General features: G+C 68.1%; 55 protein-coding genes (1 of these 55 cut by a window edge). 10 read left to right on the top strand and 45 right to left on the bottom strand.

Going from position 1 to position 57431, the window contains the following annotated elements:
- The 5 genes in view from FNH24_RS22285 to FNH24_RS22265 are tightly spaced (at most 42 nt apart) and all read right to left on the bottom strand, a layout consistent with a single transcriptional unit that may run on beyond the window.
- On the bottom strand, nucleotides 1-564 hold the 5' portion of the coding sequence (locus FNH24_RS22285; RefSeq protein ID WP_152364441.1) for an ABC transporter ATP-binding protein. Its footprint begins 234 nt before the window's first position; the window shows 564 of its 798 coding nt (coding positions 1-564); the start codon lies at nucleotides 562-564; its stop codon lies beyond the left edge, outside the window.
- Nucleotides 561-1547 (bottom strand): ABC transporter ATP-binding protein, encoded by a 987-nt coding sequence (locus FNH24_RS22280; protein ID WP_152364440.1) that lies wholly within the window; start codon nucleotides 1545-1547, stop codon nucleotides 561-563. Before FNH24_RS22280 ends, FNH24_RS22285 begins: the two co-directional genes overlap by 4 nt.
- A gap of 9 nt (nucleotides 1548-1556) precedes the next feature.
- Entirely contained in the window at nucleotides 1557-2375 is an 819-nt protein-coding gene (locus FNH24_RS22275) for an ABC transporter permease (RefSeq protein ID WP_152364439.1), read from the bottom strand.
- A gap of 8 nt (nucleotides 2376-2383) precedes the next feature.
- Nucleotides 2384-3313 (bottom strand): ABC transporter permease, encoded by a 930-nt coding sequence (locus FNH24_RS22270; protein WP_152364438.1) that lies wholly within the window; start codon nucleotides 3311-3313, stop codon nucleotides 2384-2386.
- Nucleotides 3314-3355: 42 nt separating this feature from the next.
- Entirely contained in the window at nucleotides 3356-4945 is a 1590-nt protein-coding gene (locus FNH24_RS22265) for an ABC transporter substrate-binding protein (protein ID WP_161606261.1), read from the bottom strand.
- 172 nt (nucleotides 4946-5117) lie between these two features.
- Here FNH24_RS22265 and FNH24_RS22260 point away from each other — a divergent pair, with 172 nt between their 5' ends.
- The 3 genes from FNH24_RS22260 (at nucleotide 5118) to FNH24_RS22250 (ending at nucleotide 7690) form a co-directional block, all read left to right on the top strand.
- Nucleotides 5118-6020: a LysR family transcriptional regulator gene (locus tag FNH24_RS22260; RefSeq protein WP_152364436.1), complete on the top strand. Its 903-nt coding sequence runs from the start codon at nucleotides 5118-5120 to the stop codon at nucleotides 6018-6020.
- 128 nt (nucleotides 6021-6148) lie between these two features.
- Nucleotides 6149-7219: an alcohol dehydrogenase catalytic domain-containing protein gene (locus FNH24_RS22255; protein ID WP_152364435.1), complete on the top strand. Its 1071-nt coding sequence runs from the start codon at nucleotides 6149-6151 to the stop codon at nucleotides 7217-7219.
- 60 nt (nucleotides 7220-7279) lie between these two features.
- Nucleotides 7280-7690 carry a DUF1801 domain-containing protein gene (locus FNH24_RS22250; protein WP_152364434.1) on the top strand — a complete coding sequence of 137 codons (411 nt, stop codon included), beginning with the start codon at nucleotides 7280-7282 and terminating at the stop codon, nucleotides 7688-7690.
- Nucleotides 7691-7773: 83 nt separating this feature from the next.
- On the opposite strand, the gene FNH24_RS22245 is transcribed toward FNH24_RS22250, so the two are convergent.
- The 10 genes from FNH24_RS22245 to FNH24_RS22200 form a co-directional block, all read right to left on the bottom strand.
- Nucleotides 7774-10530 (bottom strand): Rne/Rng family ribonuclease, encoded by a 2757-nt coding sequence (locus FNH24_RS22245; protein ID WP_152364433.1) that lies wholly within the window; start codon nucleotides 10528-10530, stop codon nucleotides 7774-7776.
- 301 nt (nucleotides 10531-10831) lie between these two features.
- Nucleotides 10832-11473, bottom strand: a complete 642-nt coding sequence (locus FNH24_RS22240) for a pyridoxamine 5'-phosphate oxidase family protein (RefSeq protein ID WP_152364432.1) — start codon at nucleotides 11471-11473, stop codon at nucleotides 10832-10834.
- Nucleotides 11474-11519: 46 nt separating this feature from the next.
- On the bottom strand, nucleotides 11520-11945 hold the full coding sequence (gene mnhG, locus FNH24_RS22235; RefSeq protein ID WP_175047908.1) for a monovalent cation/H(+) antiporter subunit G: 426 nt from the start codon (nucleotides 11943-11945) through the stop codon (nucleotides 11520-11522).
- On the bottom strand, nucleotides 11942-12262 hold the full coding sequence (locus FNH24_RS22230; protein ID WP_152364431.1) for an MrpF/PhaF family protein: 321 nt from the start codon (nucleotides 12260-12262) through the stop codon (nucleotides 11942-11944). The genes mnhG and FNH24_RS22230 overlap by 4 nt, the downstream gene beginning before the upstream one ends.
- Nucleotides 12259-12822 (bottom strand): Na+/H+ antiporter subunit E, encoded by a 564-nt coding sequence (locus FNH24_RS22225; protein ID WP_152364430.1) that lies wholly within the window; start codon nucleotides 12820-12822, stop codon nucleotides 12259-12261. Before FNH24_RS22225 ends, FNH24_RS22230 begins: the two co-directional genes overlap by 4 nt.
- A gap of 1 nt (nucleotide 12823) precedes the next feature.
- Nucleotides 12824-14365 (bottom strand): Na+/H+ antiporter subunit D, encoded by a 1542-nt coding sequence (locus FNH24_RS22220; RefSeq protein WP_246187020.1) that lies wholly within the window; start codon nucleotides 14363-14365, stop codon nucleotides 12824-12826.
- Complete coding sequence (locus tag FNH24_RS22215) at nucleotides 14349-14882, bottom strand: Na(+)/H(+) antiporter subunit C (protein WP_175047907.1); 534 nt, start codon at nucleotides 14880-14882, stop codon at nucleotides 14349-14351. Before FNH24_RS22215 ends, FNH24_RS22220 begins: the two co-directional genes overlap by 17 nt.
- Before the next feature lie 8 nt (nucleotides 14883-14890).
- Nucleotides 14891-17776, bottom strand: coding sequence for a Na+/H+ antiporter subunit A (locus FNH24_RS22210; protein WP_152364428.1), 2886 nt, complete (start codon nucleotides 17774-17776; stop codon nucleotides 14891-14893).
- 50 nt (nucleotides 17777-17826) lie between these two features.
- The gene (locus FNH24_RS22205; RefSeq protein ID WP_152364427.1) at nucleotides 17827-19029 is read right to left on the bottom strand and encodes a bifunctional glycosyltransferase family 2/GtrA family protein; all 1203 of its coding nucleotides are present in this window, start codon (nucleotides 19027-19029) and stop codon (nucleotides 17827-17829) included.
- Nucleotides 19026-20984, bottom strand: coding sequence for an ArnT family glycosyltransferase (locus FNH24_RS22200; RefSeq protein ID WP_152364426.1), 1959 nt, complete (start codon nucleotides 20982-20984; stop codon nucleotides 19026-19028). The genes FNH24_RS22205 and FNH24_RS22200 overlap by 4 nt, the downstream gene beginning before the upstream one ends.
- Nucleotides 20985-21132: 148 nt before the next feature.
- Here FNH24_RS22200 and FNH24_RS22195 point away from each other — a divergent pair, with 148 nt between their 5' ends.
- Entirely contained in the window at nucleotides 21133-22104 is a 972-nt protein-coding gene (locus FNH24_RS22195; protein ID WP_152364425.1) for an aldo/keto reductase, read from the top strand.
- 1 nt (nucleotide 22105) lies between these two features.
- On the opposite strand, the gene FNH24_RS22190 is transcribed toward FNH24_RS22195, so the two are convergent.
- Nucleotides 22106-22918: a glycosyl hydrolase family 18 protein gene (locus FNH24_RS22190; protein ID WP_246187019.1), complete on the bottom strand. Its 813-nt coding sequence runs from the start codon at nucleotides 22916-22918 to the stop codon at nucleotides 22106-22108.
- A 66-nt stretch (nucleotides 22919-22984) separates the two neighbouring features.
- Here FNH24_RS22190 and FNH24_RS22185 point away from each other — a divergent pair, with 66 nt between their 5' ends.
- From FNH24_RS22185 to FNH24_RS32005, 4 genes are all read left to right on the top strand, one after another.
- Nucleotides 22985-23515, top strand: coding sequence for an AAA family ATPase (locus tag FNH24_RS22185; protein WP_152364423.1), 531 nt, complete (start codon nucleotides 22985-22987; stop codon nucleotides 23513-23515).
- Between the two features lie 78 nt (nucleotides 23516-23593).
- Entirely contained in the window at nucleotides 23594-25117 is a 1524-nt protein-coding gene (locus FNH24_RS22180) for a DUF222 domain-containing protein (protein ID WP_161606260.1), read from the top strand.
- Between the two features lie 202 nt (nucleotides 25118-25319).
- The gene (locus FNH24_RS22175; protein ID WP_152364421.1) at nucleotides 25320-25742 is read left to right on the top strand and encodes a hypothetical protein; all 423 of its coding nucleotides are present in this window, start codon (nucleotides 25320-25322) and stop codon (nucleotides 25740-25742) included.
- Nucleotides 25743-25797: 55 nt separating this feature from the next.
- Nucleotides 25798-27537 (top strand): alpha/beta fold hydrolase, encoded by a 1740-nt coding sequence (locus FNH24_RS32005; protein ID WP_217428418.1) that lies wholly within the window; start codon nucleotides 25798-25800, stop codon nucleotides 27535-27537.
- Between the two features lies 1 nt (nucleotide 27538).
- Here the strand turns inward: FNH24_RS32005 and FNH24_RS32480 are convergent, their stop codons facing one another.
- The 24 genes from FNH24_RS32480 to FNH24_RS22045 all read right to left on the bottom strand — a co-directional run bounded on the left by FNH24_RS32480 (nucleotide 27539) and on the right by FNH24_RS22045 (nucleotide 52971).
- Nucleotides 27539-28444: an ABC transporter substrate-binding protein gene (locus tag FNH24_RS32480; RefSeq protein WP_281351066.1), complete on the bottom strand. Its 906-nt coding sequence runs from the start codon at nucleotides 28442-28444 to the stop codon at nucleotides 27539-27541.
- 31 nt (nucleotides 28445-28475) lie between these two features.
- Entirely contained in the window at nucleotides 28476-29267 is a 792-nt protein-coding gene (locus FNH24_RS32475) for an ABC transporter substrate-binding protein (RefSeq protein ID WP_152364419.1), read from the bottom strand.
- Nucleotides 29264-30319, bottom strand: a complete 1056-nt coding sequence (locus tag FNH24_RS22150; protein ID WP_152364418.1) for an ABC transporter ATP-binding protein — start codon at nucleotides 30317-30319, stop codon at nucleotides 29264-29266. Before FNH24_RS22150 ends, FNH24_RS32475 begins: the two co-directional genes overlap by 4 nt.
- Nucleotides 30316-31329, bottom strand: coding sequence for an ABC transporter ATP-binding protein (locus FNH24_RS22145; protein ID WP_152364417.1), 1014 nt, complete (start codon nucleotides 31327-31329; stop codon nucleotides 30316-30318). Before FNH24_RS22145 ends, FNH24_RS22150 begins: the two co-directional genes overlap by 4 nt.
- On the bottom strand, nucleotides 31326-32252 hold the full coding sequence (locus FNH24_RS22140) for an ABC transporter permease (RefSeq protein WP_152364416.1): 927 nt from the start codon (nucleotides 32250-32252) through the stop codon (nucleotides 31326-31328). Before FNH24_RS22140 ends, FNH24_RS22145 begins: the two co-directional genes overlap by 4 nt.
- Before the next feature lie 6 nt (nucleotides 32253-32258).
- On the bottom strand, nucleotides 32259-33389 hold the full coding sequence (locus FNH24_RS22135; protein ID WP_152364415.1) for an ABC transporter permease: 1131 nt from the start codon (nucleotides 33387-33389) through the stop codon (nucleotides 32259-32261).
- A 70-nt stretch (nucleotides 33390-33459) separates the two neighbouring features.
- Nucleotides 33460-34485 (bottom strand): LacI family DNA-binding transcriptional regulator, encoded by a 1026-nt coding sequence (locus tag FNH24_RS22130; protein WP_152364414.1) that lies wholly within the window; start codon nucleotides 34483-34485, stop codon nucleotides 33460-33462.
- 50 nt (nucleotides 34486-34535) lie between these two features.
- Entirely contained in the window at nucleotides 34536-35516 is a 981-nt protein-coding gene (locus FNH24_RS22125) for a hypothetical protein (RefSeq protein WP_152364413.1), read from the bottom strand.
- Nucleotides 35503-38031, bottom strand: a complete 2529-nt coding sequence (locus FNH24_RS22120) for an ATP-binding protein (RefSeq protein WP_152364412.1) — start codon at nucleotides 38029-38031, stop codon at nucleotides 35503-35505. Before FNH24_RS22120 ends, FNH24_RS22125 begins: the two co-directional genes overlap by 14 nt.
- Before the next feature lie 16 nt (nucleotides 38032-38047).
- Complete coding sequence (locus FNH24_RS22115; RefSeq protein ID WP_152364411.1) at nucleotides 38048-39040, bottom strand: hypothetical protein; 993 nt, start codon at nucleotides 39038-39040, stop codon at nucleotides 38048-38050.
- On the bottom strand, nucleotides 39037-40452 hold the full coding sequence (locus tag FNH24_RS22110) for a nucleotide-binding protein (RefSeq protein WP_152364410.1): 1416 nt from the start codon (nucleotides 40450-40452) through the stop codon (nucleotides 39037-39039). The genes FNH24_RS22115 and FNH24_RS22110 overlap by 4 nt, the downstream gene beginning before the upstream one ends.
- Before the next feature lie 6 nt (nucleotides 40453-40458).
- Nucleotides 40459-41097 (bottom strand): hypothetical protein, encoded by a 639-nt coding sequence (locus FNH24_RS22105; RefSeq protein WP_152364409.1) that lies wholly within the window; start codon nucleotides 41095-41097, stop codon nucleotides 40459-40461.
- A gap of 1 nt (nucleotide 41098) precedes the next feature.
- On the bottom strand, nucleotides 41099-43567 hold the full coding sequence (locus tag FNH24_RS22100) for a M23 family metallopeptidase (protein WP_152364408.1): 2469 nt from the start codon (nucleotides 43565-43567) through the stop codon (nucleotides 41099-41101).
- A gap of 81 nt (nucleotides 43568-43648) precedes the next feature.
- Complete coding sequence (locus FNH24_RS22095) at nucleotides 43649-46468, bottom strand: hypothetical protein (protein WP_152364407.1); 2820 nt, start codon at nucleotides 46466-46468, stop codon at nucleotides 43649-43651.
- Nucleotides 46469-46525: 57 nt separating this feature from the next.
- Nucleotides 46526-46984 (bottom strand): hypothetical protein, encoded by a 459-nt coding sequence (locus FNH24_RS22090; RefSeq protein WP_152364406.1) that lies wholly within the window; start codon nucleotides 46982-46984, stop codon nucleotides 46526-46528.
- A 17-nt stretch (nucleotides 46985-47001) separates the two neighbouring features.
- Nucleotides 47002-47319, bottom strand: coding sequence for a hypothetical protein (locus tag FNH24_RS22085; RefSeq protein WP_152364405.1), 318 nt, complete (start codon nucleotides 47317-47319; stop codon nucleotides 47002-47004).
- An 18-nt stretch (nucleotides 47320-47337) separates the two neighbouring features.
- Nucleotides 47338-47553, bottom strand: coding sequence for a hypothetical protein (locus FNH24_RS22080; RefSeq protein ID WP_152364404.1), 216 nt, complete (start codon nucleotides 47551-47553; stop codon nucleotides 47338-47340).
- Between the two features lie 490 nt (nucleotides 47554-48043).
- On the bottom strand, nucleotides 48044-48520 hold the full coding sequence (locus FNH24_RS22075) for a hypothetical protein (RefSeq protein ID WP_152364403.1): 477 nt from the start codon (nucleotides 48518-48520) through the stop codon (nucleotides 48044-48046).
- Between the two features lie 539 nt (nucleotides 48521-49059).
- Nucleotides 49060-49431: a hypothetical protein gene (locus tag FNH24_RS22070; protein WP_152364402.1), complete on the bottom strand. Its 372-nt coding sequence runs from the start codon at nucleotides 49429-49431 to the stop codon at nucleotides 49060-49062.
- A gap of 2 nt (nucleotides 49432-49433) precedes the next feature.
- Nucleotides 49434-49994 carry a hypothetical protein gene (locus tag FNH24_RS22065; RefSeq protein ID WP_152364401.1) on the bottom strand — a complete coding sequence of 187 codons (561 nt, stop codon included), beginning with the start codon at nucleotides 49992-49994 and terminating at the stop codon, nucleotides 49434-49436.
- A 217-nt stretch (nucleotides 49995-50211) separates the two neighbouring features.
- A complete protein-coding gene (locus FNH24_RS22060) occupies nucleotides 50212-50601 on the bottom strand; it encodes a hypothetical protein (RefSeq protein WP_152364400.1) in 390 nt (129 codons plus the stop codon).
- A gap of 13 nt (nucleotides 50602-50614) precedes the next feature.
- Nucleotides 50615-51055, bottom strand: coding sequence for a nucleoside-diphosphate kinase (ndk, locus tag FNH24_RS22055; RefSeq protein WP_246187018.1), 441 nt, complete (start codon nucleotides 51053-51055; stop codon nucleotides 50615-50617).
- Between the two features lie 33 nt (nucleotides 51056-51088).
- A complete protein-coding gene (locus FNH24_RS22050; RefSeq protein WP_246187017.1) occupies nucleotides 51089-51454 on the bottom strand; it encodes a DUF4233 domain-containing protein in 366 nt (121 codons plus the stop codon).
- Nucleotides 51451-52971, bottom strand: coding sequence for a bifunctional folylpolyglutamate synthase/dihydrofolate synthase (locus FNH24_RS22045; RefSeq protein ID WP_152364399.1), 1521 nt, complete (start codon nucleotides 52969-52971; stop codon nucleotides 51451-51453). Before FNH24_RS22045 ends, FNH24_RS22050 begins: the two co-directional genes overlap by 4 nt.
- Nucleotides 52972-53011: 40 nt before the next feature.
- Here FNH24_RS22045 and FNH24_RS22040 point away from each other — a divergent pair, with 40 nt between their 5' ends.
- A complete protein-coding gene (locus FNH24_RS22040) occupies nucleotides 53012-53464 on the top strand; it encodes an HIT family protein (protein WP_152364398.1) in 453 nt (150 codons plus the stop codon).
- A 39-nt stretch (nucleotides 53465-53503) separates the two neighbouring features.
- Here the strand turns inward: FNH24_RS22040 and FNH24_RS22035 are convergent, their stop codons facing one another.
- From FNH24_RS22035 to FNH24_RS22025, 3 genes are read right to left on the bottom strand one after another with little or no spacing between them, the layout of a single operon-like run.
- Nucleotides 53504-54109: a TetR/AcrR family transcriptional regulator gene (locus tag FNH24_RS22035; RefSeq protein WP_161606259.1), complete on the bottom strand. Its 606-nt coding sequence runs from the start codon at nucleotides 54107-54109 to the stop codon at nucleotides 53504-53506.
- Entirely contained in the window at nucleotides 54099-54653 is a 555-nt protein-coding gene (locus FNH24_RS22030) for a hypothetical protein (protein WP_152364396.1), read from the bottom strand. The genes FNH24_RS22035 and FNH24_RS22030 overlap by 11 nt, the downstream gene beginning before the upstream one ends.
- On the bottom strand, nucleotides 54650-54901 hold the full coding sequence (locus FNH24_RS22025; protein WP_170304525.1) for a hypothetical protein: 252 nt from the start codon (nucleotides 54899-54901) through the stop codon (nucleotides 54650-54652). Before FNH24_RS22025 ends, FNH24_RS22030 begins: the two co-directional genes overlap by 4 nt.
- Nucleotides 54902-55155: 254 nt before the next feature.
- On the opposite strand from FNH24_RS22025, the gene FNH24_RS22020 reads away from it, so the two are divergent.
- The gene (locus tag FNH24_RS22020; RefSeq protein WP_152364395.1) at nucleotides 55156-55917 is read left to right on the top strand and encodes an SDR family NAD(P)-dependent oxidoreductase; all 762 of its coding nucleotides are present in this window, start codon (nucleotides 55156-55158) and stop codon (nucleotides 55915-55917) included.
- 40 nt (nucleotides 55918-55957) lie between these two features.
- Here FNH24_RS22020 and FNH24_RS22015 read toward each other — a convergent pair whose 3' ends face one another.
- On the bottom strand, nucleotides 55958-56533 hold the full coding sequence (locus FNH24_RS22015; RefSeq protein WP_152364394.1) for a hypothetical protein: 576 nt from the start codon (nucleotides 56531-56533) through the stop codon (nucleotides 55958-55960).
- Nucleotides 56534-56817: 284 nt separating this feature from the next.
- Nucleotides 56818-57348 carry a hypothetical protein gene (locus tag FNH24_RS22010; protein ID WP_152364393.1) on the bottom strand — a complete coding sequence of 177 codons (531 nt, stop codon included), beginning with the start codon at nucleotides 57346-57348 and terminating at the stop codon, nucleotides 56818-56820.
- Between the last annotated feature and the right edge of the window lie 83 nt (nucleotides 57349-57431).

Genomic DNA, 57431 nt, shown 5'->3' with positions numbered 1-57431 from the left:
GTCCAACGCCGACGTGCACTCGTCTGCGACGATCAAGGCCGGTTTCGTCGCCAACGCCCGGGCCAGGCCGACTCGCTGTCGCTGACCGCCCGACAGCTGGTACGGACGCCGGCCGAGCGCATCCGGCGGCAGGTCCATCGTGGCCAACAATTCGGCGCTGAACTCCTCGATCCCGGACCGGGGCACGATCCGCGAGATGATCATCGGCTCGGCCAGGATCTGCCGGACCGTCATCGACGGATCGAGGGAGTTGTTCGGGTCCTGGAAGACCATCTGGATCCTCGGCTCGTTCCTGACCACGCCGCCTCGGCCGACCAGCTCCCGGCCGTCGAAGATCACCGAGCCGCGGCGGACCGCGGCCAGTCCGAGCACCGCGCGGGCGATCGTGGTCTTCCCCGAGCCGGACTCGCCGACCAGGCCGAAGATCTGGTTCCGGCCGACCGCCAGCGAGACGTCGCGGACCACGTCGCGCTGCCGCGACCCGCCGCGGAGCAGGTTTGACCCGAGCCGGTACGAGATCGTCACCTCCCGCAGCTCCAGCAGCGGATCCGCCGGCCCGCTCATCGCAGCCCGGCCACGAAACGGCGGGAGACCAGGTGATCATCGGCGACCCGGACGAGCTCGGCGTGCTCGCGCTGCTCCGGGTCGAACCGGCCGATCCGCGGGTCGAGCTCCCGACCGGCCAACACATCCGCCTTGGTGATCAGCCGACTGCCGGGAGCCACGCTCAGCGTCGGCACCGAACTGATCAACAACCGGGTGTACGGATGCCGCGGGTCCGCGATCACCGACCGGGACCGGCCGGACTCGACGATCGATCCGTCGTACATCACCGCGATCCGGTCGGAGTGGGTGGCGACCACGCTCAGATCGTGAGTGATCAACAGCACCCCGAGCCCGTCGGATCGCAGCTCGTCCAGCAGTCGGAGGATGCCCCGCTGCACGGTCACGTCCAGCGCCGTGGTCGGTTCGTCGGCGATCAGGAACCGGGGCCGCCCGGCCAGCGCCATGGCGATCATGATCCGCTGCAGCTGCCCGCCGGACAGCTGATGCGGATAGCTGCCGAAGCGCTCGACGGGTCGGTGGATGCCGACCCGCTCCAGCAGGTCCAGGGACCGGGACCGGGCCTCCGCCGCGGCGACCTGCTGGTGCGCCCGGACCGACTCGATCAACTGCCGGCCCACCGTCCGGATCGGGTTCAGCGCGGTCCACGGGTCCTGGAAGATGATCGACACCGCACTCCCCCGCAGCGCGTCGAAGTCGGTGTCCCGGGCGGACGCCAGGTCCAGTTCGTGGCGCGGTCCGGCCGTCGCCGGATCGGCCGGTCCGATCCGGAGTGTCCCGCTGACCGTGAAGGCCGAGGCCGCGTGCCAGGAGGTGAGCAGGCCGAGGATGCTCAGCGCGGTGATCGACTTCCCGCTGCCCGACTCGCCGACGATCGCCAGCGTCCGCGACTCCTCGACCGTGATCGACAGCCCGCTGACCAGGGTCCGGTCGGGCCCGTCACCGCGGACCGTGATCGTCAGGTCGGAGACCGAGAGGCTCATCGTGATCACCTAATCCGCGAACCGAAGCTGGACCCGCGACCGGAGCCACTCGCCGATCACGTGGACGCAGTAGGCCATCAGCACCAGCACCGCGCTCGGCACCATCGACGACCACGGGTTCGTCGCCAGATAGGTCCGGCCCTCCCCGATCATCTGGCCCAGCGTCGCGGTCGGCGGCTGCACCCCGATGCCGATGAACGACAACGCCGACTCGAGCAACATCACCGGCGGAAAGCTGAGCACCATCAGCACGATGTAGTAGGACACCGTGTTCGGCAGCACGTGGCGCAGGATGATCCGCAGCGACGGTGCGCCGTACGAGCGGGCCGCGTCGACGAACGGCTGCTCCCGCGCGCTCAGCACCAGCCCGCGGATCACCCGGGCGTAGGTCTCCCAGCGGGCCAGCCCGATGAAGATCATCAGGACGCCGATGCCGCGGCCGAACATGACCAGCCCGACCAGGATCAGCAGGGTCAGCGGCACCGACTGCTGGAAGTTCACCGCGAGCATCACGATCCGGTCCCAGACGCCGCCGAAGAAGCCGGCGGTCAGCCCGAGGGTGAGCCCGACCAGGCTGCCGACGATCAGGCCGACCGCCGCGATCAGCAGGCTGGTCCGCGTCCCGTGCAGCACCCGGGTCAGGGTGTCCCGGCCGAGGGCGTCGGCGCCCAACAGGTTGGCCGAGCCGGGGTCGAGGAAGATCGGCAGCGCGTTCCGGCTGGTCAACAGGGTCCGGTCCGGATCGAACGGCGACAGCAGATCGGCCAGCAGGGCGGCGACGATCACGACGGCCAACGCGACGGCACAGAACCGGGTCCAGCCGCTCATCGAGCCGATCATGCGATCCCCCGGGTCCGGCCGATCCGTGGATCGATGATCAGATAGCCGATGTCCAGCAGGTAGTTGATCGTGATCACGATCAACGAAACGGTGACCACCGAGAACTGGATCACCGGGAAGTCCCGGTTGATCACCGAGTCGACCAGCAGGGTGCCCATTCCGGGCCAGGAGAAGATCGTCTCGATCACCATCGTGCCGGACAGGATGTCGACGACGATCATGCCGATCTGGGTGATCACCGGGACCCCGGTGTTGGGGAACACGTGCCCCCAGACCACCGCGCGGCGACCGGTGCCCCGGCTGATCGCGGTGACCACGAAGTCCTGGTGCAGGGTTTCTCGCATGCTGTTGTCGACGTAGCGCGACAGCGACACGATCGAGCCGATCGACAGGCAGATCACCGGCATCACGTAGTGCGCGGGAGTGGTCGCGCCCTGGGTCGGCAGCGCGTTCAGCACGAAGCCGAAGGTCAGGATCATCACCAGCGAGAGGACGAAGCCGGGCACCGCGTAGAGCACCGACATCACGTGGCTCAGGGCCCGGACCAGCCGCAGCCGCGGGTAGAGGGCGAGCACCATCCCGACCCCGACCCCGACGACCACGCTGAAGATCAGCGAGAACACCCCGAGCTTCAGGGTCTCGGCCAGCCGCGGGAAGAAGACGTCGGTCACCGGCCGGCGTTCGACCAGGCTCATCCCGAAGTCCCCGCCGAACGCGTTGCGTAGATAGAGCAGGAACTGCTCCGGATAGCTGCGGTCCAGCCCGTACTTGGCGTTGTACTGGTCCAGCTGACCCGGCTCGAGACCGTCCGGATACATCAGATCGAACGGATTGCCAGTCGCCCGGGCGGCGAGGAAGACGAAGATCAGCACCAGCAGCGCCGTGATCGCGCTGACCAGCGCGCGCGAACCCAGGAACCTCAGCACCCGTCCATCCCGATCATGAACAGCCCGATCATGAACACCCGATCAGGTCGAGGTCTCGGCGACGTCGCCGTTGCGGAAGGAGAGGCAGTACGGCCGCAGGTTCGGCGACTGGATGTAGTCGATGTTGGCCCGCATGCCCAGCGACTCGTACGGCTTGAACAGGTAGATGAACGGAGTCTGGGCCCGGTAGAAGTCGAAGATCTCGCCCAGCGCCGTCTTCCGTTCCGCCTCGTCCTGCCCGTATCGCATCCGGTTGAAGGCGTCGGTGTAGGCCTCGGTCGGGACGAAGTGCTTGACGTTCGCCGCCTCGCCCTCGGGCGCCCAGTGACGTTCGATCATGCCCATCGGGTCGGGATAGTAGAGCGGATTGGACCAGGTCCTGATCTCCAGCCCGGGATCGTCGTCCGGGATGTCGTCGACCTGGATCAGCTTGGCGGTAACACCGACATCGGCCCACATGTCCACGACGGCCTGAGCCACCAGGTCGGCATAGGTGTAGTAGTTGGTGTCGTTGTAGATCTCGATCACCTCACCGGCATAGCCGGACTCGCCGACCAACTGCTTGGCCCGCTCCGGATCGAAGCCGATGTCCTTACGGTCCGGGAACTTCAGCGCGTCGGCGTAGCTGTCGAACTGATACGAGGTCGCGGCCTCGGCCTTGCCGTTCCAGATCGAACTGACGATGGCGTCGCGGTCGATCGCGTAGTCCATCGCGGCCCGGAGTTTCGGGTCGGTCAGCGCCGGGTTGGACATGTTGAGCCGGTACAAGTGATAGAGCTCGAGCACGCCGCCGACCAGCTTGATCCGCTGATCACCGGCCAGCAATGTCTCCTGGTCCGGCGGGATGTTGGTGATGAAGTCGACCTCGTCGTTCTTCAGCGCGGTGATCCGGGACGCGATCTCCGGGATCGACAGGTACGTGATCTTGGTGTACGGAGGCTTCCCGGACCAGTGATCGGGCACCGCCTCCAAGATCAACGACACGTCCGGGGTGTACTCGACCACCTGGTACGGCCCGGTCGCCACCGGCTTGTTGGACGCCGCGTCCAGGCCGACCTCGGTGGTGTACTTCTTCGCCGAGATCCCGGAGTTGGGATCCGACAGCAGATGCTCCAGCAGCGGTTCCGGCCGCTTGGTGGTGGCCCGCACCGTGTGCTCGTCCACCGCGGTGAACTCGGTGATGTTGGCCAGCAGGTAGGCGTACGCGGTGGCGTAGCTCGGGTCCTCCTTCTTGATCACCCGGTTCATCGAGTAGGCGACGTCCGCGGCGGTGAACGGGCTGCCGTCGTGGAACGTGACGTCGTCCCGGAGCTCGAACTCCCAGACCAGGTCCTCGATCTGCTCCCACTTCGTGGCCAGCCCCGGCTTGAACGAGGCAGTCTCGGCCTTGGTGTCCCGCGCGATCAGCGTGTCGTAGATGTTGTGGTAGGCCTGGATGCCGGAGTTGGACACCGACCCGTTGGCGTCCAGTGTCCCCGGCAGCGACTGGACCCCGATCCGCAACTCGGTCCGGGCCGCCATCCCCTCGGCGGTTCCGGAGCCGTTGCAGGAGGTGGTCGCCAGAGTGGCCGCGGCTCCGGCCGTCAGCCCGAGCCCCAGCAACGACCGGCGGCTCAGCGGTGACTCGCTCATGATCATGTCCCGTCGACTTCGATCTGTTGATCACTCGTACCGCAGCGGCGTCCGCTGCGCCGGGTTGATCTTGAGTATTCGCGCGCCGCCGAAACCCCGTCAATGCGGCTTTGGTGATGACCTGATAACGGATCACCACCCTGCTGGAACCCGTCACTAGTAGGGTCTGCGCATGGCCGTGACGCTGCAGCAGTTGGAGATCTTCCGCGCCGTCGCGCGCAACTTGTCCTTCTCGGTGGCGGCCAAGGAGGTGTACACCTCCCAGCCCCACGTCTCGAACCAGATCCGCAAGCTGGAGGAGCACTACCGGGTGCCGCTGTTCATCCGGTCCCGGCCCGGCATCGCGCTGACCGAGGCCGGCGTGGCGTTGTACGAGCGGATCAACATCATCCTGTCCGACATCGAGGAGGCCGAGCAGGTCATCCAGCAGTTCCGGGGGCTGCAGCGCGGCACGGTCCGGCTGGCCGCGACCGCCAGCCCCGGCAACCACGTCATCCCGGGGATCGTCGCCGAGTTCCAGCGCAAGCATCCCGAGGTGATGGTCCGGATGCAGGTCTCGAACACCGAGGACGTGCTGGAGCGGGTCGACCGGGACGAGGCCGAGCTGGCGATCACGCCGCGCCGACCGGAGTGGGGCGACCTGGAGAGCGAGTCGCTCTATGCCGAGGATCTGGTGGTGATCTTCCCCTCGACCATGACCCTGCCGGATCCCCTGTCGGTGGCCGAATTCGCCGAGCTGCCGCAGGTGGTCCGCGAGGACGGATCGCTGACCTGGGAGATCATGCGGGAGCTGGTGGAAGATCACGACCCGCGGATCGTCGCGCAACTCGGCGGCACCACCGCGGTGAACGAGGCGGTGGCGGCCGGGCTCGGGGTGTCGCTGGTGCCGGAGACCTCGGCCAAGGCGTGGCTCGACGCCGGCTCGGTACAGATCCGTCGGCTGACCGACGCCCAGCCACAGCACCACTTCTTCCTGATCCACTCACCGCAGCGGTACGTGACGCCGGCCACCCGGGCGCTGATCGAACACCTGCGGGAATGGGCGGCGAGCGCCCCTTTCGGCCAGCGCCCGTGATCACCGGGTGATCGCTCGGCTCACCGGGTGATCACCCCATTGCTCATTGCACATTGCCGCTCCGGAACCCGCTGGGCACACTGATCCGCACGACCGCTGGTCGTGATCATGAGTCGAACGGAGCAGTCATGTCGCACGCCGAGGCGCCTTGTCGTCGGCCGGTCGGCGCCTCGGGCGGCGTCCGGGTCGCCGTCTTCGACTCCGGTGCGGTGACCCTGCGCGACCTCGACCTGCCGGACCGGAGCCCGGGCGAGCTCGACGTGGACATCACCGCGGCCGCGATCTGCGGCTCCGACCTGCACACCGTGCTGGGCCACCGGCCGGCGCCGCCGGCGACGGCGCTCGGGCACGAGGGGGTGGGGCGGATCCGGTCGGCCGATCCGGGCGCGACCGACCTGCGCGGCGAACCGCTGCGGCCCGGAGACCGGGTCGTGCTGTCGATGATCCGCTCCTGCGGCGCCTGTGACCGGTGCCGGTCCGGGCTGACGATGAAGTGCCGCAACCTGTTCAAGTACGGGCACGCCTCGGTGACCGAGCCGCCCCTGGCGACCGGCACCCTCGCCACCCTGGTCCGGCTCAGCCCGAGGGTGCCGCTGTTGCGGATCCCGGACCAGGTCGACGATTCGATCATGGTCCCGGCCGGCTGCGCGACGGCGACCGCGGCCGCCGTGGTCGCGGCCGCGGCTCCGGCCGGCGACGAGTCGGTGTTGATCTTCGGCGCCGGCGCGGTCGGCTTCTACTGTGCCGCCATGTTCGCCGGACTCGGTTGCGCCGTTCAGGTCCGGGACCCGTCGGCGGCCCGGCTGGGCCTGTTGGCCGGCACCGGGGCCCAACCGGATGACGGTCGGCAGCGCCCGTACCCGATCGTCGTCGAGGCCTCGGGCAGTCCGGCCGCCTTCGCCGACGCCCTGGCCGCCGCCGACGTCGGCGGCCTGGTGGTCGGCGCCGGCTCGGTCAGCGTGGCCGCCGGCACGATCACCGTCGACCCGGCGCTGCTGGTGACCCGGCGGCTCCGGTTCAGCGGGGTGCACAACTACACGCCGGCCGAATTCGCCACCGCGGTCGACTGGCTCACCGCACACGGCCGGCGACTCGGCCTGGAACGCCTGCTCTCACCGCCGGTGCCGCTGGCCCGGATCGACGAGGCCTTCACCCTGATGCGGGCCGGGACCTACGCCCGAGTGCTGGTCCGCCCCTGACCTTCGATGATCGAGTCGACCGGGCTTGCCGATCCGGTCGGCCGGGCGGACACTGCGATCATGAACGGCACCCGGAAGACCCAGGCCGGCGACGGCGATGTCGCGGCCTATCTCGGCTCGATCACCGACGACCGGCGCCGGTCCGACGCCACCGACATGGTCGAGTTGATGCGCACCGTGACCGGCGCCGAGCCGGTGCTCTGGGGCGACTCGATCGTCGGATTCGGCCAGCAGACCTACACCACCGCCGACGGCAAGGAACGGAGCTGGTTCGCGGTCGGGCTGTCGGCCCGCAAGGCCGCGCTCACCCTCTACGGCCTGACCTACTACGAGAGCAACGCCGACCTGCTGGAGCGTCTCGGCCCGCACAAGACCGGCAAGGGCTGCCTCTACCTGACCCGCCTGGACCGAGTCGACCAGTCCGCCCTGACCGAACTCATCGAACGCTCCTGGCACACCAACAGCGACTGACCGGTTCATCCCCGTCGAGAGTGACGAAAACGACGCGCCCCGGGTCGGGACGCGTCGTTTTCTGCACACTCGATGCCGATGGGTCAGGCCGGCTGCTCGGCCTTCGCCTCGGAATCCTGGCGTGCGTTGCCGTTGCCGTTGTTGTCGGAGTTGCCGCCGCTGTTGCCGCCGCGGGAACGGGAGCGACCGCCGCGACCGCGGCCGCCACCACCGCCACTCTTGTGCTCGCGGGCGCCGCCGTCGGGCTGGGACTGCGTCTCGACCGGGAGGTCGTGCAGTTCGAGGCCGCGGCCGTTGCAGTGCGGGCACGGGGTGCTGAACGCCTCGAGCAGGCCGGTGCCGATCCGCTTGCGGGTCAGCTGGACCAGGCCGAGGCTGGTCACCTCGGCGACCTGGTGCCGGGTCCGGTCGCGGCCGAGGCACTCGACCAGCCGGCGTAGCAGCAGTTCCCGGTTGCTCGGCAACACCATGTCGATGAAGTCGATCACGATGATGCCGCCGATGTCGCGCAGCCGGAGCTGGCGGACGATCTCCTCGGCCGCTTCCAGGTTGTTGCTGGTGACGGTGGCCTCGAGGTTGCCGCCGGTGCCGGTGAACTTGCCGGTGTTGACGTCGATCACCGTCATCGCCTCGGTCCGGTCGATGATCAACGACCCGCCGGAGGGCAGGAACACCTTGCGCTCCAGGGCCTTGGCGATCTGCTCGTCCAGCCGGTATTCGGCGAACAGGTCGCCGTCCTCGGCCCCCTCGTAGCGCTTCATCCGGTCGGCCAGATGCGGCGCGACATGGCCGACGTAGCCCTGGATCACGTCGTAGGAGTCGGCCTGGCTGCCGTTGCCCTGGACGATCAACTCGGCGAAGTCCTCGGTGAAGAGGTCACGCACGATCCGGACCGTGAGGTCCGGCTCGCCGTACAGCAGCTGCGGCGCACTGCCGGACTTGACCTTCTTCTCGATGTCCTCCCACTGCGCCCGCAGCCGGTTGACGTCGCGGACCAGTTCGTCCTCGCTGGCACCTTCGGCGGCGGTCCGGACGACCACGCTGGCGTCGTCGGGGACCAGCTCGCCGAGGATGTCCTTGAGCCGCTTCCGTTCGGTGTCGGGCAGCTTGCGCGAGATGCCGGACAGGTGGCCGCCGGGCGCGTACACGACGTAACGGCCGGGGATGGTCACATGGTTGGTCAGCCGGGCACCCTTGGCGCCGACCGGGTCCTTGGAGACCTGGACCAGGATCGGCTGGCCGGACTTCAGCACCTTTTCGACCTTGCGGTCCTCGCCGCTGACATGGAACGACTCCCAGTCGACCTCGCCCGCATACAGGACGGCGTTGCGGCCGCGGCCGATGTCGATGAACGCCGCCTCCATCGACGGCAGGACGTTCTGCACCCGGCCGAGGTAGACGTTGCCGATCAGCGACGCCGCCGACTCGCGGTCGACGTAGTGCTCGACCAGGACGTCGTCCTCCAGGACGGCGATCTGGGTCAGGTCGTCGCGCTGCCGGATCACCATCTTGCGGGTGACCGACTCGCGTCGGGACAGGAACTCGGCCTCGGACAGGATCGGCGCCCGCCGCCGGCCGGCCTCCCGGCCCTCCCGCCGGCGCTGCCGCTTGGCCTCCATCCGGGTCGAACCGTCGATGCCGGTGACCTCGGACTTGGCGTCCCGGCGGCTCCGCGAGGCGGAGCTCGAGCTGGAGCCGGAAGTCGAGTCGTCGCCGTCCTCACCGCGACGACGCCGACGACGCCGACGCCGCCGGGTCCCGTCGCCCTCGGATTCGCCGTCGGCGGCCTCGCCGTCGCCGCTGTCGGACCCCTCGGCCTGATCGGTCGACTCGGTCGCGGCCGCCGCTCCGGCCTCCGCCTCGTCGTCGCTGTCGTCTCCGTCACCCGAGCCGTTGCGACGGCGACGCCGACCGCCACGCCGACGGCGCCGACGGCGATGACCGTCCGGTACGTCGTCGCCCGCGTCATCGGAATCGTCCGTCGCGGCCTCGGCCGTCTCGTCGTCCTCGGTCTCCGCCTCGGGTTGGCCGAGCAGGGCGGCCACGGCCTCCGCGATCGGATCCGCGCCCTCGGCTGCCGCAGTCTCGTCGGTCTGGGCCTGGTCAGCCGGGGCCGGCTCGGCCGTCTCGTCGGTGTCGGTCTCGGCCGTCGGTGCCGGCGCGGGCTCCTCGACGGTCGGGTCCTCCGCAGAAAGCAGGTCCGCAGCCGGTTCATCCGCAGTCGGTACGGCGATCACCGGCTCGATCGCCGGCTCCTCGACCGTGGCCGGCTCCGCGGGAACCTTCGCCGCGGCCTTCTTGCTGGCGCGCTTACGGGCGGGTCGGCTCTCGGCCTCCGGCTCCGCTGCTGCCTTCTTGGTCCGCCGGCGCGTCGCCTTCTTCGGCGTCTCGGCCACGGCGGCTTCGGCCTCGGCCACGGCCGGCTCAGCGACAACAGTCGCGGGGGCAACGGGCTCGGGCGCAACGGGCTCGGGGGCAACGGGCTCGGGCGCAGCGGCCTCGGCGACCGCCGGTTCGGGGGGAGCCGCCTTGGCAGCGGCGGCCTTCTTGGTGGTGCGGCGGCTGGCCGCCTTCTTCGCCGTCCGCTTGGCCGGGGCCGGCGCGGACTCGGGCTCGGGTGTGGCGGCGGCCGGTTCGGCCGGGGTCTCGGCCGTCGTGTCGGTCGGTACGGTCACGTCCAGGGCCGGTGCCGTGCTCGGCGGGCCGGCCGGTCGGGTGGCCGCGCGGCGCCGGCGGGCGGGCTTCTTGGCTACCGGCTCGGCGGGCGAATCGCCGACCGGCGACTCGAACAGCGTGGTCGGTTCGTTGGGTAGATCCTTGTCGGGCTCATGATCGAGCATCCAGACTCCTTCAGGGCACGTTTCGAACGCGCCTGCTCGTCAGCTGCTCCGGCCAGGGCCGGGCTGCGAAAGCTTGCAGTGGTCGACTCCCGGGTTGGCCTCCCGCGGTCGCATAGCCAGGCGCAACCTGGCGGTACGTCGCGGTGAAGGTGCCCAACACCTGACGCCTCGAGCTGTCACCTCGGTGCGTCATCGGGTCGAATCCTGGCGCCGGTTGGCGCCTTGGACATGGTCCAGTATTCCACACCAGGCCGAATTTCCCGATCAGGGCGGGCCGGAACGGGTGTGGCGGAGCCGCCGCCTAGGCGGAATACAGCTTGGTCCGGTACTGCTCGCCGTAGTAGACGGCGAGCTCCTCCATCGAGGCGTCCGGGCGCTCCAACTGCTTGGCGATCTCGGCCCGGGACGGCACCGGATCCTGCCACGAATCCGGCTCCCACAGCCGGGACCGGAGGAAGGCCTTGGCGCAGTGGTGGAAGACCTCGTCGATCTCCACCACCAGGGCCAGCACGGGCCGGTGGCCCTTGACCTCCATCCGATCGAAGAACTCGGCGTCGGAGACCAGGCGGGCCCGGCCGTTGACCCGGAGCGTGTCGGGGCGGCCGGGGATCAGGAAGATCAGCCCGACGTGCGGGTTGCTCAGGATGTTGCGGTAGCCGTCGACGCGTCGGTTACCGGGACGCTCGGCGATCGCGATGGTCGTGTCGTCGATGACGTACGCGAGCCGGCCGGCGGGATCGCCCTTCGGCGAGACGTCGCAGTTGCCGTCGGTGTCGGAGGTCGCGACCAGGCAGAACGGCGCGGCCTCCAGCCAGGCCCGGTCGAGCTCGTGCAGGGCCGGCCGCACCTTGTCCCGGACCCGCTGGAGCGGGGTTCCGATCAGGTCCTCGAGCTGCTCGACGTCGGTGATCTCGGTCCACGCGCTCTTTCCGGTGGTCTCCATGACCGCTACGGTAATCGGCCGATCGCCGCCCGTCGCGTACCAGCTCTCAACTGGCCCGGCCGTCGCCCGGCGGTCCGTCCTCGGCGGTCTCGTCGTCGGACCGGCCGACCAACTCGAAACCGGCCTCGGCCAGGTCCGCGGACAGCTCGTCGGTGATCATCAGCTCCTCATCCAGCTGGTGCGTCCGGTACGCGGTGCGGGCGACCATGTGGGCGGCGACCGGAGCGGTCAGCAACTGCAGCGCGGCGACCAGGATCAGCAGCCCGGTCACGGCGGGCTGACGCAGGGTCAGCCCCAGCCCGGCCAGCACGCAGAGCAGGCCCAGGGTCTGCGGCTTGGTCGCCGCGTGCATCCGGCTCAGCACGTCCGGCAGCCGCAGCAGTCCGATCGCCGCGGTCAGACAGAGCAGCGAGCCGAGCAACAGCAGGACGGCGCCGGCGATGTCCATGATCATGGTCGCGACCTCGTTCATCGACCGTCCTCCTCACGCGGGTCGGCCTCGATCTGCACGTCCCACTTGACCGCCTTGTCGCGGTCGGACACGAACCGGGCGATGCTCAGCGAGCCGGCGAACCCGATCAGCGCCAGCACCAAGATCACCGGCAGCGTCGTGGTGTGCCGGTGGATCATCGCCTCGGTGGCCAGCGCCGCGATCACGATCGCGATCGTCACGTCGGCGGCGATCACCCGGTCCAGGGTGCGCGGCCCCTTCGACATCCTGATCAAGGTGAGGACGGCGGCGATGCCGAGCAGCACGACGCTGACGGCGAGGATCACGGTGACGATCATGGTGCCTCCCGATCGGTCAGCAGGGCCCGCTCCTCGGCGCTGCCGAGCGATCGCAGCACCCAGGCCTCGGCCGTGCGGACCTCCCGCCGGACCCGGTCCAGGTCGGCCTCGTCGGTCACGTCGAGCACGTGCAGATAGAGCGTCCGGCTCGATCGGCGGGCCTCGATCACGATGCTGCCCGGCACCAGCGACACCAGTTCGGCGGTCAGCGTCTGGTAGAGATCGGAGTCCGACCGCAGCTGGACCCGGACGATCGCGGCCCGCGGCGGGCGGCCCGGTCGCAGGATGGTGCGGGTCACCTCGAAGCTGGCGACGACAAGATCACCGAGCAACCGGAGCAGCGTCCAGAGCAGGGCGAGCGGCCGGATCCGGCCGGTGTACGGGATCGGCGGCAGCGGGAAGAGCAGGGTGACCAGCAGCCCGACCAACAGCCCGCTGAGCACGATCAGCAGCGAGAGCTCACCCCAGAGCACGATCCAGACGACCGCCAACACGATGATCGTGGCCGGCTGCAATCCGTTCCGACGCGGCGGCAGCTCCGGCTCGTCCGGACCGGTCATCTCACCTCACTCCTTCCGGCAGCACGGCCTGCAGGTACGGCTGCCGCAGCAGCATGTCGCCGGCGGCGCGCTCGGCGTAGCCGTACAGCGGACCGGCGATGAAGGTGATCGCGAGGCCGATCAGGACCAGGAACGCGGCGGTGATCACCATCCCGCGCGGCAGCTCGATCCGGCCGCGGCGGACGGTCAGCGTCCCCTCCCGGGCCGGCGCCCCGTCCGGCACCGAGCGCCAGAACGCCCGGTTCCACACCTTGGCCATCGCGTACAGCGTGAGCAGGCTGGTCAGCACTCCCCCGGCCACCAGCACGTACGCCAGCGGGGTGCCGACCGCCACGCCGGCACCGAGCAGGCCGAGCTTGCCGACGAAGCCGGACAGCGGCGGGATCCCGGCCAGGTTCATCGCCGGGACGAAGAACAGCACGCCGAGCAGCGGCGACAGAGCGGCCAGGCCGCCCAGGTCGTTCAGCGAGGTGCTGCCGCCGCGGCGCTCGATCAGGCCGGTGACCAAGAACAAGGTGGTCTGGATGGTGATGTGGTGGGCGGTGTAGAAGATCGCGCCGGCGTAGCCGCCGGTGCTGGCCAGCGCCACGCCGAAGATCATGTAGCCGATGTGGCTGACCAGGGTGAAGGAGAGCATCCGCTTGATCTCGGACTGGGCGACCGCGCCCAGGATGCCGATGATCATGGTCAACAGCGCCGCCCACATCAGCAGCCCGGTCAGCGGACTGTCCGGGAACAGCACGGTCTGGGTGCGGATGATCGCGTACACGCCGACCTTGGTCAGTAAACCGGCGAACACCGCCGTGACCGGGGCCGGCGCGGTCGGATAGGAGTCGGGCAGCCAGGCCGACAGCGGGAAGACTGCCGCCTTGATCGCGAACACGGTCAGCAGCAGCAGTTGCAGGATCAGTTGCAGCTGGTCCGGCAGCTCGGCCAGCCGGCCGGCCAGCTGGGCCAGGTTGACCGTCCCGGTGGCGGCGTAGATCACCGCGATCGCGACCAGGAACAGGAGCGAGGACAGCAAGTTGACCACCACGTAGGTGGTGCCGGCCCGGATCCGCTCACCGGTGCCACCGAGGGTGAGCAGCACGTAGGACGCGAAGAGCAGGATCTCGAAGCCGACGAACAGGTTGAAGAGATCGCCGGCCAGGAAGGCATTCGAGACGCCGGCCGAGAGCACCAGGAAGGTCGGGTGGAAGATCGAGACCGGGGTCTCCCGCTTCCGCTCCTCCAGGTCGGACCCCATGGCGAAGATCAACACCGTCAGCGTGACCAGCGACGACACGATCAACATCAGCGCCGACATCCGGTCGGCGACCAGCGCGATGCCGAGCGGCGGCGGCCAGGCCCCGACCCAGAGCACGATCGGCCCCACCGCGTCGGTGAGATAGATCAGCACGCCCTCGATCGCCAGCACGAGCAGCATCACCGTGGTCGACACGATCCGCTGGATCTTCGGATACCGGCTCAACGCCAGCGCGATCCCGGCCCCGAGGAGCGGCAGCAACACCGGCAACGGCAGCAGATTATTCACCCCGCTCACCCCCAACCCCCGACTTGTCAGAACCAGGGGACGCCAGAGCGTCCCCTGGTTCTGACAGGTCGGGGTCTTCGGGGCGGGCGTCTTCGGAGATGATCACTCGTTCGTCCTCCGACGGCACCGAGGTGTCGGCCTCGTCGTAGGACGCCGAGGCCAGGTCGGCGTCGGCCAGCTCACGGATCTTGCGGTCCTCGACGTCGTCGGCGACCTCGTCGTTCCCGTTCAGCTGGAAGCTGCGGTACGCCAGCGTGAGCAGGAAGGCAGTGGTCCCGAGGGTGATCACGATCGCGGTCAGCACCATCGCCTGCGGCAACGGGTCGCTCATCTGATCCGCCGGCGTCAGCTTGATGATCGGCGCGCCGCCGGCCGCGCCGGAGGCGACCAGGAACAGCAGGTTGACCCCGTTGCCGGCCAGCAGCACGCCGACCAGGATCCGGGTCAGCGAGCGCTCCAGCAACAGATAGACGCCGGCCGTGATCAACACGCCGCCGACGATGATCAACGTCAGGTTGGGTTCCATCACCGGGTTCATCGGCTCGCTCCGGCCGGGGACGGAGTGCGGTCCTCTTCCTCGTGCTGGTCGATGCCGGAGCCGAGGCTGCGGGCCAGGTCGAGCATCATGCCGATCACCACCAGATAGACCCCGATGTCGAAGAAGACCGAGGTCACCAGGTGCGGACTGCCCAGCAGCGGTACCGCAATCGAGATGTCGTAGCTCTGGCCGATCCGGCCGCCGAACGCGATCGGCGCCACGATGCTCGACCCGGCGATGATCAAGCCGACCCCGAGTAGCCGGCCGGCATCGATCGGCGCGGCCTCGTCCAGCTCGTGCCGGCCACCGACCAGATAGCGGATGACCAGCGCCATGCCCGCGATCATGCCGCCGGCGAAGCCGCCGCCGGGCGCGTTGTGCCCGACCAGCAGCAGATAGACCGAGGTCACCATCATCGTGCCGAACAGCAGCCGGGTGATCACCTCGAAGATCAGCGAGCGCTTCAGCGGGGACAGGGTGACGCCGCCGCGGAGCCAGGTCAGCCCGCCGCCGTTACCGTTGCCGTTGCCGCGACGGGCGAGCCGGGTCAGGTCGATGTTGCGGGTCCGGATGAAGATCAGGCTGGCGACGCCGGTCGCGGCGACCACCAGGACCGAGATCTCCCCCATCGTGTCCCAGGCCCGGATGTCGACCAGGGTGACGTTGACGATGTTGAGGCCGTAGCCGAACTCGTACGCGACGTCCGGGAAGGTCTCCGACACCGGCGTCGCGATCCGCGAGCCGCTGGCGAGGAAGGCGATCGCGGCGATCACGAAGCCGACCGCCGCCGCGATGGCCAGCCGCCACCAGCGGCTCGAGTGCAAGGGCCGGTTGGTGAAGTATTTCGGCAGCTTGCGCAGCACCAGCACGAAGACGACCAGGACCACGGTCTCGATCAGCACCTGGGTCAGCGCCAGGTCGGGGGCGCCGTGCAACAGGAACAGCAGTGCGGTGCCGTAGCCGGTGACGCCGACCAGGATGACCGCCTTCATCCGGCCGCGGGAGGTGCCGGCGCCGATCGCCGCGATGATCATCACGACCCCGACCAGCACCTGGCCGGCCGAGTCGGCGATCCGGAACTCGGTCGGGAAATCGTTCATGGTCAGCAGCACGCTGCCCGGGGCACAAACCAGCACCAGCAGGATTGCACCGAGATAGATCGACAACGAGCCGCGCTGGGTGACCGCGGTGGTCTCCACCGCGACCCGGTCCAGGCCCCGCATCCACAGCTGGTAGGTCTCCGCGGCGTCCGGCACCCGCGGCAGGGTGGCCTGGATCCGGCCGATCCACTCCCGCTGGAAGAACATCGCGAAGCCGGCCAGCAGCACCACCGCCGACATCAGCAGCGGCGGCGTGAACCCGTGCCAAAGCGCGATCCCGTGGCTCTCCGCTCCGGTCGGCACCGTCGCCGCGATCGGCTCGATCGCGGCGGTCAACTGCGGGCCGAGGAACCCTCCGGCCAAGGACAGCACCGCGAGGATCACCGGCGCCGCGGCGAACCCGGCGGGGATCCGGCGACACTGGGTGGGTTCGGCCGGACCGCAGTCCTGGTCGTCCGGCTTGGTCGCGAACGTGCCCCAGAGGAACCGCAGCGAGTACGCGACGGTGAGGGTCGAGCCGATCAGCATCGCCGCGACCAGCAGCAGCGCGGTCAACTGGGGAATGCCGACGCCGTCGCCGCCGACCAGGTACGACAGCGACTCGAACGCCGCCTCCTTGGCGGTGAAGCCGATCAGCGGCGGCACCGCGGCCATCGAGGCCGAGGCCAGTCCCGCGGCGACGGCGATCACCGGGATCGACCGGCCCAGCCCGGACAGCCTGCGGATGTCCCGGCTGCCGGCGCTGCGGTCGACGATCCCGACCACCAGAAACAGGGTGGCCTTGAACAGGGCGTGCGAGATGATCATGGCCACCCCGGCCAGCTCGGCCGACCGGGTGCCCAGCCCGCACATGAAGACGAGGAAGCCGAGTTGGCTGACCGTGCCGTAGGCGAGCAGCACCTTGATGTCGTACTGCCGCAGGGCCCGCCAGGCCCCGATGATCATCGTCACCGCGCCCAGGGTGAGCACGATCGGCCGCCAGCCGGGCTGGCCGGCGAACGTCGGCGCCAGCAGGGCGACCAGGTAGACGCCGGCCTTGACCATCGCGGCGGCGTGCAGGTAGGCGCTGATCGGCGTCGGCGCGGCCATCGCGCCGGGCAGCCAGAAGTGGAACGGGACCAGCGCCGACTTCGACAGCGCCCCGATCAGGATCAGGATGACCGCGGCGATGATCACCGGCGAGGCGAGCTGCAACGTCGAGCTGGTCAGGATCTCCGAGATCGAGAACGTCCCGGTGGTCACCGCCAGCATGATGATGCCGGTCAGCATCGCCAGCCCGCCGAAGGTGGTGACGATCAGCGCGTTCAACGCCGCCCGGCGGTTGGCGCTACGGGTCGGTTTGTGCCCGATCAACAGGTAGGAGAAGACCGTGGTCAGCTCCCAGAAGACGTACAACACGATCAGGTCGTCGGCGGTGACCAACCCGAGCATCGCGCCGGCGAACGCGGTCAGCACCGCGCTGGTCCGCGGGGCGGGGTCCTCGTCGGCGAAATACCAGCGGCAGTAGAACAGCACCAGGGCACCGACGCCGGAGACGATCATGGCCAGGATCCATTGCAGGGTGCCGATCCGGAAGGACAGGTCGATGCCCAGCGCCGGGATCCACGGGATCGACTCGGTGATCGCTCCGCCACCCAGCACCACCGGCGCCTGCAGCCCGAGCCAGATCGCCGTCGTCAGCGGCGGCAACGCCAACACGAAATAGGCGCGACAACGCAGCCACCTGGCCAGCAGGGGCGCGAACATGGCAACGCCGAAGTGCACGGCGATGAGGAGCGTCACTCGGACCTCTCGTCGTCACTGATCGTGGGATGAAGAAGATACCGGCCATCTCACGGGCCGGGATTCGGCATTGTATCCGACCCCACCATGAGCCGACGCAGGGTGAGGAAGCGAACGACCGTGCCCATGGCGTTGGCGAAGATCAGCACGACCACCTCCACCCTCCGGTCCGCTCCCGGGGCGGCCGAGTGCAGCAGCCAGAGCGAGCCGCTGGTGAGCAGCAACCCGAAGCCGAAGGCGACCAGACCACCGAGGTGGTGGGTGAGCAGCCGGCGCCGGCCCTGGACTCCGAACGTCATCCGCCGGTTCGTCGCGGTGTTCCCGATCGCGGTGATCAACAACGCCGCGAGATTGGCCGGCTGGGCGCCGAGCGGGTCGCGCAGCAGCAGATAGATCACGAAGTAGGCGACGGTGCTCAGCACCCCGACGGCGCCGAACCGGATCAGCTGGGCCAGCAGGCCGGCGCTGGCCGGCGCCGGTCGGGAGGCCAGCAACTCCGTGCCGACCCGGCGCACCGGGATCCGGCCGGTGAGCAGGCCGCCGGCCAGCCGGGCGATCCCGCGCAGATCCTCCAGCGCGGTGGCGAGGAGGTCGACCCGGCTGTCCGGATCGTCGATCCAGTCGACCGGCACCTCGTGGATCCGCAGCCCGGACCGCTGGGCCAGCACCAACAGCTCGGTGTCGAAGAACCAGTTGTCGTCCTCGATCAACGGCAGCAGCCGCCGGGCCACCTCCCGTCGGACCGCCTTGAAGCCGCACTGGGCGTCGGAGAAGGAGGCCGCCAGGGTGCCCTTGAGCAGCAGGTTGTAGCCGCGGGAGATCAGTTCCCGCTTCGGCCCGCGGCTGACCCGGCTGCCGGGCGCCAGCCGGGTGCCGATCGCGAGGTCGGAGTGGCCGGAAATCAGCGGGGCGATCAACGGCAGCAGCGCCCGCAGGTCGGTGGACAGGTCGACGTCGGTGTAGGCCAGCACGTCGGCCTGGGAGGTGGCCCAGATCGTCTTCAGCGCCCGACCCCGGCCCTTGAGCTCCAGCCGGGTCACCCGGACGCCGGACAGCTCCCGCTCCAGGCCGCGGGCGATCCGGTACGTGTCGTCGGTGCTGGCATTGTCGGCGATTGTGATCAACCAGGAGAACGGCATCGACCGTCGCAGATGATCATGGAGCCGGCGGATCGAGGCGGCCAGGTCGACGGCCTCGTTGTGCACCGGGACGACCAGCTCCAGGGTGGTCTGCGCCGGGATCGCCGTGGTCATCGCGCCTGGCTCAGGTCGTAGCCGGTGACTCCGTCGATCGTGATCTTGGTGAAGTTCTCGCTGACCCAGGTGGAGATCTCCTCGGCTACCCGGCTTCCGCCGTTCTGCAGCCGGCCGCGTTCCTGGCCGTCGTCGCCGCCGAGGTAGTAGTGGATCTTGCCCTCGGCGACCAACTGCTGGAACTCGGCCAGGGTCGGGCTCGGATCGCTGCCGTTGAAGCCGCCGATCGCCATCACCGCGAGCCCGGTGGCCAACTGATAGCTCGCCGCCGCCTGGGACCCGGTGGTCGCGGCGGCCCAGGTGTAGCCGGCCGATCCTTCCTTCAGCCGGGCCGCTAGCTGTTCGCTGACCGTACCGCCGCCGAGCAGGCCGCCCGGGCCGCCGGTCCGGAGCTCGCGCGGCCCACCCGCGCCGGGACCCTGCCCCCGGCCCTGGCGCCCGTCCCCGTCCTGCTGCTGGCCCGGCGGCGGGCCGTAAATGATCATGCCGCCGGAGCCGGGGCCCGGTTCGACCGGACCGGCGGTGACGATGGATCCCTGGTGCGCGTTGGCGACGGTGTGCAGGGAGTACGCGGTCGGGCCGGCCAGGGCGGCCAGCCCGGCGGTGACGATCACCGCCCGGGCCGCGATCCGCGGCAGCCGGCCGGCGAACAGCAGACCGATCGTGGCCAGGCCGCCGATCACGGCGATCGGGATCCGCAGACTCGGGTACGGCTCGCTGGCGCGGGCCAACAGCAGCACCGCCCAGACCGTGGTCGCCCCGGCGGCCGCCGCGAGACCGATCCGGCCCAGCCACCGCGCCCGCTGCTGCCACAGTTCCGCCGCGGCGACGACGGTCACGCCGGCGATCGCCGGGGCCAGCGCCACCGTGTAGTAGTCGTGATAGATCCCGGCCATGAAGGAGAAGACCAGGCCGGTCAACAGCAGCCAGCCGCCGAAGATCATGATCGCGGCCAGCCGCAGCCGGGCCGAGCCGATCGCGGGCTCCGGGCCAACGGCAGGGCGCGGCCGGGTCAAGATCGCGATGGTCGCGACGACGGCCAGGATCAGCGCGGCCGGGATCAGCCAGCTGATCATGCCACCGGACACCGAATCGAAGAGCCGGGTCGGTCCGGTCTCACCCCAGCCGCCACCAGGCGAACCGCCGACACTGCCGACCTGTTCGCCGGTGATCCGGCCGAGGCCGTTGTAGCCGAAGATCAACTCCAGCACCGAGTTGTGCTGCGAGCCGCCGATGTAGGGCCGCAGCTGCGCCGGCAACAACTCGACCAGCGCGACCCACCAGCCGAGCGAAACGATCATCGCGGCGAAGGCGGCCAGCAGGTGCAGCAGCCGGGTCCGCAGCCGGGCCGGCGCGGCGATCAGGTAGACCACGGCGAAGGCGGGCAGGACCAGGAACGCCTGCAGCATCTTGGTCAGGAAGGCGAACCCGATCGCGACCCCGGCGAGGACGAGCCAACGGCCGCGAGCCTGCTCGATCGCCCGCAGCGTGGCGTACCCGGCCAGCGTCATCAGGAAGACCAGCAGCGCGTCGGGGTTGTTGAACCGGAACATCAACGCCGCGGCCGGGGTCAGGGCCAAGATCACGCCGGCCGCGATTCCGCCCCAGTGCCCGGACGTGCGGCGCACGGTCGCGTACAGGACCCCGACGGTGGCGACGCCGAGCAGCGCCTGCGGCACCAGGATGCTGGCCGAACTCAGCCCGAACAGCCGCACCGACAGGGCCATCAGCCAGAGGGAGGCCGGCGGCTTGTCGACGGTGATCGAATTCCCCGGATCGAGGGAGCCGAACAGGAAGGCCGTCCAGTCCATCGAGCCCGCCTGGACGGCGGCCGAGTAGAAGGAGTTGGCGTACCCGGAGGCGGTCAGGCCCCAGAGATAGAGCGCGGCGGTGCCGGCCAGCAGGGTCAGCAGGGAGCCGAGCTTGATCAGCGATCGTGGTCTCCGAAGGTTCATGGGGACGAAACTGCTGGCCGACTCTTTGCCGCCACCCTGGTCGCCCTGTGCGGGCGCTGTGGCAGGTTGTGCGGGAGGAAACGCGGCCCGATCCACCGAACGGGACGCCGGCTACGGGCCGCCGGAGCCACCGGCTACTGTCGCAAACATGCAGTTCACCCAACTCGGCCGGACCGGCCTCAAGGTTTCCCGGTTGTGCCTCGGCACGATGAACTTCGGCCCGCAGACCGAAGAATCCGACGCCCACAAGATCATGGACTCGGCCCACGACAACGAGATCAACTTCTTCGACACCGCCAACGGCTACGGCGGCGCTGATCACCGCGGCTGGACCGAGGAGATCATCGGTCGCTGGTTCGCCGGCGGCGGCGGCCGGCGCGAGCGAACAGTGCTGGCGACCAAGGTGTACGGCGACATGGGCGCCTGGCCCAACGAGGGCAAGCTGTCCGCGCTGAACATTCGGCGCGCGCTGGACGCCAGCCTGAAGCGGCTGCAGACCGACTACGTCGATCTGTACCAGTTCCACCACGTCGACCGGCTGACTCCGTGGGAGGAGATCTGGCAGGCCGTCGAGACCGCCGTCCAGCAGGGCAAGCTGCTCTACAGTGGCAGCTCCAACTTCGCCGGCTGGCATCTCGCCCAGGCCCAGGAGGCCGCCAACCGCCGCGGCTATCTCGGCCTGGTCAGCGAGCAGTCGCTGTACAACCTGGTCGAACGCAGCATCGAGCTCGAGGTGATTCCCGCGGCGCAGCACTACGGCCTCGGCATCATCCCCTGGTCTCCGCTGCACGGCGGACTGCTCGGCGGCGTGATCAAGAAGTCCAACGAGGGCGTCCGCCGGCTCGAGGGCCGTTCCGCGCAGTTCGTCGAGAAGAACCGCGACAAGCTGACGGCCTATGAGGAGCTGGCCGCCGAGCTCGGCCACGAGCCCGGTGATCTTGCCCTCGCCTGGCTGCTGCACCAGCCGGCCGTGACCGCGCCGATCATCGGCCCGCGGATCCAGGAGCAGCTCGACGGCGCCCTGCGCGCGGTGGAGATCACGCTCGACCAGGCCACGTTGGACAAGCTGGACGAGATCTTCCCCGGTCACAAGACCGCCCCGGAGGATTACGCCTGGTGATCTAGGGCACTAGCGCCTCGGCCATCAGGTCGATCCAGCGCCAGGGTTCCGCGCGCCCGCCGGGCAGTGCGCGGAAGTACTCCCAGACGTCGACGCCGCCGAAGTCCGGGTAGCGCCGGCACAGGTCACGGACCGTGCCGGCCACCCGGGCGACGTCGACATAGCCCGAGCCGTCGTCGGGATGGCCGATCACGCCGAGCACAACCTTGCTCGGCGGATAGACACCGCGGTCGATGATCGCGTCGTAGCCGGAGGGGTCGGCGGCCGAGCCGAAGCCGCTGTAGAACTGAGCGTTGACCCAGTCGATCTCGCTCCCCCGCTGCCGGAACAACTCCTCGTAGTCGAAGCCCGACAGGTTGTCGCCGCCGGTCAACGCGGTCGCCACCGGCGCCAGGATGATCACGAACTCCGGCCCGAAGTCCCGCCGCAGGGCGTCGATCAGGCCGATCACGCCGGGCAGGGACATGTCCTGCTCGACGTCGATGTCCACCCCGTCGAACCCGTGCCGGGACAGGAAGTCCCGCAGCGGCGGGTAATACCGGTCGAAGCCCTCGACGTCGAGTTTGTCGGTCGTGCCGGGCGCCCAGCCTCCGACCATGGCGAGCGCCTGGACTCCCGCCCGTTGCACCTCGGCCAGCTCGGACCACAGCCGATCATGGTAGTCGTCGTCGTGCTCATGATCATTGAGCACGACCCGCCCGTCATCGGTCAGGTGGACGGCCGCAATGATCAACTGGGTCAGCCGGCCGGAGGCGACCATCGGCCCGAGCGGAACGTAGTCGGATCCGGAGCCGTGAGACTGGTGATACACCATCAGACGACGTTGGTCGGTGCGGCCGTGAACCATGCCAGGATTCTAGTGGCGGAGAGAGGACTCGGTATGGACAGCAACGTTGGTGACGGCTCGACCCGACTGATCACCCTGCGAGGTGGTAGCGGTTCGGGCAAGTCGGTCGTGGCCGCGGAGATCCGCGCGGCGCGACCGGCCGGGTCGGTCGCGATCATCGGCCAGGACGTGATCAGGCGCGAGATCCTGAGCTCCGGCGAAGATGCCGGCGGTCATCCCATCGCCCTGATCGACCTGATGGCGAGACACCTGCTGGATCGGGGTCTCGACGTGATCATCGAAGGCATCCTGAACGCCGACTGGTACGCCGAGACGCTGACCCGACTGATCGCCGACCACCGCGGTGTCGGACGGTCCTACGTCTGGAATCTCACCTTCGAGGAAACCCTGCGCCGACACGCGACGAAGCCGGTGGCGAATGCGTTCGGGGAGGCGGAGATGCGGACGTGGTGGCGAGGCTTCCAGCCGATCACCGGCCTGGACGAAGCCGTCATCACGGCCGACGAGAGCTTGGAGGCCACAACCATTCGGATTGTTCGCGACTGTTGGCCCCTGGCCTCCTAGCTCACAACCTGTCGTTGCGACGTCCCGGATTTCCCTTGTTTCCAACGGATGTCGGTAGTTTCGGCTACAATAGAACACATGTTCGAGTCGATCGAGGGGTGCGCAGCGGGGCTCGGCGCCCGCGGCATCCTCGACGCTGCTCAGGCGGCGCAGCGGGCGCGGATCCTGGCCGAGAACGAGCTCCTCGTCCTCGCAGCCGCCTGGGCCGACACGTATCCGGCGGAGTCGATCCATCCCAGTGAGTTGGGCATGCCCGGTGCCGCCCGCGGCGTCCGGCCGGGCGGTGACGGCACGCCGGAGGTGAACGACCTGGCGATGACCGATTTCAGCGTCAAGATCGGCAGAAGCACCGCCGGCGGAATGATGTTCATCGCCGACGCCCTCGATCTCCGTCATCGATTCCCGTCGCTGTGGGGCAAGATCGTCCGCGGTGACGTGGTCGGCTGGCAGGCTTGCAAGATCGCCAAAATGACCCGGCCCCTCACCTACGACCAAGCCCTGCTCGTCGACGACGAGATCGCCCGATTCGCCGGGGTGGTGCCGTGGACGAAGCTGGAGAACCGGACCCTGGCCGCGATCATGAAGATCGACCCGGAGCGTTATGAGCAGCTGGTGTCGGGTCGGAAGAAGGACCGCGGCGTCTGGCTCGGCCGAGCCGACCAGGACGGCATGCGTGGCATCCACGGCCGAGTTGAGGCAGTCAAGGCCAACCGGCTCTACGCTGCCATCGACGAACTGGCCGGCTACCTTCCCGAAGAGACCGGCACCGCCGACGAACGACGAGCCGAAGCCCTCGCCATGCTCGGCGATGATCTGCAAGCCGCCGAACTCCGCGCCCGGCACCGCCAGCCCGACCTGTTCGATGAAGAGTTGGCGGCGGCGGTGGACGACATCATCGCCGAGACCGGCGGTCCGGTGGAGGAATCCGAGGTCCATCCGGCCCTGCGGGACAAGCCTCCGTCGGTGGATGTGGAGTCGGCGATCTTCCAGGCGGCGGTGCAGCGGATGCTGGCCCGGCTCGACCCGACCGTGCTGCTACCCACCGCGTACCTGATCGTCCACATCGCCGCTGAATCGCTGGAAAAGGGCCACGGCGTCTGCCGGGTGCCCGGTGTCGGGCCGACTACCATGGGCATCGTCAAAGAGTGGCTTGGTCACACCCGGGTCAAGGTGCGCCCGGTGATCGACCTGAACGACGTCCCGCCGCCGGTCGACAGCTATCAGATCCCAGACCGCCAACGACGCCACCTGCGCCTTCGGCAGCCGGGCAGCAGCTTCCCGTGGTCGACCGCGACCACGCGGCTCGATCTTGATCATGTCCAGCCGTATGTACCGCGGATGCGTGGCGGTCCACCGGGTCAGACCCGGATCGACAATGAAACCCCGAACAGCCGGTCTGAACACCGCGCCGTCACCCATGGCGGTTGGAACCGACGACAACCCGACCCGGGAGTCATGCTCTATCGGGCGCCCCACGGGGATGTCTATCTGACCAACTTCTCCGGCACTCATGATCTTGGTAGCGGCCGGTTCGCCCACGCCATCTGGAAGTTGGCACACTCCGAGCGTGATCAACAGCCCGGACGACTCGGCCCAACCTGACCGCGGAGGTCGGGTTTCGTTCCCTGAGCCTGTCGAAGGGCACGCCCGATCCACCCTCGGCCTCAGACCGACTCAAGGGACGCTCACGCACGGTCAGGCTTCACGGCGCGTTCGCCGAGGCGACTTCTTGATGTCGATCGACGAGCACCCGATGCACCGAGCATGTGATCACCAACTGTGGGATCGCAACTTGGGAGGACGCATGTCTCGGAAGACTGTGGGTCGGGTCGGAATCGCGGTGCTGGCGACACTCGGAGCGTCGATCGGGCCGGTGACGCTCGGCGTTCCGGCCGCCCTGGCGGCGCCGAGTGCGGGCAGCGAGAGCGTGGCCGAGGCGGCGTGGCGGGACAACCGGATCCTGCGCCCGAGCCATGGCGAGACCGTGTCCGGCGAGGTGCGGATCAGCGCCTCCGGCGGCCGCTACGGCACCCGCGCCTTCTTCGTCGATGGGGTCGAGATCGGCCGCACCAACGAGTGGACCGACATCGACATCACGCACGAATACAGCTGGGACTGGGACAGCCGTACGGTGTCCAACGGCCAGCACGTGATCAAGTCCGGCGCCGTCGAGAACGGCGTGATCGTCCACTACTCCGACCCGGTCACCGTCACCGTCACCAACTAGCCGAGGCCCGGGATCGCGCACCGCTCCAGGCCGAGGCCTGTGACAGGGTGTGCAGGTGCCCACTTCTTCGGCCAAGATCGGACGATGGCGGAGCAGCGCCGCGCGGGAGGCCTACGTCGAGGCCTACCAAACAGTGCTGCGGACTCTTCCCGAGCCGACGCGGACGCTCGACGTCGAGACTGAGTTCGGGTCGGTCCGTGCCTACGAGTGGGAGGGGACGGCTTCCGGGCCGCCGGTCCTGCTGCTGCCGGGCCGGGCCTCGGGAGCGCCGATGTGGGCCGAGAACCTGTCCGACTGGATCGGGCAGCGGACGATCTATGCGATCGACGCGATCGGCGACGCCGGCCTGTCCGTCCAGACGAGGCCGTTCGCGAACTCCGATGATCAGGCCGAATGGATCGCCCAGACGATCACTGGGCTCGGCGTCGACAAGGTGCACAGTGTCGGGCACAGCTTCGGTGGAGCCATCGCGACCATCCATGCCCTGCGGCACCCCGAGCAGGTCGCGACCCTGGCCCTGCTCGAACCCGTCCTCGTCCTCCGGCCGCCGCCGGTGTCGAGCTTGTTCTGGGCGACGATCACGCAACTCCCGCTCCCCCGGTCCTGGAAGGATCGCGCGCTGGCCGAGCTCGGCGGCGTCACCGTCGAGGAGGTCCGAGTCCGGACACCACTGTCGATCATGATCGACCACGGCAGCTCCGGCTACCGAGCCGTGCTCCCGACCCCTCGGATGCTCACCGACCAGGAATGGCGTTCCCTGCCGATGCCGCTCCGCGCCGACTTCGCCGGCACCAAATCCCTCGCCGGCGGCACCAAGGCCGCCGAACGGCTCCGCTCCCTGCGCCCGGACGCGACGGTCGAGCTCTGGCCGAACGCGTCCCATTCCCTGCCCATGCAGGAAAGGGCGGCCTGGCACCCGCGCTGTCGACCTTCTGGCGAGCCCAAAAAGATCTGCACTGACCGGGGGGTGGCTTCTAGGCTGGCACCCGTGCCCATCCGGATCCGTGCCTGCATCGTCAACCACAACACCTCCGTGTTCGCCGAGCTGGCGTTGCGGAGCCTGGCGGCGGCCCACGTCGACTGGCTCTCCTCCGGTCGGCTCCGGATCACGATCATGGACAACCATTCCACCGACGAAGGTCTCCCGAACCTGATCATGGCCTGTGATCAACTCGGCGTCGAGTTCACCCGCTCCCGCTGGCCGGTGGCGGACAGCAAGGTCAACAGTCACGGCGACGTGATGCGCGAGTTCGTCGCCGCTCACCCCACGGCCACGCACTTCCTGTTCGCCGACGCCGACACCTACCAGCTCGAGGACGACACCGTCGGCCGGATGGCGGCGGAGCTGGCTGCCGATGACTCCGCGTGGGCGATCCAGGCCCGATTCCCTTGGGTGGAAGAGCACGACGGTCCCGGGCGCAGCCTCAACCCGTGGGCCGGCCGGATCCAGCGGCTCGGAGCGACGATCGAGGACACGGCGACCGGACCCTTCGCCGGGCAGCACAAGCCGCGTTGCCATCCTGCGTTCAGCCTGGTCGTCAACACCGACGCATTCCGTCGCGTGGCCGACGTCGTCGGACTCTCCTCCGCCGTGATCATCGCCGTCGATCCGGAGATCGCCGGCTTCGCCGACACCTTCGGGCTGGCGACGTTGGCCATGCAGACCCACGGGCTGCACCATGCCCTCTCCTCCGCCATGATCGGGCACTACCACGGAGTCAGCTACCAGGATCCGAACCAACCGGCGGACGGCAAGCTCGAGGACTGCCAGCGCCGGCTGGCCCTGCTCCGTTGACCTAGGGACCCTTCGGGGTCGACGGCGCCATGGCGAGGATGGTCAAGATCGGATCCTGGTAGTTGTCCAGCGACGGCACGTGCGCCGCCTGGCCGGTCGCCGGCATCCCGTCCCACTTCCGGCTGCTCCACATCACCTGATAGCCGGTGCCCTCGGTGGCGATGAACGGTGCCTCGGCCAGCGCCTGCTCGGCGATCACCGAAGCCAGCGGTTTGGTCCCGGCGTAGTCGCCCGGATCGACGCTCTGCAAGCCGTACGCGGCATCGGACACCTTGGCGTTCTTCCACCGACCGTAGTTGACCGACGGCGACTCGGTGCCGATCGCCACCGTGTTCTGCAGCGAGTAGCCCTGGTAGGCGAAGTACATCGAGGTGCCGCCGGCCACGGTGCCGAAGAACAGCGGATATTCGCCCTTCGAGGCCGCCTTGTTGAAGATCGTTTCGGCCGGAGTCTGGATCTTCACGTTCAGGCCGAGCACCTCCTTCCACTGCGAGACGAAGATCGGCCCGGCCTGCATGTCTTGATCATTCGACACGTTGATGTACAGCGTGATCGGGTGTTCCTTGCCGTCCTTCTCCAGGTTGCCCGCCGCGTTGACGGTGTAGCCGCTGGCGGCTAGGCCGGCCTTGGCCGCTTCGATGTTCTGCTGCTGCGGCTGCGAAGTCTCCGGCGTCAGCACCGGTGCATACATGGTCGGGTCCAGCCCGGCCGGCGTCGGAATGGTGTAGCCGACGGCGGCCGCGTCGCGCGCCTTCGTCGGATCGATCGCATCCCGCATCGCCTTGCGGACGTTGACATCGTCGAACGGTTTCACGGTGTGGTTGAAGATCACGCCGTAGCCGCCGCCGTTGGGATAGAAGCGGTAGTGGTTGTTGTCCGGGTCGGGCTGGACGAAGTCGGTCAGCACGCCGGCGGCGGCACCGATCGTCCAGTCGATCTCACCCCGGCTGAGCTGGGCCTGCCGGGCGCCGACGCTGGCCCCGGGGGATGATCTGCACCTCGCGGACGCCCTGGCTCTTGCCGCCCCAGTAGTCGTCGCGGACCTCGTACTTGATGATCTCCGGCTTGAAGTCCTTGACCTTGAACGGTCCGGTGCCGACCGGGTCGAGGTTCTGATCTTTGTCGACGTTCTTCTTCGACCAGATGTGCTCGGGGAAGATCGGATACCAGGCGGCGAAGTTCAGCACCTGTTGCCGATCCGGCTCGTTGAACTGGACGATCGCGGTGTACGGGTCCGGCGTCTGCACCTTGCTGGCCACCCAGCACTTGTAATCCCACTCGCCGTTCTCGTCCTTCTCCCGATCCGTGCAGGCGTCGCCGATCGCGCGGTCATAGGTCCACTTCACATCCTTGGCGGTGAACTCGACACCGTCGGACCATTTCACGCCCTTCCGCAGGTGGTAGACGAGTTGCTTGCCGCCGTCCTTCATCTCGTACGACTCCGCCAGGGCCGGGGTCAGCTTGCCCGGGTTCGCCTTGTCCATCCCGAGCAACGTCTCGTACAGCAGCGACATGCCGGGGGCCACGCCCTTGCCGCCGACGGCCCAGAAATTCCAGTTCTTGGTGAACTGGTTGGACTCGCCCACCCCCGGATTGGTGTTCATGGCGATGGTCATCACCCCGTCGTTCTCGGCGACCGGCGGCTTGTTGCCGAAGCTGCCGCCGGAGCAGGCGGCGAGGGCGACCGCCGCCACCGCGGCGACCGCGATCAGGCCCTTCTTGATCTTCATGGCACTCCTTCGTGTCGGTTGGGGCGTGCATCGTCGGTGAGGTGGAGCCAACAGGCGACCGACCGGCCGCCGACGTCGACCAACGGCGGGTTGCGATCGGCGCACAGGTTCATGGCCTGAGGACAGCGGGCGGCGAAGCGGCAGCCCGGCAGATCGACCGCGACGTCGACCGGCTCCGCCTCGTCCTCGTCGTCCAGGCTCCCGGCGCCCGCGGCTCCGTTGTCCTTGTAGTGTTCGGGATTCGGCGCCGACTCCAGCAACAGTCGGGTGTACGGATGCAACGGCGCCGCCACCAGTTCCTCGGTCGGTGCCTGCTCCACGATCTCCCCGCCGTACATCACCGCGATCAGATCACTGAGGTAGCGCGCGCTGGCGATGTCGTGGGTGATGTAGAGCATCGCCAGGCTCTCTTGATCTCGAAGATCACGGAGCAGGTTGAGCACGTCCAGCCGGATCGACGCGTCCAGCATCGACGTCGGCTCGTCCGCCAGCAGCACGGCCGGGTTCATCGACAGCGCCCGCGCGATCGCCACCCGCTGCCGCTGACCGCCCGAAAGATCACTCGGATAGCGCTCCGCGTAGTCCTCGGCCGGGGTCAGGCTCACCTTCTCCAGCGCTTCGTGGACCCGCTCCCGGACGGCCGACCGGCTGCGGGCCTCCGTGTGCAGCCGAACCGCGCGACCGATGATGTGCCGCAGCGGCTTCAGCTGGTTCAGCGACCCGAACGGATCCTGGAAGATCAACTGGACCTCGGCGTAGTAGGCCGACCGGCCGCGCCGGCTCCGGTCCACCGGGACGCCCTGGAACCGGATCTCGCCCTCGGTCGGCTGATGCAGCAGTGAAAACAGCCGGGCCAGTGTCGTCTTGCCCGATCCGCTCTCCCCCACGATTGCGATGATCTGGCGCCGGAACAGCCGTAGCGAGACGTTGCGCACCGCCTTGATCTTGGTCCGGTGGCCGGTGCTCGACTTGCCGGTGAAGTGCTGGCTGACGCCGACCGCCTCCAGCACCGGCTGGTCGCCACCGGCCGCACCGGCCGCCGACTCGTTCATGATCGACTCTCCGCCGCGGCGACGGCGACATGGCAGGCGACCTCGCCGTCATCGAGGTCGACGAGCTCGGGTCGGACCTCGGCACAGCGATCGATCCGGACCGGGCAGCGCGGTTCGAAGGCGCAGCCGGCCGGCAGCCGGAGCAGGTTGGGCGGCGATCCGGCGATGCCGGTCAACCGGCGGACGGGTTCGGTCAGCGGCGGGAACGAGTCGCGCAGGCCCCGGGTGTACGGATGCCGCGGGTCGCGATACACCCGCTCGGCCGTGCCCACCTCGACGATCCGGCCGCCGTACATGATCGCGATCCGGTCGGCGATCTCCAGCAGCAGCGACAGATCGTGGGTCACGAAGATCACCGCGAACCCGAGCCGACGCTGCAACTGCAGGATCTGGTTCAGGATCCGGCGCTGCATCACCACGTCGACGGCCGTCGTCGGCTCGTCCATCACGACCAGCTCCGGGTCACAGGCCATCGCCAGCGCGATCAAGGACCGCTGTTGCATGCCGCCGGACAACTGATGCGGATAGTTGTTCATGTAGTCGGGCGCGATGCCGACCATGGCGAGCAGGTCGGCGACCCGCTGTCGCAGCGCCGTCTTGCTCAGCCGGGGATTCTTGGCCCGCAGCACGTCGGTGAACTGCGACCGCAGCCGCAGCACCGGGTTGAGACAGGCCATCGCCGACTGCATCACGACCGAGATCTCGCTCCACCGCAGCCCGGCCAGCTCGGGTTCGTCCAGCCCGGCCAGATCGACCGGGTCGCTGCCGCGGGAGCCGTAATACAGCACCTGGCCGTCGACCGTGACCGCGGGAATCCGTTGCAGCCGGGTGATCGCGGTCAGCAGCGTGGACTTGCCGGACGCCGATTCGCCGGCCACGCCGATGATCTCGCCCCGATTCACGGTCAGGTCGATGTCGCTGCAGGCCGGCACCCGGCCGCGTTCGGTCAGGTACGCGACGTTCAGCCCCCGCACCTCGAGCAGCCGGGTGGCCGTATCGGTGGTCGTCATCCGAGCACCTCCGTCGTCGTCGGCCGGGCCAGGCGGCGCCGCCGCCGCTCGGCCAGGAAGCGCCGGACGATCGCCGACCGCTTCGAGCTGAGGGCCGGGTTGGTCACCTCGTCCAGCCCGAAGTTGATCAAGGCGGTGGCGAACCCGAGCAGCGCGATCGCCAACCCCGGCGGCCCGAACCACCACCAGAGGCCGCGGAAGAGCGCGTTCTGGCCCGAGGCGAGATTGATCTCGGTGCCCCAGCTGTATTCGCTGGCGTTGCCGATGCCGAGGAACGCCATCCCGGACTGGGCGAAGATGCCGGCGACGAACGCGCTCAGGAACAGGCTGGAGGCCAGCCCGTTGAGGTGCGGCGCGATCTCCACCAGCACGATCCGCCACGGCTTCTCACCGATCGTCCTGAGGGCCGCGGTGAAGTCGCGGCCGCGCAGCGACATGGCCTGGGCCCGGATCGACCGGGCCGTGCCCGGCCACTCGAAGACGCCGATGATCACCGAGACCATGAACCAGTTGATGTCCCGAAAGGCGGCCGCGATCATCAACAGCACAACGAAGGACGGCATGGTCAGGAAGATGTTGATCACCGCATTGATCACGCCGTCGACGACGCCGCCGAGGTAGCCGGCGGTGATCCCGACGATCAGCGCGATGCCGGTCGCGATCAGCGCCGAGGTCAGCCCGACCAGCAGCGAGCCGCGGGTGCCGAGGACGATCCGGAGCAGCACGTCCTGACCGCTGGCGGTGGTGCCGAGCCAGTGCTCCGGGCTCGGCGGGGCGGCCAGCCGGTTCGTGTCGACGATCAGCGGATCCATCCCGAGCACGTCCATCATCAGCCACGGACCGCCGAACCCGACCGCGAACATCAGCACGAAGATCGCCAGCCCGATCCGGACCTTGGTGATCGAGAGGAACCGTCGCAGCATGAGGTCTCAGCGCTCCTCTCGGGTCCGCGGATCGAGCAGCACGTACACCGAATCGGCGAGGAAGTTGAAGATCAACGTGCTCAGCGTCGCCATCAGGAACAGCGTCTGCATCAGCGGATAGTCCCGATTGAAGATCGCCTTGTTGAACAGCAGCCCCACCCCCGGATAGGCGAAGGTGGTCTCGATGAAGACGATGGCCATCAGGATCCCGCCGAACGCCTGGGCCAGCCCGGTCACGTTGGGCAGCATCGCGTTGCGAGCCGCGTAGCGGAACAGGATGTCCCGGTGCGGCAGGCCCTTGGCCCGGGCCAGCACGACGAAGTCCTCGTTGGTCGTGTTGATCATCATGTTGCGCATCGCGAACATCCAGCCGGCGAAGCCGAGCACCAGGGTGACGAACAGCGGCAGTGCGGCGTGGTAGGCCGCATCGGGCAGGAACGCCGGATCACTGAGGGTCGGCTCGACGTCGCGGCCGTACGCCCCCTGGGCCGGGAAGTAGGAGTTCCGGTAGGCGAAATACCAGATGAACACCAGCGCCAGCCAGTAGGACGGGATGGAGTGGAAGAACATGATCACCGGGGTCAGCACCGAATCCGGCTTCGAGCCCGGCCGCCAGCCGATCACCGCGCCGCCCGCGGTGCCGATCACCCAGCCGCCGATCACGACGACGAAACCGAGCACCATCGTCCAGGGCAGTGCCTGGGCGATCATCTCGGTGACCGGGGTCGGATAGCTGGACGTGGACAGCCCGAAGTTGCCCTGGGCCAGCTCGCCCAGATACTGGCCGAAGGCGATCAGCAGATTCTCGTCCGGCTTTCCGTACAGGACTTCGAGGCTGCGCAGCTCGAACCCGCTCGGCGGCCGGCCGGTCGCGTTCATCGTCGCCTGGATGTAGTCCCGGACCGGATCGCCGGGCATCAGCCGGGGCAGGAAGAAGTTCAGCACCGTGGCCACGGCGGCAACGCCGAGATAGATCAACAACCGGCGGCCGAGGTAGCCGGCGGCGCCGATCAGGGCCGACGCCGAGCGCCGGCGCGGTGGGGCGACGGCCGCGGCCAACCGAAGACGATCCAGTGGTGCCCGCGGATCCAGCGTCCCGCCGGGGTCGATGGCCGGACGAAGATCGGAAACGGCCATCACGATCGCCTCCCCGCGCCCGCATCCCGGCCGAACCGGCCCCGATGGGTGGAGGCTAACCTTAAGCGCCTTAGTTGGTCAATCGTTTAGCGAAATTACTACTGGCCCTGATCAGCAGCTCCGGCTGCAGTTCGACCTCGGACTCGACGCCGGCGGAGCGGTCGAGCAGCCGGAGCGCGGCAGTCGCGGTGTGCCGACCGAGCAACTGGGCGGACCGGTCCAGGGCCGTGATCGGCGGGGTGGCGAGCCGGCAGATCGCCCCGTCCTCCCAGGAGATCACGGCCACGTCCTCCGGCACCCGCAGCCCGGCCGCCGAAATCGCCGCCAGGCCGGCCAGGGTGAGGATCTCGTTGTCGAAGACGATCGCCGTCGGCGGATCCTTCCGCCGCAACAGCGCCTCGGTCGCGCGGAGGGCGGCCCGCTCACTGTAGTCGGTGCGCGCCGTCGTGGTCCGGATGCCCGCCCGCTTCCCTTCCCGGGCCAAAGAACTGCGGCGCAACTCGGCATGATCGAGCTCCGCCGGGCCGCCGACATGGCCGATCCGGCGGTGCCCCTGCTCGGCCAGGTGGCCGACGATCTTGCGCATCGCCGCTGCGTCATCGACCGAGACCGTGCTGTGCCCGGTCGGTGCGTACGGTCCGGCCACCAGCACCGCCGGACAGCCGATGGCGGCCAGTGCGGCCGGCCGCGGATCGTCCTTGATCAGATTCAGCACCACCACGGCATCGACCCGGCGCTCGGTCCACCAGCGGCGATAGACCTCGACCTCCTCGGCCACCGTCGGCACGATCTGCAGCACCAGCGCCATCGATTCGCTCTCCAGCCCGCTGGACAGACCGGCCATGAACTGGATGAAGAAGCCCTCGCCGCTGGTGCTGTTGTCGTCGCGACACAGAGCCAGGCCGACCGCTCGGGCCGTCGAGTCCGCGAGCGCTCGGGCGGCGGCGTGCGGCCGCCAGTTCAGCTCGTCGGCGACCCGGCGGACCCGAACACGAAGATCATCCGACACGCCCGGCTTACCGTTCAGCGCGAAGGACACCGCCGCTTCGGAGACGCCCAGCCGCGCGGCGATGTCGCGCATCCGGCTCCGAGCCACAGGATTGATCTTAATCCGGGACGGGATCCGGGTAGGGCGATTCGGCGTGATCAGCCGGCGGCGGCCCGTTCGGCGGCCGCGGCCAGGGCGTCGATGCTGGACCAGTAGTGGGCGCGGGTCGCGGTCAGCCACGGCTTCGCGGCGGTGATCGGACCGGACAGCAGGGCTTCGTCACTCAGCCCGAGGTCGTCCACGATGTCGCTGAACCAACTCCAGAACTCCGTGCCCGGATCGACCCCGGGGGCCACCGCGCCGGCGAAGACGCCGGGGCCGAGGCTGGCCTGGGTCTCGGCGCGCTGCCGGACCGGTTCGCCCGACTCGGCCTCGACGATCCACCCCAGGAACTCGTCCGCATGCACCGCCCAGGCCCGGCCGAGCAGGTCGCCGATCAGTCCGGCCGCGGCCGCCCCCGCCCAATCCTCCTGATCACCGGTTCCTTGATCACCGGTTCCTTGATCACCGGTTCCTTGATCACCGGTTCCTTGATCATCTGGGATCCGGACCAGCCGTGCGGACAGGTCGATCGCATCCAGCGCGGGATCGTCCCGGCCCTGCTGCCATTCCCTGATCCGGACCAGGTCCGCCTCGTCCTCCACGCGCAGCCCGACGTCGTACAGCACGTCCCGCCAGCCGCGATCGGACCGGTACAGTCCGGCCGCCTCGAGCTCGAGACAGACCCGAACCACCCAGACCGGGTCGGGTTCCTCCAGGTCGTCCCGGACCTGACGCACCCACACCTCGGCCGGCAGCCAGAACGCCGGATGCCACAGAGCCTCGGGATTCACCGTGGGCCAGCGACGATCATGCTCGGACAGGACATCGGGATAGGCCGGCAGCGGAGCGGCGACGACGAACTCGGAGATCAGCTCGGCATGATCAAGTCCCGTGTGCTCGCGGAATTCGGCGTATCCGACCGCAAGATCATAGGTGGAGCCGCAGTCGAGCAGGGCGAGACCGGCGGGCACACCGGAGTTCGCGGTACGCCAGCGCGCGGCCGGGTCGGGCTCGTGCTCCGAGCTATACAAGGACACCGTCTGAATTCTGCCGCAAGGTCGCCTCTCGTTCGCGCTTGCGTACCTCGACGTCCTCCGGGTTGGTCGACGCCAACCGGTGGAAGTCGTCGGTCAACCTGATCTCGGTCGGCACCGCCCGGGTGTCGAGGTCCTGGTAGATGAAGATCGAACCACGCAGCACCTGGCTGTTGCGCGGGCTCTTCAACGCGTGCATCGAGTCCCAGTTGGGCTGTTCGCCGGTGTGCGAGTCACCACCCAGCGTGCCGGGCAGCATGATCCGCGCCTTGTAGCGGTCGGGGTTCAGACCGGCGATCCGGCAGGCGGCGATCGCCTCGTCCTCGTCCTCCAGCGGACCGATCGCCAGCCGGGAGATGTAGCCCTTCAACCCGGCCTCGAGCGCGTCGGTGACCCGCTGGGTGAAGAGCAGCGGCAGCACCCGTTGCGACCGGGCGAGCCGGCCGAGCCGCTCCACCTCGGCCGCACCGGCGCCGAGGAACATCCACGCCTCGTCCAGCGAGACGAAGCCGCCGCCGCGGGACCGCAACGCGGCCGCCGAGCCGAACACCATCATCCGGACCAGGGCCAGCGCGGTCCGCTGCCCCAGACCGTCCGGCTGCTGACCGGCCAGCGGCACATTGAGGTGGTTGTCGCCGACCATGATCAACGTGATGCCCTCGTTGACCGTCAGCGCCTTGGACTGCGGATCCGTGCCACACAAGGCCGAGAAGGTGGCCGAGTTGCGGGACTCCGACATCACCCGGCGGATCATGTCCTCCGGCAGATGATCAAGCTCCCGGTCGGCGATCTCCAACGCCTGGCCGATGCAGGTCGCGCCGTGCTCGACGCCGTACCGCAGCGCCTCACCGAGCGGCTGCTCCACCCGCGCCTTGGCCGAGCTGTCGCCCCAGACGTTGATCGACAACAACATCGAGCTGGCCAGCTCGACCCCGACCTCGGTGCTGGCCGAGAACCGGATCGGGTCGAAGATCCCATCGGCGGAACGGATGTCGTCCAGCCGGATCGTCTGGCCGCCGCAGGCCTCGACGACCGCGGCGTGATCGGAGCCCTGCTTCGGGTCGATGATCACGCCCGACTCGCCGGACCGGGCCCACTGATCGGCCAGGTTGAGGAGCAGCATGGTCTTACCGGAGCCGGTGGAAGCCGCGCAGAGGAACAGCGGCAGCTTGTCCTTGGCCGAGGCGGCCTTCGGCGACAGCCAGGCCGGCTGCCGGTCCCGCTCGGTGAAGCCGACCAGCGCACCGTCGGCGTCGCCGACGAACGACAGCGAAGTGATCCCGGACGCGGCCACGACCTGGACCGGGATGTCGTGCAGTTTCGGATTGGCGCGCACGTTGGAACACAGCCAGGTCTCGGCCATCGCACCCGGCTGGAGCAGGGTCATCGGCGCCAGCCGGATCGGGTTGCTGGCGGAGTTGAAGGTGTCCAGGCTCTTGATCCCGGAGAAGGCGACCAGCCCGCTGGCGTCGATCAAGGACGGGTTCGCGCCGCCCTTGCCGTAATGATCTTCGACCTGGCCGAGCTTCATCAACATCTCGTCCTGCTCGCTGCGGGACAACTGGCCCTGCTTGCGCCGATCCTCGATGTCGCGGATGAACCGCTTTCGCTGGCTGCGCAGCTGATTCCGGGTCATCTTGGCCGGCTCGACCAGCCCGCGCAGCGACACCGCGATCGCGCCCTCGTCGATCAAGGACGACACCCAGTGGGCGATCGGGTCGGTCGGCGAATCGAACTCGAAGTCGAACTCGGTGACCGACGCGTACGTCACGGCGCTCTGCCCGGGCACCGCCTCGAGCGCCTCGCAGTTCTCGGTGCCGACGATCTCGGCGATACGCATCGAGTCGGGCGAGTGGAAGACGTGCATGTGCTCGAGGTGGTTCAGCCGCGGCGTGGCCGGAGTCTCGCCGAGATTCCAGTACGCGTCGGCCAGCTTGAACTGCTCCGGCCGGGGCACCACCAACCCGCAGCGGGCCAACGCCGCGTCGACCCGGGCGTAGTCCTCGTCGAAGTCGGCGAGCGGGATCAGGCCGTCCTTGAAGAACGCGGCCAACGAGTCGATCCGATCACGGAATCCGCCGCCACCGCCGACCTTGTCGTTCAGCTGGACGCCGAACAGCAGCAGCCGGTTGTCGATCGGCTCCTCGCCGAATCCCTTGTTCAGATAGGTTCCGAGCGGATGGGTCCAGGGCAGATGGAAGTTCTCCTGGACGTTGATCAACAACGCGTGGGTCCGCCGGTACGACGACCGCGCCGTGTAGCGGCGATTCGAGGTGGCGTCGACCAGACCGGCCAGCTCGACGTAGGCCCGGAACAACGGCGTCATCGCGTCCAGCGCCGACTTGTCGTCGCGGGCGTCGACCACCGGCTTCAGCGGCACCGACCGATAGAGCCAGACGCTGCCGTCCATGCTGGAGCGGCAGCGGCCGCCGGGATAGGTCGGGCCGAGCGTGGTGTAGTAGGTCGGCTTGGTCGACAGCTGGTTCAGCGCCGAGCCGCGTCGCTTCTGTGCCGCCATGATCAACGCTCCCCTCTCACCGCGTCGCCGGCCGTGGGTTCCGGCCGACCGCGTTGTTGTACGGAGTCAGGTCGGCGCCGGGCGGACCCCAGGCGACGACCCCCGGAGCCGCCGTGTCGGCCCGGTCCAACAGGAGGTCGTACGTCAGGGTCGGCTGCTGGGTCGCCGTCCGCTGGCTCGCCCAGACCGCGGAAACCGTGACCCGGAGCAGCGCCTGCCGCGGCTTCGACTCCTTGGTCCGGTCCTGATCATCGGCCCAGAGCGCACCCACCTGACCGATGCTGAGGTCGGTGAAGCTGACCCCGGTGAGCGGCATGTAGAACCGGTCCGCGGCCGGATCGCCGACGGCCAGCTTCAGCGCGGCCGGATCGCCGCCGGTGTAGGCCTTGGTCCAGGCGTTGACCGCCTGCGCGTACTCCGGAGCCGCGGCGATCGAGGCGACCCCCGGCCACGGCCACTCCGTCTGGCCGCCGGCTTCCGGATTGGCCGGCAGGATCGGGACGAAGGAAGGATCGGCCAGGGCCACCGCGCCCTCGTCGGAGATCACCAGCTGGATGCTGGTGTCGTACATCCGGCCGGCGGAATCGGCCAGCACGAAGGAATAGGTGGTCAGCGTCCGCGGCTCCGACCGCTGGCCCTCCCGCTGCTGGGCCGCCTTGCTGGTCGAGCCGGTGTAGGCCACCACCCGACCGCCGGGCAGCGGCGACGGCGTCTCGCCGAGCCAGCGCTCGACCGCGACCTGGGCCTGGGCCGCCTCCCGGGTGACCGAGTTGTCCGGGCCGGCACCGGCGTTGGCGCTGGGCGGGGCCACGATCCGTACCGCCAGCACGATCACGGCGAAGATCAGGAACGGGAACAAGATCGCCGACACCCACAGGTAGACGGTGATCAACCGGCGCCTGATCTTGCCCTTGCGCGGGTCGACGACAACCGGCAACGTGTCCGGCTCGTCCCACCAGTCGACGTTCTTGAGCTTGCGGGAGGTGCCGTTCGCGGTCTTGGGGCTCATCGGCCGGACTCCTTTCCACGTCGCCGGAACCAGCCCCGACGGCGCTCCCGTTCCGCCTCCGGCACGTACGCCGGCGCCTCGACCGGCATGTCGAAGATCCGGTGCAGCACGGTGTCGATCAGGTTGGCGCAGACCGGCAGATCGGAGACCAGCTCACCGGCGTTCATCCGGGACAGGATCTCGTTGTCCTCCCAGATCGTGCCGATGTGCACCGACAGCTCGCGCAGCGCCGCGACGATCCGATCCTGGTTGTGCAGGGCGAGATTGGTCGGCACCCGGTTGATCAGCGACATCACGTGACTCGGGTTCACGCCCAGCCGGAGCAGCCGCTCCATCACCTCGATCAGGTTGGACAGGCCCGCGGTCGACATGCCGGTGACCGCGAGCGCCCAGCCGCCGGCGCCGAGCTCGGGCTCGATGATCTGGGTGACCAGGCCGCGCGGGTCGTCCCGCTCGAGGATCTGGGTGTCCAGCACGACCAGGTCGCAGAACTGCCGGACCTGGCTGATCATGCCGGCGACCACTCCGGCGGTGATCCGGCCGGTGCCCAACTGCTCGGCCGTCGGACCCTGGATGAAGGCGAAGTTGACCTTGGACAACCGGGCGTCCCGGGTCCGGTTCAGCGCGATCGGGGAGATGATGCCGGTCCGTACGTTGTCGTCGAGCACCGCGTCGAAGACCGTCGGCAGGTCACCGTCGGCCACCCGGAGGAACGTCGCCAGGTCGGGCTGGCCGAGGTTGGCGTCGATCAGCACCACCCGGCGGCCGCGGTTGGCGGCCCGATTGGCCACGGACAGGGCGAGCGAGGACTTGCCGACGCCGCCGGAACCGGACAGCGTGAACAGCACCTCGGCCTGGCCGGTCCGGATCGCGCCGCCGCGCAGCGCTCGCCGTACCGACTCGGCGAAGAACTCGTCATCGGTGGGCACGACTCCCGCCAGGCCCTCCGGATCGCCCGCGGCGGCCCGGCGCGGCGACTGCAGGTCCGGGTCCCATTCGGACCAGTCCGGCACGTTGGGGTCGAGCAGCGAGCCGTCGGACTCGAACTGCAGGCCGGGCGGCAGCTGATCGAGGTCGATGGCGTCGGTGACCACTCCGGCGTTCTTCAGCACGTCGACCACCGTGCTGCCGCCGCGCAACTGATAGGTGCGGTAGCCGTCACCGTCGTCCACGATCGGATGCTGGTCGGTGCCGAGCACGGTCAGATTGACGTGCCGATAGATCCGCGGGATCAGGCTCTGCACCCGGGGTTGGTTCAGGATCAGGCAGCCGACCGGACCGTGGTCGGTGACCAGCTCGTGCACCCGGTCCGCCGCGATCCGCAGATCCGGGCTGGTGGCAACCGTGAAACCGGCTCTGGTGAGGTGGGCTGCGAGCGGATCGAGCCCGATGAGGCCGATGGGGGTAGTCACCTCACCTCACCTCCCTTCCTTCTTGATGGCTTCCTTGGCGGCGGCGATCAGGCCGGGCGAAGCCTCTTCATAGGCCTGCGCCGACCAGGTTTCCGGTACCGGATCGAATACCAACGTCACATACCACCAATTGTTCCGCGAGCTGCTGCCAGTTGCCTCGGATACGACCGTGGCCTGAGAAAAGGTACCGTCCACGATCACCGACCGGACGGGGGTCACCACGGGTATCCGCGAGGTGGAGCGTACCGACATCCGATCGGCCAGATACGGCACCACCACGGCGGCCAGCGCCGTGTCTCGTTCGGCCGGATCGCGGACCGAGAACGCCTTCCAGAACGCGGCCGCCCGTTTCAGCACAACCGCCTTCTGATCAGGGGGAAGACTGCCGTGCTCGCCGGCGTCGGTGCCGGAGCTGGGCTGGTTGGTGGGCGGTGGGCCGGACGGGGTTTCCGTGGCTCCCTCGCCGTCGTCCTCGTGGTGCTCGTACGGCGGGGTCGTCGAAACGGCAGGCGGGACCGGCGCGCCGACCGGCTGGTCCGGCGCACCTCCCGCAACGGATCGCCAAATCCCCACCACAACCGCCACAACGATCACAACGGCCAGTGCGATCCCGACCAGACTGGTGGAACTCCGTGCGGCAGCCATGTCAGCAGTCCCCCCGGGGCACGTGACCCGCGTTGTTGACCATCTGCGGGGAGCACCGGATCGGCACGCCCTGCTGCTCGAGATAGGTGATCGGGTTCATCACCGCGCCGCCGCGGCGGACCTCGAAGTGCAGGTGCGCCCCCTGCGCGTTGCCCTGCTCGCCCTCGGTGCCGATCACCTGGCCGCGGCGCACCTGGACGCCCTCCTGGATCCCGGGCCCGAACGAGTTCAGGTGCGCATAGTAGGTCTGCACTCCGCCGCCGTGGTCGATCACGACGAAGCGGCCGTACGAGCATCCCCGGTTGCTGCGCCGCTGCTCGTTCGTGTAGCTCGGGCAGATCACCTTCGCCGTGGACACCGTGCCGTCGGCGACCGCGAGGAGTGGCGAGCCTTCGTTGGTCGACATGTCCTGACCGGTGTGGCCTTCATAGCCCCAACACTCGTTGCTGCTCGCGACGCACACTCCGTGACCGATGGAGTAGTTCTGGGCGGTGGGCAGGCCCCACTTGCCGTCGCCGCTGCCGGTGTCGACGACGCCCTTGTTGCCGTACACGGAGACGTGGACGTGGTTCCGGTGCGCCGCGGAGTCGTCCGGGCCGCTGTAGCAGGAGGCCGACGCGCCGCCGCACTGCCGCCAGCCCTCGTCGGCCCGCTCCACCGACCAGATCTGTTCCTGCCAGATGACGTACATGACGCCGAGCGGCCGCTGGTTCGCCTTCACCCACTCGGCGATTTCCGTGCCCAGGCGTTTGCCCTCGGCCGATTCGTAGTCAGGGATCATGATGTCGACCGCGCGATAGAGCGGGTGCTCGCCCGAGTTGGAGAAGTAGTAGCCGCCGATGGTGGTGATCATCGGGAAGTGCTTCTTGGTGCAGCGCAGGGTCCGCAACGCGTCCGGCTTCAGGCCGCGCTCCGACGGCCAGCCCGTCGCCGGGCAGTTTGCGAACTCGCCGCCACCGCTCTGGCACTCATCGGAGGCGACCGCCGGGTTGCCCGTGACCTCACCGAGGGCATTGATCAGGGCCACCGCCTCGGACTCCCGCTGGGCGTAGCGGCCGGGGAAGGCCGACCGCTGGACGTCCTGGGCGACATCACCCGGCGGTTTGGTCTGCCAGTTGTCGATCTGGAGCAGTCCCGGCACGTGATAGCCCACCGGGCCGGCCGGCTCGACCCCGGCCTTCTCGGCGTCGGAGACGTTCTCCGCGGTCAGCTTGTGGCCCTGATAGAACGTCTTCGCGCCGACCTGCACGTCGTTCAGCAGTCGTACGTTCTCCTCGTAGGTGCGGCCGTCGGCGTACCAGCCGAGCAGCGCCCGCTGCTGGAACACCCCGACGTCATGGTTGCCGTCCGGCGAGGCGGTGGAGCCGTCGGCACCGAGCTGCGACTCGACCAGCGCGGTCATCAGCGCGATCCGCCAGGCCAGCTCGGGCAGCTTCAGTGCCTTGCCGACCGCGATCGTGGTCGCGGCGTTCTTGATCTGGACGTCGGTGAAGCTGTCCACCCGGGGCAGGTTGCCGGGCAATCCGATCTGCCCGATCTGGCCCGGCGTGCACGCGCCCGCCGCCAGTTGCGGCTCGGGTTTCTGGCCGATCGCCCAACGGAAGGCCGCGTCGAACGTGCGCACCTGGTCGTCGGCCGACGCGATCGGCAGGTGCGACAACACCTGCTCGAACGCCTTCCGGGTCCGGTCGTGGACGCCGGCGCTGCCCGGATCGTCCTTGTTGATGCCGATGATGAACCGATTCGGATCCAGCGGATCCGGCACCTGCATGGCGCCGGCGTCGACCTGCTGCGGATCGGTGCCCGGGCCGGCCAGCATCATCGCCGAGAACAGCCGACCGAGCGCGACCCCGGCGTGCCGTCGGTCCTTCGCGGTCTCCTTGGTGAGCCGCTCGACGCCGAGCTTGGCGGCTGCCGTGTTGAAGGCCGCCAGCTCGATCCCGTACGGCGGATCGCCGGGCGCGGACCAGCCGCCGGCGGCGCGATCGATCGCGGCGAGCACGGTCCAGGTGGTGCCGGATCCGTCGGCGGCGAGCGTGTAGTCCTGCACCTCGGCCGCGGTCAGCCCCTCGGCCTCGACCGCTTCGCGGGACAGTTGCTCTCGCATGCTGGAGTCCGTCGCCACGGCGCCGCCCACCTGGGAGGCGGTGATGCCGAGATTGGCGATCAGCAGCACCGGGAGGGCAACGACCACGATTGCCACGATCAGCGCCCGACGGCGGAAACCCCGGTTCTTGATGGCCCCGGCACCGGTGCCGATGACCGCGCCGATCGCCGCGCCCTGCCCGCCACCGATCCGGCCGCCCAGCTCGGCGCCGGCGCGGGTGTGGCCGGCGACATCCCGTACGTCACCGCCCAGGGATCCGTCCGACCGGCTGCCGGAGACCAGCCGTTTCGCCGAGGACAAGGACCGGGAGGGACCACCCGACGATGGTCCGGCCGCGCCGGCCGGTTCGCCGTTGTCTGCCATCCCGGTCACCTCCCTTCGCTACGGTCGCGGGTCGGGCCTCCGCTCAGTGGACGCGGTTGCGACTGGCCTCCTCGATCCGTCTCACAAGTGGCCCCGTTCTCCGGAGCGCGACAGCTGCTCCGCTCTCGACTCGTTCCCCGGCCACGTCCCAGATCCAGTCTCTGCCCGCGCCGGCGCGCTCGCTCCCGTTGGCGCCGAACGAGCCCGTCGGGCGGGCCCGGCCGGCGCTCCGCCCCTGACCCCGCCGGACGCTCCGCCGGCCGAGAACGACTTGAACTCGGCTTCGAGCTGCTGCCTGGCGTAGGCGCGGGATCGGTAGTCCCGGAGCTGCTGCTGCCGTACCCCCGCATGGGAGCGGCGTCGCCGCTGGATCGCCGAGCTGGCCCGGCGCGCGACGACCACGCCGGCCACCGCCCCGCCGACCAGACCGGCCGGTGCCCCCAGCAGCAGGGCGCCGCCGGCCAGCGCCATCGTCTTCGTCGCCCGGCCGATGGCACGCCCCGGATCCTGCCGGAAGCGATGCCCCCAGACCCCGGCCTGCACCCGCGCCTGGTCAGCGGACCACCGGCCGAACCGCCGAACGGGGGCCGGTGCCGCGCCAGCGATCCGGGCCCCCACGGCGCCGACCGCTCCGGCCGCCGCCGACCCGAGCCCAGCCACCGCGCTGCCGACCTCCTTGCCGCGATCGATCATCCGCTGCGACCGAGTGGACTCGACCGCGCCGGAAATCCGAGCCTGGCGGGCCGCCCGCTCCTGCTGCGCCTCCTCCCGCCGGGAGGCCTTCTGGTCCTCGCGAAGCCCGTCGATGTCGGCCATCCGCTGCCGCGCCGCCGCCCTCCGTTGCCTCAGCGTCGAATTCGGATCGTTCAGGATGTCTTCCGGGGTCGGCCCGGTCGGCCCGCTATCCGCCGTTCTCGGCCGCAACGGCTGCTCGGTGTTCAGGTCGGCGTTGCGTTTGCCCAACTGGCTTGCCCGCGAGGCGTCGCCGTCCGCGCCGGGAAGTCGCTCGCGGCCACGATTCACCATGTCCTTCGCGCTACTCAGCATCTGCTGCCCGCCCTGACGGATCGCATTGAGTCCCGCTCCGCCGGCGATCGCGCCACCGAACGACATCGCGCCCTTGAGCGTCATCGGTGAAGGGACGCCGGCCTGACGGAAGGCGAAGTGCAACGCAACCGCCGCCATGACCGGTGCGAGGCCACCGAGGATGAGCCCCATATCCGTGTTCTGGCCGACGAATCCCTTGATCACATTCAGGATCACGTTGGTGAAGAGCGTGATCAGACTGAGAATGAACACGCCGAAGGCGGCCGCCAAGGACAGGCCCACATATCCCTTGATAAACCTGATCAGACGGTTGTTATCAGTCCGCGGCAGCAAACAGAGCAGCGCGACGAAGATCACCGAGAGCAGCATGAATGCGGCAATAGCCTTGATGATCATGATGATGGCGCCGGCCATCCCGAACACTGCCGCGACTCCGATCGCCGACAGCAGATACCCGATCACCGCCGAACCGCTGGCCCCCAGATTGGACCCGTGAAGCGACGAGATGAAGTCGTAGATGGAAGCCGGCATCTCGCCGGCGTTCTCCTTCAGCTTCGCGTCACCGTCGCCCCAGTCGAAGATGTCGCCGACTGTGTCACCATTTCGATTGAAGAAGTTATAGCAAGCGGAGTTCAGTGCTGCTGATCGCCCTTCTTCCGCCCCCACGCGGGCGGCTTCGACTGCAATTAACCAACCCTGGCCGCGTGGTGTGTGCCATCCACCAGTGGCATCGATGTTTGAAAGTAGCCCATCCTGCGGGACGCAGGATGCCCACGCGATCCAGGCCTTATCTTGTTCCACTCGATTCAGTGGTCGCCAGGCTGGGGCGTTGGGATTCACTCCGACCTGAGAGACTGCGATGCGCGGGTCTGGCACACGCGAGAGCACGTCGGCGCGCGTCGCTGCTGACCGGTTGTTCTCCGCTCCCTGACCCTCAATTGTGTACGAACCAATTCCAGCGGGGATAGCAGCATTGTGATCGAGCATCCGGCATGCAACTCGACTCTGTCCATTCAAGTTGTCCCGACCGAACTGGCCAACCGACCAGGCGCGGTAGCCGGACACCTGCCAAAGATTGGAGATCGTCTGTGCCGGTACGGACTTAGCATCGATCAGCGTTCCGTCATCCCGAGCGGAGTCGTTGTAGCCTCGTCGCAAGGCGTTGATGTACGCGCCGCAACTCAGCTGGTCGGTGTCGATTCCCGCACCCTCGTCACTGTTCGGGGTCGACAATGCCGCAGCGGGCGCGGACGCGATCTCGGTGATTGCCTCATCGATGGTGGTGGCGAACCAGCCAGGGGAACCCTCGCCCGGAATGAATCTCCCGGCCTCGTCGGTGCGGCTGTTAGTCGCGCCGACGACCATCACCACAAGAGCACCGACGATCACCATCTTCACGGCCAGCCTGGCCAGCCAGGATCCTTCCCGGCGGAGACCCTGGAGCAGGAGCCCGGCGGTCGCGATGACAGCCAGGCCTGCCAGTAGCGGCGAGGAGAGAACGGACCGGCCGAACTGGGCAGCGGCCGAGTCGATAGTCGCGCCAACCGATTGCAGAGGACAGAACTCGGTCGACCACATCACGAGCTTGGTGGTCACCGAATAGAGGAAGTCGCCGATGACGAAGGTGCTGCCCTGAAGCTGACGTTGAAGAGGTGCGAAGTCCGTCGGGAAACCGCCGGCCGAGCGCACGTGCAGTTGCTGAGTCGCGCCGGACCAACGCTCCACCGGCAGGTACTGGTAGTCGGCAGTCCCATCGGTGGCCGCGCAGATCGCCCTGGTCTGCGCGCCGTCCGTCGGCTCCGCCGCAGCCGGGGAAGCAGACAACAAAAGGGCTACCAGGGCCAGGAACAGCACGCCGGATATCCGCCGCACCATCGTCCGTCCCCCCGCAGGCTGCATCGGAATCCCTTTTCAGTCGAAGATCGAGGCCACGCGCGCGGCCGTGCTGACGGGCTTGAGTGGTTGGTCCTCCGGGAGGACGCGCTTGTCGGGATTCGGCCGGCTGCCGGGACGGACGAGGGTCCAGTCGTCGTGCGGCACGTGGACCGTGACCGCACCCAGCATGAATTGGTTCAGGACAGCGGTCCGGCGGTTCACCAGCATCTGGTAGTTCCGGATCTGCAGGCCACGTCGTGTCGCACCGTGGAAGAGCCAGACCGCGCCACCCACCAAAATGCCCAACAAGAGGAGGGCGATCGGGCCGATGAGGATCCAGAGCAGCAAGGTGGGAGCGATTCCGCAGACGAACGCGATACAGCCAACGATGAAGGCTCGATAGGGCATGTCGACGGGGCCGATGGTCTGTTGCCGGGCGCTGGACGCCTCCCGGCCAGTCATGTCCGTCAACGCGTACAACGGCTGCTCGTTCACAGGGCCTGGCCTTTCGGTCAGCCTGCCTGGCCCTGTGATGCCTGCCAGAGTCCGATTCCGGTGTTCGCGACAACGTCGATCAGGGTCAGGATGGCCGGCATCAGAAATCCGGGAGCCGCGAGGATCGATCCGAAGACAACCGCCCAGATGACCCAGCCACTCGTTCCCTCTTCCGATCGGCCCCGGGTCCGACGCCAGAAGAACACCACCAGCGCACCGATGATTACCAACATGCCTAGCCAGGCAGCCGCGGTCGTGAATCCAGATCCCGCGCTGCGAGTGACCGCCTGCCAGAACGCTTCCCAGTTACCGGACAGATCAACTTCACCGTCCATGGTCTTTCCTCTTCTCGTTTAGCTGCCGCCGATGACGCTGCTGACCACCTTGATCAGCAGGAACACCCCGAGTACCGCGGCTCCGATCGCCATCGGTATACCGCCCCGGTCCTCCAGCCATTCGGACACCTGACTTCGCTGCCCGTCGGACAAGCCGAACCGGGCACGCAACCGGCGGGCAACCGACTCACGTTCTTCGCCAGCCTGGAGCCGCTGGATGTCACGATCGCTCATCGCACCCACCTCTCCCGATCACGATAGGTTTCATGGAACCTACGTGTCTACGCCTCACCCCGAGGACGGAAACCTCCTTCCGAATCCCCCGAGACGACGCCCGACCTCGATCTGGGCCTGTACGAGCGGCAACGAGCGCACTCCTGAGAATGGAATGACGGGGGCCGCCATGGGTCGACCCAGCGAGCCGGCAACTCCGGCACCTAGACGACTCATCGGCCCCTCCTACCTGCGGGCTGGCCACATCCACGCCGCCCGCATCACCTGGAACTCATCCGCATGCTAACCCGATCGCCCCCCGGATTGGCACCCCAAACCCTGGCATGCCCTCGTGATCTGCTGACAAGTGGGCGCTGGCCAGGTGTGACGTCCAGCAGAGTCAGCCGACAGCCGGAAGGAGCCGTTGAATGTTGCCTGCGAACAGCCAAGTAGGAACGCGCAGACATGCTATCGCTTCGGGCCCATCAGAGCGATTCACTGCGCGTGAGCGTCAGTTCCAGAACTTGGTATCGCCCTCAACCTGATAGATCGCGTAGTTGTCAGCTGAGCCACTAAAGTTGTCCAAGTACACTTTCAGGCCCATGCCATCCCCGTCGAGACAGCTCACAGGAAGCTTCAAACCAGTACTTGCGCGCTGCTCGGCCGTCCCCTCCCGTTCATCAAGCTTGCAATCAAAGGTTGCGCCCGAGAGGGAAGTTGCGCTACTCACTCCACCTTCCTGACGAAAATAATACTGGACATTCAGGTACTGCTGCTGAACGACATCGAAGACGTTCTGACATGTCTCCCCAGTTCTCTCAGATGAATACCAGTCCGTCGCGATTCTGCAGTTCAGATCCTGCCCATCAATATGGGAGACTGCGTTTACCCACTTCTCGGCGAATTCGGCGTGATCCTCGGGCTTGCTGTCGTTCGCGCAACCAGCTAGGGCGACCACCGCGACGACTGCCAGGAAGGACGCAGTCAACCGGATTCGAAGTAGGCTAGGCACCAGATTCTCGCTTTCCTTGGTGAGACGACGATTGGTTTGAATCCTGCGAAAGGCTACCGCGAACTCTGCCGATCGCCACCATTCCCCTAGCGAACAAGCACATGGATTTCACCAACTTCGAACGGCCGTTCGGTCGCGATGCTGTAAGGAATTGTTCCCGACTGACCTCCGGCAGTCCAGGCTATTGTCCACCGAGATGTCGCCTCGACCGTATAGCTTCCGGGCTTCTGATATTCGTGACCGCAACTTGGGGACACCGTTCCTGCCGCGGTGCCCTTCCTCCACTTTGTGCCCAAGTCGCACCTCTGGGTCGTACCATCCCCCATCTTCCAGACGACCTTGTCCAGTCTGATTGAGATCCCAACAGTCAAGGGTCCGACAGTCTGCGTCACAGAGTCATTTGACGTACCACCGGTAGTCCACAACCAAACTGGATAGCCCACCGCCGTATCGAACGGGAGGTCGTGGTGGCTACGGTTTGGCCCCATTTGCGGCTCAGCAGCGGTAAATTTCAATCACGCGATGACATGTTTCGCAGCTTGTTCCGGCGTCATGGACGGCGCATTACTTTCGCCGCCTAGACGCACAACATTGGACCTAGGCAAATCGAGGCAATCCCGATATGCCTCAAGGTTCGCTATGCCCGCACAGGGATCCTCACCCCAGCCTGCCCACGTTTCGTCATCATTGCCATCTGAACGACTGCTGTCTTCTACCTCTTCTTCATCTGCTTCTGGTACGGACGGCAGACTGTCGATGCATTCGATAATCGCAGTGTCGGCATTAATACCATAGGTCTCGCAGGCGTATGCTGGACTCGTCCCAACTGCAATGGTTCCAAGCGCAATCAGCGCTACCGCGAGCAGCAATTCGAATGCACGAGTCATGACTACGCCTTGCCACAATCATTGTGGCCCGTCAAAGCCCGCGACGAAAGGGCCTCAACCAGCCACTTTTTTGCATTTCGATCCCAATGCAATTCGACCTCTTCCTCAATGAACTTCGGATGGTCGAAAAGCTTCCCCTGCTTCATGATCTTGACCTCAGACTGATCGACACATGCTTTCCACTTAGCGACAGGAACTGAAATCTCCAGATCCGTTAGATCGAGTATTCGAAAATTGCGGAGAGTTGCAAATCCCTCACGCTTGAATTCGCCACCTCTTACATCTCGGGCAGTCTTAGCGAGAAACCTGCGCGCGGCGCCATCTCTCGTCAGGTACTTGCCCAGGTATTCGGGTATCTCCGCCGCGCCGCCACCTTGCGACAGACGGTCACGTGCCTGCCACAGTGCGACATATGCCTGTTTCGAATCAGCCAGTGCGCGTTCGCGGTCAGAGGTCGGGGTTGGAGAGACGGTCGGCGTCGGTGACGCGACCGACCCCGGCGTAGGGGTCGACGGTGCGGTGGTCTGCGGAGGGGGTTGAGGCTGGCCGGTGCAGGCTGCCACGAGGAGGAGGCAGGCGAGGGTAGTCGCCGGGGTGAGGGGTCTACGCCGGGGGTGCGCAGGGCGGGAGGGGCTTGGGAGGGGGTCCGCAGCCGCCGGCCGCCGCATCATTGGGCCTGCCATGCAGGTCACTATCGCATCTGGATACGGCCAGGTTCCAGGACTGCTCACAAAGTTGTGGATAACCAGATTGCTCGGTCCCACCCTGTTGACAACTACCTCAGGAACCGCCTCCGACGGTTCTGCGGGCGCCTCGGGGCTGGTTGAGCCGCTCGATGCCGCGTTGCCCTGGGCCGGACTTCAGCCGGCCCTCAGCGGGCGGGAACGGCTTGCTGTCGTTCAGGGCTTTCTCGATTCGCAGGACCTCGGCCCAGAGCCCCTGCTCGGCCAACGACGACGCATTATCGGGCACGTAGTCGAGAGCTGAGGCGCTGCCGCCGTCGGCGGTCCGGGCTTCCGCGAAGCGTTGGGCCCAATAGCAGGCGGCGGTCAGCCGTTCGACCAGTTCCGCGGAGAGATAGAAGCTCTTCTGCTGGCGGTTGCTGTGGGCCGCGCCGTTGGTCGCGTCCTCGATCTCCTGCCGCGACACGGTCACGTTCTCGTCAGGCACGGTGACCTCCAGGTCAGGCCAGCGCGGGGAACCAGAGCGCGATTTCGCGCTTTGCGGATTCGGGCGAATCCGACCCGTGCACGAGATTCTCCCGGTTGGACAGGGAGTAGTCGCCGCGGATCGTGCCGGGGGCGGCCTTGCGTCCGTCGGTCGCTCCGTTGAGCAGCCGGACCACCTCGATCGCCTCGTCGCCTTCGACGATCAGGGCCACGGACGGGCCTGAGGTCACGAAGGTCCGCAGCGGCGGGTAGAACGACTTCTCCACGTGCTCGGCGTAGTGCTGGTCGGAGAGCTCACCGTCGACCTGACGCAGCTCCATCGCGATGATCGACAGCCCCTTCGATTCGAGCCGGCCGAGCACCGCGCCGACCAGTCCTCGGCGCACCGCGTCGGGCTTGATCAAAACGAAAGAACGCTGTGGTTCGGGTGCCGGCGGCATCGAGGTCTGAGTCATGGCTGCACCATATCGATCATGGCGCCGGTCGACTCATTCGGTTGCGGGATCCGCACTCCCGGGCGGCGTCCGCCGCTCCAGCCGTCGGCCGAGGACGAACATGAAGAGCCAGATCCCGGCGAACAATCCGCCGACGACGAACATGGTCGGGGTCGCGATTCCGAGCGCGATCCCGGCGAGCTGGGTCAGCCAGGCGAGCGGATAGCCGGCCGGTGTACGCATCAACCCGGCACTCACCAGCGCCAGTCCGGCGGCCAGTCCACCCAGGCCGCCGGCCAGGCCGCCGGGCAGCCCGGAGATGAAGATCATCACCGGAATGGACAAGCCGAACACGATCACCTCGAACATCAGGGTGATCATCAGCGGGGTCCGCATCGGGTTGTCGGCGGCGAGTCTCACCGGCCGTTGTCCTCCGGCTCATCGCCGACCAGCGGCCGCAACGGGTCCTCGGCCGGCGCCCGCCGGATCTGCGGCGGCGCATAGTCGTAGCCGTCCAGATCGTCCCGACTCCACTCGTCCTCGCCGTCAAGATCGTCCTCGTCCGGCTCGGAATCATCGTCCTCCGACACCGGTACGGCACCGTTCTCGGGCCACGGCTCGTCTCCGACCAGCAGGGTCCTAGCCTCGCCGACCGCGATCACCGAGCCGGTGATCAGGACGCCGGCGTTGCCGTACTCGTCGGCATCGGCCAGTGCCATCGCGGCCTCGATCGCATCGTCCAGCCGCGGTTCGACCTGCACCTGGTCCGCGCCGATGATCTCCCCGGCCAGCTCGGCCAGGGCATCGGCCGGCATGCCCCGGTCGGTCGAGGCCACCTGGGTCACCACGACGCGATCCAGCACCTCGGCCAGTTCGGTCAGCAGGCCGCGCGCATCCTTGTCCCGCATCACCGCCAGCACCCCGATCAGCGGGCTGAACGCGAAGGCCTCATTCACTCCCGCGGCCAGAGCGCGGGCGCTGTGCGGATTGTGCGCGGCGTCCAGCACCACGGTCGGCGAGCGGCGGACCACCTCGAGCCGGCCCGGCACCCGGACCTCGGCCAGCCCGGCCCGGATCACATCCGGCTCCAGGGCCCGCATGCCGAGGAACGCCTCGACGGCCGCGACGGCCAGCGCCGCGTTGGCCGCCTGGTGCGTACCGTGCAGTGGCAGGAAGATGTCGTCGACCGGCCCGCCGGAGGCGTTGATTCTGATCAACTGCCCACCGACGGCGACGCTGCGAGAGAGCAGACCGAAGTCGACCCCCTCGCGCTGCACCAGCGCACCCACTTCTGCGCTGCGGGCCAGCAGCGCGGTGGCCGCCTCCATCGGTTGTCCGGCGAAGATCGCCTGCGCGCCCGGCTTGATGATGCCGGCCTTCTCCACCGCGATCTTGTCCACGGTCGAGCCCAGCAGATGGGTGTGATCAAGATCGATCGGAGTGATCACCGCGACAGCGCCGTCGGCGACGTTCGTCGCGTCCCAGGACCCGCCGAGCCCGACCTCGATCACCCCGACGTCGACCGGTGCGTCGGCGAACGCTGCAAAGGCCATCGCGGTGATGATCTCGAAGAACGTCATCGCCACGCCGTCGATTTGCCGTTCGTCGACCATCGCCACGTACGGCTCGATGTCGGCCCAGGTCGCGTCGAACCGATCCTCCTCGATCGGCCGGCCGTCGATCATGATCCGTTCGGTGACGCTGGTCAGGTGCGGGCTGGAGAACCGCCCGGTCCGCAGCCCGGCCGCGCGCAGCAGGGATTCGATCATGGCCGTCGTCGAGCCCTTGCCGTTGGTCCCGGCGACGTGAATGACCGGGTACGTCCGCTGCGGATCACCGAGCAGTTCGGTCAGGGCGCGGATCCGGCCCAGGCTGGGCGCGACGCGGTGTTCGGGCCAGCGGGCGGTGAGGGTGGCGACGAGATCGGCATGTGACATAGCCAGCACAGTCTAGGGCGCGTCCTAGGCTGGCCGGACCATGGACGCCACCGACTGTTTCCCCTGTACGAACACGGCCGCCGCCACCCTGCCCGACCGGGAGCAGGTGATCCGCACCGAGCACTGGCGGGTCGCCCACGCCTTCAACGCGGCGCTGCCGGGCTGGCTGGTGCTGCTGCCGACGCGCCACGTCCTCAGCTACGCGGACCTTTCCGAGGAGGCCGCTGCCGAACTGGGACCGTTGCTGCTCGAGCTGAGCCGGGCGCTGCCCCGGTTGGTCGACTGCGTGAAGACGTACCAGATGCTGTTCGCCGAAGCCGAGGGGTTCGCCCATCTGCACGTCCATCTGGTGCCCCGGCCCCGCCAACTCGCCGCGGAACTCAGAGGACCCGGCATCTTCGGCTACCTGGGCCGGCCCGAGGCCGAGTGGGTGCCGGCCGACCGGATGGACGACCTGGCCCGACAGTTGCGCACCCTGCTCACTGTCCGATAGCCGGGTGGCCGACCTCGGCGCCCCGGCGTTCCTCGAACTTCACTCTGAACGCGCGGAAAGGATCCCGCCGTGCAACAGCGGGGTGAGCACGGCACGGCGAGACTTCGGATCGTCCCGTTCTGTGATCGTCCGCATCCCGCCGAGCCGCAGCATCGCCAGGCCATGCACCTGGGACCACAGGGCCGGGACGGCCACCTCGACCGGCACCGCCAGCCGTCCGGCGGCGGCGACCCGGGCGACCGCGTCGCCGAGCACCGACAGTGCCGCGAGTCCAGCCACCGACTGTGGGTCGCGGCCCCGGTTGACGAACATGACCACGAACAGCGCCGGCCGGTCCGCCGCGAAATCCAGGTAACCGAGACCGAGATCGATCAGATCGGCGACGTCGTCGCCCGAGCGGGCCTCGTCGATGGCCCGGAGCCGCTGCCCGAGCTCATCGAAGCCGAAGATCGCGACCTCGTTCAGCAGAGCTCGCTTGTTGGCGAAGTGACGGTACGGCGCCGCCACGCTCACCCCGGCCTCGCGGGCCGCCTGCGCCAGGCTGAAGCCGTCCACGCCGTGCTCGTCGATCAGCCGCAGGGCCGCCTCGATCATGGCGTGCCGCAGGGAGCCGTGGTGATAGGACTTGGCTCGGTCAGCGCTCATTTCCTGAATCGGTCCCGGTTCCGCCGCGGATGAGGGCCCACACGGCATAGGCCGGGACCACGGTAGCGGAACCGATCGCCGCGACGACCTTGATCATGGAGACTCCGGCGTGGGCGTACGCCAGCGGATCGGGGAACCCGACCGGGTCGCTGAGCATGATCAGCGACAGCGCGTTCTCCACGGCATCGAGCGCCGGCGCCGCGATCATCGCCGGCGCCAGCCGGTGCAACCGGGCCGCGGCCTTCGAGTGCCGGCGTCGCACCAGTGCCGCCGCCAGGAAGGTGACCAGCACCAGACTGGCGGCGAGGCCCGCCATCCACAGGTAGTCGACGGTCTCGGTGATGATCATCTGATCGAGCGTGCCCTGCGCCGCCAGCTGCTGATACCAGCCACGGACCGTCTCCGCGTCGGCCGTGAGATTGGCCGTGGCCAACGACTCCGGGTGGCGCACCCGCGCGAAGCTGGCCTGGAGCGCGACCTGACCGCCGACGGCGACGCCCAGCGCGCCGAACAGCGCCAGTGCCAGAACAGGGATCCCGATCATGACGGACCTCGGTCTCCGGTCCGTGCCGGCAGCCGGCGACGACCGAACCAGCGCCGGATCCGCCCCTGCTGCCAGAGCCACAGGCCGGACAACACGGCCAGCGGCAGCCCCACGGCCATCAAGAAGATCTTCAGCCCACCACTCAGCGCGACGGGCAGATACACCAGCAGACCGAGCGCGGCACCGAGCCCGACGTGCGCCAGGCGGACCGCTCTGCGGAGAGCCGAGCTGGATCGACGGTCACTCATGCACCTAACGTTATGGTCATTAACATTGAGCTGGCAACCCCCGGATCAGGTGATCACCAGGACCGTTGACACCCTCGCCGAGGCGACCCTACGCTCGAATCCGGTCGCGGCCGCGGCTCGACCGGGGCACCCGTTCGGGGAGTCGAGGAGTTGATCAACGAGGAGGACAACCCGCTCGGCTGCGACCCTGATCGCGTTCGTTCCTTGCCGTGTTGGCCCCCAGATATCGCGTACTCGGATAGAAGGAGACAGGCATGGGAGTGCTGGACACGTTCCGGCTGGACGGTCGTAAGGCCCTGGTCACCGGCGGCAACCGCGGGTTGGGTCTCGCCTTCGCGCGCGGTCTGGCCGAGGCCGGCGCCGACGTGGTGATCAGCGCCCGCGACGCCGACCGCAACGAGCAGGCGGCCGAAACCCTGCGCGCGGAGGGGCATTCGGTCCGGGTGGTGACCGGCGACCTCGTCGCCGACGCCGACCGGATCGTCGCCGACTCGATCGAGGCTCTCGGCGGCCTGGATATCTTGATCAACAATGCCGGAATCGCAATTCATCGGTCGACGTTCGACGTCTCGGAGGATGAATTCGACCTGGTGCTCGATCTCAATCTCAAGGCGCTGTGGAAGACCTCGATCGCGGCGGCCCGCCGGATGAAGGAACACGGTGGGGGCAGCATCGTCAATATCGGTTCGATCTCATCGCTTATCGTCAACCGGCCTCAGTGGCAGGCCTCGTACAACGCTTCCAAGGCGGCGGTGCATCAGTTGACGAAGTCCCTGGCTGCCGAATGGGCGCCGTACGGGATTCGGGTCAACGCCGTGGCTCCCGGCTATGTCAAGACCGACATGGCCCCGGTCGACCGGCCGGAATTCAAGTCACGGTGGATCGATGACTCGGTGCAGCAGCGGTACGCGCTACCGGAGGAGATCGCCCCGACGGTGGTCTATGCCGCGTCGGATGCCGCAGCCTTCATGACCGGTTCGGTGATCGTGATCGATGGCGGCTACACGGTCTACTGACCGCATAGCCGCCATCCCATCGTTGAGTTGTTCAGTCAGCTCAGCGGCTGACCGGGACCTCGGGAACCTCCGGCAGTTCCGGCAGCTCCGGGATCGGCACCACGCCGCCCAGGGCTCCGGTCAAGGAGTCCAACAGGCTGGCGACCAGGTTGAGCACCTTCTCGATCAGTCCGGCGAGGTCGACTCCGCCCGGCAGATCCAGCGTCGGCGTCAGGGTCCCGCTGTCGATGGAGAGCGAGACGTCAGCCTCAAGAACCCGCTCCAGATACCGCTCCATCGACGACTCGAGGTTGCTCGCCGAGGCCGTGGACATCGTGCCCTTGGTCGGAAGGCCGGACTTGATCCCCTTGCGCATCTTGTCGGTGATCTTGTCCGCCAGCGCTGCCGCCTGATTCCGGGTGGCGCCGCTCTCCCTGAATTCGCGATACAGCTGATACTCCATGCTGTCCGCCAGATAGTTCGTCGCCTGGGCGCGAGTCACCGTGACGCTGCCCTTCTTACCGGTCAGCTCGATTCCGCCCGTATCTGCACTCGCAGTTCCGATGCCGGCAATGGTTGTCGCCAGGACGGCGGCTCCGGCCACGACGCCCTTAACCAGCGGCTTCAGGATAGACATGATCACTCCTCGGGGTAGTTCCTCCGGTATCGCCATGCGATCCGGACCAGCAGTCAAACCTTCGATCCCCCGAGCAATCCCCCGAGTGGGTGATACACGGCCTTACGACGCATAAAGATACGAACCCGAAGTGCTTTCTGTCTAGAGGTAATTCAACCAGCGCTTGAGAGTCGGTCGATCATTGACTCATATCAGCGGAAATTAAGGTTCATAAGTCTTGATCGGCGACGGCAACGCAGTTATAGGGACTACGCCACCGCCGCCGATCCGGGAAAGACCCGGAATCAGCCGAGCAGGCCGCCGGTCAGTCCATCGACCGGCAGCTCGCCACCACCCGGCAACCCGCCGCCCAGCTCATCGCTGAGCAGCCCGTCCAGCAGGCCCTGCACCTCGAGGTCACCCAACAGATCGAGATCGAGTCCAAGATCAAGATCGAGGGACAGATCGACCTCGACACCCAGGGTGTCTTCCAGGAGGTCGGTGAGGGTGTCTTCGAGGTCCGACAGCGAGGCCTCATCGAGCGTTCCGTGCTCGGACACGGCTCCCTGGATCGGGCCGGACACCTTCGACGCCATGGCCGTAGCGAGCCGGGTCGCCTCATCGGCGCTCAGCTGTTCGCCCAGTTCGGTCTGCAACTGCCGCTGGAGCTCGGCGGTCAATTGCCCGGCGGCGTCTTCCGTGATCACCGAACCGACCGCCCCGTTCAGGTCGGTCGGCAACGGCTCAGCGCTGGCGTACGAGGCTCCGGCGAAGCTGGTCACCACGACGGCGATCCCAGCGACGGCGCCCTTGGCCAGCGGCTTCAGGATGGACATCTCACTCCTTGGGGTTGATTCACCGAGACCATCGGCGGTCCCGGTCCAGTGGTCGGCCCCTCTTCCCGGCGGTTCGACCCACA

Source organism: Microlunatus speluncae (assembly GCF_009299835.1).
Classification (GTDB): domain Bacteria; phylum Actinomycetota; class Actinomycetes; order Propionibacteriales; family Propionibacteriaceae; genus Microlunatus; species Microlunatus speluncae.
Note: the sequence above shows the minus strand (reverse complement) of the source record. Positions and strands in the feature narration are given on the sequence as shown.

Coding starts and splice junctions, on each gene's coding strand:
- FNH24_RS22280 (WP_152364440.1), bottom strand. CDS start 1,547: ATGAGCCTCTCGGTCTCCGACCTGACGATCACGGTCCGCGGTGACGGG.
- FNH24_RS22275 (WP_152364439.1), bottom strand. CDS start 2,375: ATGAGCGGCTGGACCCGGTTCTGTGCCGTCGCGTTGGCCGTCGTGATC.
- FNH24_RS22265 (WP_161606261.1), bottom strand. CDS start 4,945: ATGAGCGAGTCACCGCTGAGCCGCCGGTCGTTGCTGGGGCTCGGGCTG.
- FNH24_RS22260 (WP_152364436.1), top strand. CDS start 5,118: ATGGCCGTGACGCTGCAGCAGTTGGAGATCTTCCGCGCCGTCGCGCGC.
- FNH24_RS22255 (WP_152364435.1), top strand. CDS start 6,149: ATGTCGCACGCCGAGGCGCCTTGTCGTCGGCCGGTCGGCGCCTCGGGC.
- FNH24_RS22250 (WP_152364434.1), top strand. CDS start 7,280: ATGAACGGCACCCGGAAGACCCAGGCCGGCGACGGCGATGTCGCGGCC.
- FNH24_RS22245 (WP_152364433.1), bottom strand. CDS start 10,530: ATGCTCGATCATGAGCCCGACAAGGATCTACCCAACGAACCGACCACG.
- FNH24_RS22240 (WP_152364432.1), bottom strand. CDS start 11,473: ATGGAGACCACCGGAAAGAGCGCGTGGACCGAGATCACCGACGTCGAG.
- mnhG (WP_175047908.1), bottom strand. CDS start 11,945: ATGAACGAGGTCGCGACCATGATCATGGACATCGCCGGCGCCGTCCTG.
- FNH24_RS22230 (WP_152364431.1), bottom strand. CDS start 12,262: ATGATCGTCACCGTGATCCTCGCCGTCAGCGTCGTGCTGCTCGGCATC.
- FNH24_RS22225 (WP_152364430.1), bottom strand. CDS start 12,822: ATGACCGGTCCGGACGAGCCGGAGCTGCCGCCGCGTCGGAACGGATTG.
- FNH24_RS22215 (WP_175047907.1), bottom strand. CDS start 14,882: ATGGAACCCAACCTGACGTTGATCATCGTCGGCGGCGTGTTGATCACG.
- FNH24_RS22205 (WP_152364427.1), bottom strand. CDS start 19,029: ATGACCACGGCGATCCCGGCGCAGACCACCCTGGAGCTGGTCGTCCCG.
- FNH24_RS22200 (WP_152364426.1), bottom strand. CDS start 20,984: ATGAACCTTCGGAGACCACGATCGCTGATCAAGCTCGGCTCCCTGCTG.
- FNH24_RS22195 (WP_152364425.1), top strand. CDS start 21,133: ATGCAGTTCACCCAACTCGGCCGGACCGGCCTCAAGGTTTCCCGGTTG.
- FNH24_RS22190 (WP_246187019.1), bottom strand. CDS start 22,918: ATGGTGTATCACCAGTCTCACGGCTCCGGATCCGACTACGTTCCGCTC.
- FNH24_RS22185 (WP_152364423.1), top strand. CDS start 22,985: ATGGACAGCAACGTTGGTGACGGCTCGACCCGACTGATCACCCTGCGA.
- FNH24_RS22180 (WP_161606260.1), top strand. CDS start 23,594: ATGTTCGAGTCGATCGAGGGGTGCGCAGCGGGGCTCGGCGCCCGCGGC.
- FNH24_RS22175 (WP_152364421.1), top strand. CDS start 25,320: ATGTCTCGGAAGACTGTGGGTCGGGTCGGAATCGCGGTGCTGGCGACA.
- FNH24_RS32475 (WP_152364419.1), bottom strand. CDS start 29,267: ATGAAGATCAAGAAGGGCCTGATCGCGGTCGCCGCGGTGGCGGCGGTC.
- FNH24_RS22150 (WP_152364418.1), bottom strand. CDS start 30,319: ATGAACGAGTCGGCGGCCGGTGCGGCCGGTGGCGACCAGCCGGTGCTG.
- FNH24_RS22145 (WP_152364417.1), bottom strand. CDS start 31,329: ATGACGACCACCGATACGGCCACCCGGCTGCTCGAGGTGCGGGGGCTG.
- FNH24_RS22140 (WP_152364416.1), bottom strand. CDS start 32,252: ATGCTGCGACGGTTCCTCTCGATCACCAAGGTCCGGATCGGGCTGGCG.
- FNH24_RS22135 (WP_152364415.1), bottom strand. CDS start 33,389: ATGGCCGTTTCCGATCTTCGTCCGGCCATCGACCCCGGCGGGACGCTG.
- FNH24_RS22120 (WP_152364412.1), bottom strand. CDS start 38,031: ATGGCGGCACAGAAGCGACGCGGCTCGGCGCTGAACCAGCTGTCGACC.
- FNH24_RS22115 (WP_152364411.1), bottom strand. CDS start 39,040: ATGAGCCCCAAGACCGCGAACGGCACCTCCCGCAAGCTCAAGAACGTC.
- FNH24_RS22105 (WP_152364409.1), bottom strand. CDS start 41,097: ATGGCTGCCGCACGGAGTTCCACCAGTCTGGTCGGGATCGCACTGGCC.
- FNH24_RS22100 (WP_152364408.1), bottom strand. CDS start 43,567: ATGGCAGACAACGGCGAACCGGCCGGCGCGGCCGGACCATCGTCGGGT.
- FNH24_RS22085 (WP_152364405.1), bottom strand. CDS start 47,319: ATGGACGGTGAAGTTGATCTGTCCGGTAACTGGGAAGCGTTCTGGCAG.
- FNH24_RS22080 (WP_152364404.1), bottom strand. CDS start 47,553: ATGAGCGATCGTGACATCCAGCGGCTCCAGGCTGGCGAAGAACGTGAG.
- FNH24_RS22070 (WP_152364402.1), bottom strand. CDS start 49,431: ATGACTCGTGCATTCGAATTGCTGCTCGCGGTAGCGCTGATTGCGCTT.
- ndk (WP_246187018.1), bottom strand. CDS start 51,055: ATGACTCAGACCTCGATGCCGCCGGCACCCGAACCACAGCGTTCTTTC.
- FNH24_RS22045 (WP_152364399.1), bottom strand. CDS start 52,971: ATGTCACATGCCGATCTCGTCGCCACCCTCACCGCCCGCTGGCCCGAA.
- FNH24_RS22040 (WP_152364398.1), top strand. CDS start 53,012: ATGGACGCCACCGACTGTTTCCCCTGTACGAACACGGCCGCCGCCACC.
- FNH24_RS22035 (WP_161606259.1), bottom strand. CDS start 54,109: ATGAGCGCTGACCGAGCCAAGTCCTATCACCACGGCTCCCTGCGGCAC.
- FNH24_RS22030 (WP_152364396.1), bottom strand. CDS start 54,653: ATGATCGGGATCCCTGTTCTGGCACTGGCGCTGTTCGGCGCGCTGGGC.
- FNH24_RS22025 (WP_170304525.1), bottom strand. CDS start 54,901: ATGAGTGACCGTCGATCCAGCTCGGCTCTCCGCAGAGCGGTCCGCCTG.
- FNH24_RS22020 (WP_152364395.1), top strand. CDS start 55,156: ATGGGAGTGCTGGACACGTTCCGGCTGGACGGTCGTAAGGCCCTGGTC.
- FNH24_RS22015 (WP_152364394.1), bottom strand. CDS start 56,533: ATGTCTATCCTGAAGCCGCTGGTTAAGGGCGTCGTGGCCGGAGCCGCC.
- FNH24_RS22010 (WP_152364393.1), bottom strand. CDS start 57,348: ATGTCCATCCTGAAGCCGCTGGCCAAGGGCGCCGTCGCTGGGATCGCC.